55 protein-coding genes and 1 pseudogene (2 of these 56 only partly in view) are annotated in these 55,441 nt (G+C 60.7%); 28 read left to right on the top strand and 28 right to left on the bottom strand.

Annotated elements, in window-relative coordinates; translation table 11 throughout:
* From N2A98_RS19230 to ccoN (N2A98_RS19190), 9 genes are all read right to left on the bottom strand, one after another.
* Window positions 1-142: the 5' portion of a type II toxin-antitoxin system Phd/YefM family antitoxin gene (locus tag N2A98_RS19230; RefSeq protein ID WP_003193175.1), read on the bottom strand. It extends 113 nt beyond the left edge of the window; the window shows 142 of its 255 coding nt (coding positions 1-142); the start codon lies at window positions 140-142; its stop codon lies off the left edge, out of view.
* Window positions 143-308: 166 nt separating this feature from the next.
* Window positions 309-1,286, bottom strand: a complete 978-nt coding sequence (gene ccoP, locus N2A98_RS19225; RefSeq protein ID WP_003193173.1) for a cytochrome-c oxidase, cbb3-type subunit III — start codon at window positions 1,284-1,286, stop codon at window positions 309-311.
* Window positions 1,283-1,468: a CcoQ/FixQ family Cbb3-type cytochrome c oxidase assembly chaperone gene (locus tag N2A98_RS19220; RefSeq protein WP_003193169.1), complete on the bottom strand. Its 186-nt coding sequence runs from the start codon at window positions 1,466-1,468 to the stop codon at window positions 1,283-1,285. The genes ccoP (N2A98_RS19225) and N2A98_RS19220 overlap by 4 nt, the downstream gene beginning before the upstream one ends.
* A 5-nt stretch (window positions 1,469-1,473) precedes the next feature.
* Window positions 1,474-2,082, bottom strand: a complete 609-nt coding sequence (gene ccoO, locus N2A98_RS19215; protein ID WP_003193167.1) for a cytochrome-c oxidase, cbb3-type subunit II — start codon at window positions 2,080-2,082, stop codon at window positions 1,474-1,476.
* Complete coding sequence (gene ccoN / locus N2A98_RS19210) at window positions 2,082-3,524, bottom strand: cytochrome-c oxidase, cbb3-type subunit I (protein WP_044275054.1); 1,443 nt, start codon at window positions 3,522-3,524, stop codon at window positions 2,082-2,084. Before ccoN (N2A98_RS19210) ends, ccoO (N2A98_RS19215) begins: the two co-directional genes overlap by 1 nt.
* Window positions 3,525-3,969: 445 nt before the next feature.
* Window positions 3,970-4,917, bottom strand: a complete 948-nt coding sequence (gene ccoP / locus N2A98_RS19205; protein ID WP_275622509.1) for a cytochrome-c oxidase, cbb3-type subunit III — start codon at window positions 4,915-4,917, stop codon at window positions 3,970-3,972.
* The gene (locus N2A98_RS19200) at window positions 4,914-5,114 is read right to left on the bottom strand and encodes a cbb3-type cytochrome c oxidase subunit 3 (RefSeq protein WP_003193161.1); all 201 of its coding nucleotides are present in this window, start codon (window positions 5,112-5,114) and stop codon (window positions 4,914-4,916) included. The genes ccoP (N2A98_RS19205) and N2A98_RS19200 overlap by 4 nt, the downstream gene beginning before the upstream one ends.
* Before the next feature lie 3 nt (window positions 5,115-5,117).
* Window positions 5,118-5,726: a cytochrome-c oxidase, cbb3-type subunit II gene (ccoO, locus tag N2A98_RS19195; protein ID WP_003193159.1), complete on the bottom strand. Its 609-nt coding sequence runs from the start codon at window positions 5,724-5,726 to the stop codon at window positions 5,118-5,120.
* A gap of 10 nt (window positions 5,727-5,736) precedes the next feature.
* Window positions 5,737-7,161, bottom strand: a complete 1,425-nt coding sequence (gene ccoN / locus N2A98_RS19190; RefSeq protein WP_003193158.1) for a cytochrome-c oxidase, cbb3-type subunit I — start codon at window positions 7,159-7,161, stop codon at window positions 5,737-5,739.
* 79 nt (window positions 7,162-7,240) lie between these two features.
* On the opposite strand from ccoN (N2A98_RS19190), the gene N2A98_RS19185 reads away from it, so the two are divergent.
* A complete protein-coding gene (locus N2A98_RS19185; RefSeq protein WP_275622508.1) occupies window positions 7,241-7,933 on the top strand; it encodes an alpha/beta family hydrolase in 693 nt (230 codons plus the stop codon).
* A gap of 77 nt (window positions 7,934-8,010) precedes the next feature.
* Here N2A98_RS19185 and N2A98_RS19180 read toward each other — a convergent pair whose 3' ends face one another.
* On the bottom strand, window positions 8,011-9,576 hold the full coding sequence (locus N2A98_RS19180) for a PAS domain-containing methyl-accepting chemotaxis protein (protein WP_032895841.1): 1,566 nt from the start codon (window positions 9,574-9,576) through the stop codon (window positions 8,011-8,013).
* Window positions 9,577-9,708: 132 nt separating this feature from the next.
* A complete protein-coding gene (locus N2A98_RS19175) occupies window positions 9,709-10,500 on the bottom strand; it encodes a CPBP family intramembrane glutamic endopeptidase (RefSeq protein ID WP_032895842.1) in 792 nt (263 codons plus the stop codon).
* Window positions 10,501-10,921: 421 nt separating this feature from the next.
* Between N2A98_RS19175 and N2A98_RS19170 the strand changes: the two genes are divergently transcribed.
* Window positions 10,922-11,782 (top strand): DMT family transporter, encoded by an 861-nt coding sequence (locus N2A98_RS19170; protein WP_032895843.1) that lies wholly within the window; start codon window positions 10,922-10,924, stop codon window positions 11,780-11,782.
* A 140-nt stretch (window positions 11,783-11,922) separates the two neighbouring features.
* Here N2A98_RS19170 and N2A98_RS19165 read toward each other — a convergent pair whose 3' ends face one another.
* A complete protein-coding gene (locus tag N2A98_RS19165; protein ID WP_047711542.1) occupies window positions 11,923-12,804 on the bottom strand; it encodes a DMT family transporter in 882 nt (293 codons plus the stop codon).
* Window positions 12,805-12,965: 161 nt separating this feature from the next.
* Here N2A98_RS19165 and aceK point away from each other — a divergent pair, with 161 nt between their 5' ends.
* From aceK to N2A98_RS19140, 5 genes are all read left to right on the top strand, one after another.
* Window positions 12,966-14,675 carry a bifunctional isocitrate dehydrogenase kinase/phosphatase gene (gene aceK, locus N2A98_RS19160; RefSeq protein ID WP_275622507.1) on the top strand — a complete coding sequence of 570 codons (1,710 nt, stop codon included), beginning with the start codon at window positions 12,966-12,968 and terminating at the stop codon, window positions 14,673-14,675.
* A 208-nt stretch (window positions 14,676-14,883) separates the two neighbouring features.
* Window positions 14,884-18,795, top strand: coding sequence for an ATP-dependent RNA helicase HrpA (hrpA, locus tag N2A98_RS19155; RefSeq protein ID WP_044275046.1), 3,912 nt, complete (start codon window positions 14,884-14,886; stop codon window positions 18,793-18,795).
* A 306-nt stretch (window positions 18,796-19,101) separates the two neighbouring features.
* Window positions 19,102-20,223: a beta-ketoacyl-ACP synthase III gene (locus N2A98_RS19150; RefSeq protein WP_003193141.1), complete on the top strand. Its 1,122-nt coding sequence runs from the start codon at window positions 19,102-19,104 to the stop codon at window positions 20,221-20,223.
* 145 nt (window positions 20,224-20,368) lie between these two features.
* Complete coding sequence (locus tag N2A98_RS19145) at window positions 20,369-20,983, top strand: RNA polymerase sigma factor (RefSeq protein WP_032895849.1); 615 nt, start codon at window positions 20,369-20,371, stop codon at window positions 20,981-20,983.
* Complete coding sequence (locus N2A98_RS19140; RefSeq protein ID WP_044275044.1) at window positions 20,977-21,210, top strand: zf-HC2 domain-containing protein; 234 nt, start codon at window positions 20,977-20,979, stop codon at window positions 21,208-21,210. The genes N2A98_RS19145 and N2A98_RS19140 overlap by 7 nt, the downstream gene beginning before the upstream one ends.
* Window positions 21,211-21,327: 117 nt before the next feature.
* On the opposite strand, the gene N2A98_RS19135 is transcribed toward N2A98_RS19140, so the two are convergent.
* Entirely contained in the window at window positions 21,328-22,650 is a 1,323-nt protein-coding gene (locus N2A98_RS19135; protein ID WP_003193136.1) for a putative porin, read from the bottom strand.
* Between the two features lie 284 nt (window positions 22,651-22,934).
* On the opposite strand from N2A98_RS19135, the gene N2A98_RS19130 reads away from it, so the two are divergent.
* From N2A98_RS19130 to N2A98_RS19120, 3 genes are all read left to right on the top strand, one after another.
* Entirely contained in the window at window positions 22,935-24,059 is a 1,125-nt protein-coding gene (locus tag N2A98_RS19130) for a GNAT family N-acetyltransferase (protein WP_044275043.1), read from the top strand.
* Between the two features lie 77 nt (window positions 24,060-24,136).
* The gene (locus tag N2A98_RS19125; RefSeq protein ID WP_275622506.1) at window positions 24,137-24,415 is read left to right on the top strand and encodes a BrnT family toxin; all 279 of its coding nucleotides are present in this window, start codon (window positions 24,137-24,139) and stop codon (window positions 24,413-24,415) included.
* Complete coding sequence (locus N2A98_RS19120) at window positions 24,393-24,641, top strand: BrnA antitoxin family protein (protein ID WP_032895852.1); 249 nt, start codon at window positions 24,393-24,395, stop codon at window positions 24,639-24,641. The genes N2A98_RS19125 and N2A98_RS19120 overlap by 23 nt, the downstream gene beginning before the upstream one ends.
* A 148-nt stretch (window positions 24,642-24,789) precedes the next feature.
* Here N2A98_RS19120 and aqpZ read toward each other — a convergent pair whose 3' ends face one another.
* From aqpZ to N2A98_RS19095, 5 genes are all read right to left on the bottom strand, one after another.
* The gene (gene aqpZ / locus N2A98_RS19115) at window positions 24,790-25,491 is read right to left on the bottom strand and encodes an aquaporin Z (protein WP_044275039.1); all 702 of its coding nucleotides are present in this window, start codon (window positions 25,489-25,491) and stop codon (window positions 24,790-24,792) included.
* A 175-nt stretch (window positions 25,492-25,666) separates the two neighbouring features.
* Window positions 25,667-27,499 (bottom strand): ABC transporter ATP-binding protein, encoded by a 1,833-nt coding sequence (locus N2A98_RS19110; RefSeq protein ID WP_044275038.1) that lies wholly within the window; start codon window positions 27,497-27,499, stop codon window positions 25,667-25,669.
* 82 nt (window positions 27,500-27,581) lie between these two features.
* Window positions 27,582-28,145, bottom strand: a complete 564-nt coding sequence (locus N2A98_RS19105; protein ID WP_014719428.1) for a peptidylprolyl isomerase A — start codon at window positions 28,143-28,145, stop codon at window positions 27,582-27,584.
* A gap of 3 nt (window positions 28,146-28,148) precedes the next feature.
* Window positions 28,149-28,952, bottom strand: a complete 804-nt coding sequence (locus tag N2A98_RS19100; protein ID WP_047711538.1) for an alpha/beta hydrolase — start codon at window positions 28,950-28,952, stop codon at window positions 28,149-28,151.
* A gap of 14 nt (window positions 28,953-28,966) precedes the next feature.
* Window positions 28,967-29,890, bottom strand: coding sequence for a LysR family transcriptional regulator (locus N2A98_RS19095; RefSeq protein ID WP_003193120.1), 924 nt, complete (start codon window positions 29,888-29,890; stop codon window positions 28,967-28,969).
* 49 nt (window positions 29,891-29,939) lie between these two features.
* On the opposite strand from N2A98_RS19095, the gene N2A98_RS19090 reads away from it, so the two are divergent.
* From N2A98_RS19090 to N2A98_RS19080, 3 genes are all read left to right on the top strand, one after another.
* Window positions 29,940-30,254, top strand: a complete 315-nt coding sequence (locus N2A98_RS19090) for a 3-phosphoglycerate kinase (protein WP_044275036.1) — start codon at window positions 29,940-29,942, stop codon at window positions 30,252-30,254.
* A 151-nt stretch (window positions 30,255-30,405) separates the two neighbouring features.
* Window positions 30,406-31,005 (top strand): FMN-dependent NADH-azoreductase, encoded by a 600-nt coding sequence (locus N2A98_RS19085; protein ID WP_044275035.1) that lies wholly within the window; start codon window positions 30,406-30,408, stop codon window positions 31,003-31,005.
* Between the two features lie 203 nt (window positions 31,006-31,208).
* Complete coding sequence (locus N2A98_RS19080) at window positions 31,209-32,078, top strand: carboxylate/amino acid/amine transporter (RefSeq protein ID WP_003193117.1); 870 nt, start codon at window positions 31,209-31,211, stop codon at window positions 32,076-32,078.
* Here the strand turns inward: N2A98_RS19080 and N2A98_RS19075 are convergent.
* Entirely contained in the window at window positions 32,035-33,063 is a 1,029-nt protein-coding gene (locus N2A98_RS19075; protein ID WP_275622505.1) for an NADP-dependent oxidoreductase, read from the bottom strand. The two genes, N2A98_RS19080 and N2A98_RS19075, sit on opposite strands and share 44 nt — an antisense overlap.
* A gap of 61 nt (window positions 33,064-33,124) precedes the next feature.
* Window positions 33,125-33,913, bottom strand: coding sequence for an SDR family oxidoreductase (locus N2A98_RS19070; protein ID WP_047711536.1), 789 nt, complete (start codon window positions 33,911-33,913; stop codon window positions 33,125-33,127).
* Window positions 33,914-34,038: 125 nt separating this feature from the next.
* Here N2A98_RS19070 and N2A98_RS19065 point away from each other — a divergent pair, with 125 nt between their 5' ends.
* Entirely contained in the window at window positions 34,039-34,605 is a 567-nt protein-coding gene (locus tag N2A98_RS19065; RefSeq protein WP_032895860.1) for a TetR/AcrR family transcriptional regulator, read from the top strand.
* Window positions 34,606-34,621: 16 nt separating this feature from the next.
* On the opposite strand, the gene N2A98_RS19060 is transcribed toward N2A98_RS19065, so the two are convergent.
* Complete coding sequence (locus N2A98_RS19060) at window positions 34,622-35,914, bottom strand: mechanosensitive ion channel family protein (RefSeq protein WP_275622504.1); 1,293 nt, start codon at window positions 35,912-35,914, stop codon at window positions 34,622-34,624.
* Between the two features lie 192 nt (window positions 35,915-36,106).
* Here N2A98_RS19060 and N2A98_RS19055 point away from each other — a divergent pair, with 192 nt between their 5' ends.
* Complete coding sequence (locus N2A98_RS19055; protein WP_003193110.1) at window positions 36,107-37,453, top strand: DEAD/DEAH box helicase; 1,347 nt, start codon at window positions 36,107-36,109, stop codon at window positions 37,451-37,453.
* Between the two features lie 47 nt (window positions 37,454-37,500).
* Here the strand turns inward: N2A98_RS19055 and N2A98_RS19050 are convergent, their stop codons facing one another.
* Window positions 37,501-37,776 carry a hypothetical protein gene (locus tag N2A98_RS19050; protein WP_044275027.1) on the bottom strand — a complete coding sequence of 92 codons (276 nt, stop codon included), beginning with the start codon at window positions 37,774-37,776 and terminating at the stop codon, window positions 37,501-37,503.
* 153 nt (window positions 37,777-37,929) lie between these two features.
* Here N2A98_RS19050 and N2A98_RS19045 point away from each other — a divergent pair, with 153 nt between their 5' ends.
* The 3 genes from N2A98_RS19045 (at window position 37,930) to N2A98_RS19035 (ending at window position 40,996) form a co-directional block, all read left to right on the top strand.
* Window positions 37,930-38,319: a hypothetical protein gene (locus N2A98_RS19045; RefSeq protein ID WP_044275025.1), complete on the top strand. Its 390-nt coding sequence runs from the start codon at window positions 37,930-37,932 to the stop codon at window positions 38,317-38,319.
* A 126-nt stretch (window positions 38,320-38,445) separates the two neighbouring features.
* Entirely contained in the window at window positions 38,446-40,158 is a 1,713-nt protein-coding gene (locus tag N2A98_RS19040) for a copper resistance system multicopper oxidase (RefSeq protein WP_275622503.1), read from the top strand.
* Window positions 40,159-40,168: 10 nt separating this feature from the next.
* Window positions 40,169-40,996: a copper resistance protein B gene (locus tag N2A98_RS19035; protein WP_275622502.1), complete on the top strand. Its 828-nt coding sequence runs from the start codon at window positions 40,169-40,171 to the stop codon at window positions 40,994-40,996.
* Window positions 40,997-41,009: 13 nt separating this feature from the next.
* On the opposite strand, the gene N2A98_RS19030 is transcribed toward N2A98_RS19035, so the two are convergent.
* The 3 genes from N2A98_RS19030 to N2A98_RS19020 all read right to left on the bottom strand — a co-directional run bounded on the left by N2A98_RS19030 (window position 41,010) and on the right by N2A98_RS19020 (window position 43,057).
* Entirely contained in the window at window positions 41,010-41,876 is an 867-nt protein-coding gene (locus N2A98_RS19030; RefSeq protein WP_275622501.1) for a DUF6279 family lipoprotein, read from the bottom strand.
* Window positions 41,877-41,942: 66 nt separating this feature from the next.
* Window positions 41,943-42,665 carry a TorF family putative porin gene (locus N2A98_RS19025; protein ID WP_044275019.1) on the bottom strand — a complete coding sequence of 241 codons (723 nt, stop codon included), beginning with the start codon at window positions 42,663-42,665 and terminating at the stop codon, window positions 41,943-41,945.
* Window positions 42,666-42,877: 212 nt separating this feature from the next.
* Complete coding sequence (locus N2A98_RS19020; protein ID WP_003193095.1) at window positions 42,878-43,057, bottom strand: hypothetical protein; 180 nt, start codon at window positions 43,055-43,057, stop codon at window positions 42,878-42,880.
* A 323-nt stretch (window positions 43,058-43,380) separates the two neighbouring features.
* On the opposite strand from N2A98_RS19020, the gene N2A98_RS19015 reads away from it, so the two are divergent.
* Window positions 43,381-44,217: a S1-like domain-containing RNA-binding protein gene (locus N2A98_RS19015; RefSeq protein ID WP_044275017.1), complete on the top strand. Its 837-nt coding sequence runs from the start codon at window positions 43,381-43,383 to the stop codon at window positions 44,215-44,217.
* A 111-nt stretch (window positions 44,218-44,328) separates the two neighbouring features.
* Entirely contained in the window at window positions 44,329-44,727 is a 399-nt protein-coding gene (locus N2A98_RS19010; protein WP_044275016.1) for a DUF2177 family protein, read from the top strand.
* On the opposite strand, the gene N2A98_RS19005 is transcribed toward N2A98_RS19010, so the two are convergent.
* The gene (locus N2A98_RS19005) at window positions 44,671-45,849 is read right to left on the bottom strand and encodes an MFS transporter (RefSeq protein WP_275622500.1); all 1,179 of its coding nucleotides are present in this window, start codon (window positions 45,847-45,849) and stop codon (window positions 44,671-44,673) included. The genes N2A98_RS19010 and N2A98_RS19005 overlap by 57 nt on opposite strands.
* Window positions 45,850-45,953: 104 nt before the next feature.
* Here N2A98_RS19005 and N2A98_RS19000 point away from each other — a divergent pair, with 104 nt between their 5' ends.
* Both N2A98_RS19000 and N2A98_RS18995 read left to right on the top strand, forming a co-directional pair.
* Window positions 45,954-46,847, top strand: a complete 894-nt coding sequence (locus N2A98_RS19000; protein ID WP_275622499.1) for a LysR family transcriptional regulator — start codon at window positions 45,954-45,956, stop codon at window positions 46,845-46,847.
* 142 nt (window positions 46,848-46,989) lie between these two features.
* Window positions 46,990-47,112, top strand: a complete 123-nt coding sequence (locus tag N2A98_RS18995; RefSeq protein ID WP_003193089.1) for a PA1414 family protein — start codon at window positions 46,990-46,992, stop codon at window positions 47,110-47,112.
* Between the two features lie 177 nt (window positions 47,113-47,289).
* Here N2A98_RS18995 and N2A98_RS18990 read toward each other — a convergent pair whose 3' ends face one another.
* Window positions 47,290-48,672, bottom strand: a complete 1,383-nt coding sequence (locus N2A98_RS18990; protein ID WP_044275013.1) for a sodium:solute symporter — start codon at window positions 48,670-48,672, stop codon at window positions 47,290-47,292.
* A gap of 134 nt (window positions 48,673-48,806) precedes the next feature.
* Window positions 48,807-49,757: an agmatinase gene (gene speB, locus N2A98_RS18985; protein WP_069557107.1), complete on the bottom strand. Its 951-nt coding sequence runs from the start codon at window positions 49,755-49,757 to the stop codon at window positions 48,807-48,809.
* A gap of 124 nt (window positions 49,758-49,881) precedes the next feature.
* Between speB and N2A98_RS18980 the strand changes: the two are divergent.
* The 6 genes and pseudogenes from N2A98_RS18980 to relA all read left to right on the top strand — a co-directional run.
* Window positions 49,882-50,047 (top strand): annotated as a pseudogene (locus tag N2A98_RS18980) (outer membrane lipoprotein carrier protein LolA); the annotation flags it as partial.
* Between the two features lie 18 nt (window positions 50,048-50,065).
* On the top strand, window positions 50,066-50,908 hold the full coding sequence (locus N2A98_RS18975; protein ID WP_275623624.1) for a LysR family transcriptional regulator: 843 nt from the start codon (window positions 50,066-50,068) through the stop codon (window positions 50,906-50,908).
* A gap of 7 nt (window positions 50,909-50,915) precedes the next feature.
* Window positions 50,916-51,515: a DTW domain-containing protein gene (locus tag N2A98_RS18970; protein ID WP_275622498.1), complete on the top strand. Its 600-nt coding sequence runs from the start codon at window positions 50,916-50,918 to the stop codon at window positions 51,513-51,515.
* 105 nt (window positions 51,516-51,620) lie between these two features.
* Entirely contained in the window at window positions 51,621-52,523 is a 903-nt protein-coding gene (cysM, locus tag N2A98_RS18965; protein WP_003193080.1) for a cysteine synthase CysM, read from the top strand.
* The gene (rlmD, locus tag N2A98_RS18960; protein WP_032895882.1) at window positions 52,523-53,875 is read left to right on the top strand and encodes a 23S rRNA (uracil(1939)-C(5))-methyltransferase RlmD; all 1,353 of its coding nucleotides are present in this window, start codon (window positions 52,523-52,525) and stop codon (window positions 53,873-53,875) included. The genes cysM and rlmD overlap by 1 nt, the downstream gene beginning before the upstream one ends.
* A gap of 121 nt (window positions 53,876-53,996) precedes the next feature.
* A protein-coding gene (gene relA, locus N2A98_RS18955; protein WP_003193076.1) for a GTP diphosphokinase crosses the window boundary here: on the top strand, window positions 53,997-55,441 show its 5' portion. Its footprint extends 799 nt past the window's final position; only the first 1,445 of its 2,244 coding nucleotides appear in the window; its start codon is at window positions 53,997-53,999; its stop codon lies off the right edge, out of view.

Raw genomic sequence — 55,441 nt, 5'->3', positions numbered from 1 at the left:
GCTTCTGGTACTCCTCAATGCTTAGCAGTACATGGGCAGGCTTGCCGCGATCAGTGATAAAAACCGGCCCTTTGCGGGCGGCTTTTTTGGCACCACTTGTGTCTTGATTGAATTCGCGGCTGGAAATGGTCGTGATGGTCATGGGGTAGGCCCCCTTCGCTGGACTGAATGTAGTTACGTTACTACTTGGCGAGTGCGCGCGGCAAGGTTGAGGTTACGAACGGTAGAGTTGGCTTTGCAAGGTTCGGCGCCAGAACAAAAAAGCCCCGCCAGCATTCGCTGCGCGGGGCTCCATTGTTTCAGAGGTCTTACTGCTCCTCAGCCTTCTTATCCCCATGAGACAAGCTATATACATACGCCGCAAGCAGGTGCACCTTGTCATTCCCTTGCAACTGCTCCTGCGCCGGCATCTGGCCCTGGCGGCCATAACGGATGGTCTGCTGCAGTTGCGCGAAGCTTGAGCCGTAGATGAACGCACCCGGATGCGTCAGGTCGGGCGCGCCCATGGCTGGGGTGCCTTTACCCGCCGGGCCGTGGCAGGCCACGCAGTTGGCGGCGAAGAGTTTCTCACCGTTGGCCACGTCGGCCTTGGCGCCTTCTGGCAGTTTGCGGCCGTCGAGGTTGGTCACCACAAAGGCTGCTACGTCGGCCACGCCCTGCTCGCCGATGACTTCGGCCCAGCCTGGCATCACCGCGTGGCGGCCCTTCATGATGGTTTCCTTGATGGTGTTGGGTTCGCCACCCCAGCGCCAGTCGGCGTCGGTCAGGTTGGGGAAGCCGTAGGCGCCCTTGGCGTCGGAGCCGTGGCACACCGAGCAGTTGGAGGCAAACAGGCGGCCGCCCATCTTCAAGGCTTGCGGGTCCTTGGCGACTTCTTCAATCGGCATCGACGCGAACTTGGCGAAGATCGGCCCGAACTTGGCCTCCGACCTGGCCATTTCCTTTTCCCATTCGTGTACGCCGGTCCAGCCGGTCTGGCCGTTGGCGAACGGGGTTTGCTTGTCGTTGTCGAGGTAGTTGTAGCCCGGCAGCAGGCCCTTCCAATTGCCCAGGCCTGGGTAGAGCACCAGGTAACCAAGGGCGAAGACGATAGTGCCGACAAACAGCATGAACCACCACTTGGGCAGCGGGTTGTCGTACTCCTCGATGCCGTCGAACGAGTGGCCGACGGTCTCGTCCGTCTGCTCGGTGCGCTGGCCCTTGCGGGTCGACAGCAGCAGCCAGGTCAGGGCGAAGATGGTACCCAGACTGAGGACTGTGACGTACAGACTCCAGAACGTAGTCATTCTTTGTTACTCCTAGAAGCTTGCTCGACGTGCTTGATGGCTTCGGGGTCATCTGCGAAGGGCAGCATGGTCGCGTCGTCAAACTCCGACTTGCGCCGTGGGCTGAACACCCACAACGCCAGGCCGATAAAGGCCACCATCACCACAACGGTGCCCAGGCCACGAATCATCCCGATATCCATGTAGGTCACCGTTTGCTTTTGATGATGGTGCCAAGGCCTTGCAGGTAGGCCACCAATGCGTCCATTTCGGTCTTGCCCTTCACGGCGGCGGCCGCACCGGCGATGTCTTCGTCGGTGTAGGGCACGCCCAGGGTGCGCAAGACTTCCATCTTCTTGGCGGTGTCCTTGCCGTCGAGCTTGTTTTCCACGAGGAACGGGTACGCCGGCATTTTCGACTCAGGCACGACGTTGCGCGGGTTGTACAGGTGCGCACGCTGCCAGTCATCGGAGTAACGCCCACCCACGCGGGCCAGGTCCGGGCCGGTGCGCTTGGAACCCCACAGGAACGGGTGGTCCCACACGCTTTCACCGGCGACCGAGTAGTGGCCGTAGCGTTCGGTTTCGGCGCGGAACGGGCGGATCATCTGCGAGTGGCAGCCCACGCAACCGTTGGCGATGTAGACGTCGCGGCCTTCCAGTTCAAGGGCGGTGCGCGGCTTCATGCCTTCGACCGGCTTGTTGGTCACGTCCTGGAAAAACAGCGGGACGATTTGGGTCAGGCCGCCGATGCTCACGGCGATGACCATGAAGAAGGCCAGCAGGCCGATGTTCTTCTCGACTACTTCATGCTTCATCAGTGAGCTCCCACAACGGCGATCTTGGTGGCGGCTTCGGCTTCAACAGGGTCGCTGGCACGCACGGTGCGCCACACGTTGTAGGCCATCAACAGCATGCCGCTGGCAAAGAACGCACCGCCCAGGGCACGTACGATAAAGCCCGGGTGGCTGGCTTGCAGCGCTTCGACGAAGGAGTAGGTGAGGGTGCCGTCATCGTTGATCGCACGCCACATCAGGCCCTGGGTGATGCCGTTGACCCACATCGAGGCGATGTAGAGCACGGTGCCAATGGTGGCCAGCCAGAAGTGCGCGTTGATCAGCCCGACGCTGTGCATCTGCGTGCGGCCGAACAATTTGGGGATCATGTGGTACAGCGCGCCGATGGAGATCATCGCCACCCAACCCAGCGCCCCGGCGTGCACGTGGCCGATGGTCCAGTCGGTGTAGTGGGACAGCGAGTTGACGGTCTTGATCGCCATCATCGGCCCTTCGAAGGTCGACATGCCGTAGAACGCCAGCGATACCACCAAAAAACGCAGGATCGGGTCGGTGCGCAGCTTATGCCAGGCGCCCGAGAGGGTCATCATGCCGTTGATCATGCCGCCCCAGCTTGGTGCCAGCAGGATGATCGACATCGCCATGCCCAGGGACTGTGCCCAATCCGGCAGGGCGGTGTAGTGCAAGTGGTGAGGGCCGGCCCAGATGTACAGCGTGATCAGCGCCCAGAAGTGCACGATGGACAGGCGATACGAGTAGATCGGACGCTCGGCCTGCTTGGGCACGAAGTAGTACATCATCCCCAGGAAACCGGTGGTGAGGAAGAAGCCTACGGCGTTGTGGCCGTACCACCACTGGATCATCGCGTCCGTCGCACCGGAGTAGGCTGAGTAGGACTTGAACAGGTTCACCGGCAGGGAGGCGTGGTTGACGATGTGCAGCATCGCCGTGACCACGATAAAGGCGCCGTAGAACCAGTTGCCCACGTAGATGTGCTTGGTCTTGCGCTTGACGATGGTGCCGAAGAACACCAGGCCGTAGGTCACCCACACGATGGCAAGCAAAATGGCGATCGGCCATTCCAGCTCGGCGTATTCCTTGGTGGTGGTGTAGCCCAGGGGCAGGCTGATGATGGCGCCGACGATGACCGCCTGCCAGCCCCAGAAGGTGAAGGCGGCAAGGCCATCGGAGATCAGTCGCGTCTGGCAGGTGCGCTGCACGACATAGTAGGAGGTGGCAAACAGTGCACATCCGCCGAAGGCGAAGATCACCAGGTTGGTGTGCAGCGGGCGCAGGCGGCCGAAAGTCGTCCAGGGTAGGTCGAAATTCAATTGCGGCCAAACCAGTTGCGAGGCGATGAACACCCCGAGCCCCATGCCAAGGATCCCCCAGACCACCGTCATGATGGCGAACTGGCGGACTACCTTATAGTTATAAGCAGTCGGACTGATTGCTGTGCTCATTCTAAGGTTCCACGGTTTAGGTTTTTTTATAGGTAAAATCGGCCGCAAGTATGTAGAAAGCGAGGGGCCATTGCAACGCGATGGCTGACCTGGATCAATGCGTTCCACGCCAGATTCTGCGCCCTTTCCATGTTTGGCGTAGGGACAAAATCCAAAATAGAAAGCTGATCGAGTGGACAGGAAATTTCAGGGGCGCAACGGCTACCGTCGCGTAGGCCAGGAATGGTCCACTGTGGGAACAAGCGTAGACCCGAATGGGAGGAGGGGAAAGGTAGGCTTGGAAGAGGTGCGACACTTGGTCGCGCAAATGAAAACAACACCGGATCCCTGTAGGAGCGAGCTTGCTCGCGAAGAACTCCAGAGCGCCGCGTTTATGCTGGATAAGCGTGGTGCCCTCAGGTGCTTCGCGAGCAAGCTCGCTCCTACAGTGAATCGGGTTACTGCCCTACTTGGTCGCGCTGTCTGGCGTTGCACCTTCAGCGTTGTGGGACAGGCTGTACACGTAAGCTGCCAGCAGGTGCACCTTGTCATTGCCTTGCAGCACGTCCTGGGCCGGCATTTGGCCCTGGCGGCCATGGCGGATGGTCTGCTGCAACTGCGCCAGGCTGGTGCCGTAGATAAACCCGGCAGGCTCGGTCAGGTTGGGCGCACCCATGGCTTCCACACCGTGGCCTTGTGGGCCGTGGCAGGCCACGCAGGTGGTGTTGAACGCGGCTTGCCCGGCTGCCAGGTCTGCGCTGTTGTCTGCAGGCAACGGCAGCTTGGCCAGGTCGTGGCGCACGTAAGCGGCGACGTTCTTCACCCCGTCTTCGCCCAGCACTTCACCCCAGGCCGGCATCGCCGCGTGGCGACCGTTCAGGATGGTGGTCTTGATAGCCTCGGCCGAACCGCCCCAGCGCCAGTTGCTGTCCGCCAGATTGGGGAAGCCATAGGCGCCCTTGGCGTCCGAGCCGTGGCATACCGCGCAGTTGGAGGCGAACAGGCGACCGCCCATCTTCAACGCTTGCGGGTCCTTGGCGACTTCTTCCACCGGCATGGCTGCGAACTTGGCGAAGATCGGCCCGAACCTGGCGTCGGCCTTGGCCATTTCCTTGTCCCATTCCTTGGTCTGGGTCCAGCCGCCTTCATAGCCCGGCAGCACGCCTTTCCAGTTGCCCAGGCCCGGGTAGAGGATCAGGTAGCCGACGGCAAACACCAGGGTGCCGGCGAACAACATGAACCACCACTGGGGCAGCGGGTTGTCGTATTCCTCGATACCGTCGAAGGCGTGGCCCATGGTCTGGTCGACGCTGCCCTTGGTCTCGCCCTTGCGGGTGCCGACCAACAGCCAGGTCAGGCCGATGAGGCTGCCCAGGGTCAATACGCAGATCCATGTACTCCAGAACGTAGTCATGGCCGAGTGCTCCTTGTGGCTGGCTCTGCTTGAGCGTCGGGTGGGGAAGGTTCATCGGCAAACGGCAGCAGGCGCGCCTGCTCGAATTCCGCATTGCGGCGGTTGTTGAATACCCACAGCGACAGGCCGATAAAGGCGATGGCAACCACCAGCGTGCCCAGGCCGCGGATGGTGCCAGCATCGAATTCAAATCCCATGGCTCACCTCTTGCTCTTGATGGCAGTGCCGAGCACTTGCAGGTAGGAAACCAGCGCGTCCATCTCGGTCTTGCCCTTGAGGCTGGCGACGGCGCCATTGATGTCGTCGTCGGTGTACGGCACGCCGAGGGTGCGCATCACTTTCAGCTTGGTCTCGGTGTGGCTGCTGTCGACGGCGGCGGTGACCAGCCAGGGGTAGGCCGGCATTTTCGACTCCGGCACCACGTTGCGCGGGTTGTACAAGTGCGCGCGGTGCCAGTCGTCCGAGTAGCGTGCGCCGACGCGGGCCAGGTCCGGGCCGGTACGTTTGGAGCCCCACAGGAACGGGTGGTCCCACACGCTTTCGCCAGCCACCGAATAGTGGCCGTAGCGCTCGGTCTCGGCGCGGAACGGGCGGATCATCTGCGAATGGCACTGCACGCAGCCTTCGCGGATGTAGATGTCGCGGCCTTCCAGTTGCAGCGCGGTGTAGGGCTTCATGCCTTCGACCGGCTTGTTGGTCACGTCCTGGAAGAACAGCGGGACGATCTGGGTCAGGCCACCGATGCTCACGGCGAGCACCATCAGCAGCATCAACAGGCCGACGTTCTTTTCAATCGTTTCGTGTTTCATCATCGACTCCTCAGGCCATCTGCGCGGCAGCGGTGACTTCGGCAGGTTGCGCCGAACGCACGGTGCGCCATGTGTTGTAAGCCATCAGGAACATGCCGCTGAGGAAGATCGCACCGCCCACCAGACGCACGATGAAGCCTGGGTGGCTGGCCACCAGGGTTTCGACGAAGGAGTAGGTGAGGGTGCCGTCTTCGTTGACCGCACGCCACATCAGGCCCTGGGCGATGCCGTTGACCCACATCGAGGCGATGTAGAGCACGGTGCCGATAGTGGCCAGCCAGAAGTGCGCATTGATCAGGCCGAGGCTGTACATCTGCTCGCGACCGAAGATTTTCGGGATCATGTGGTACAGCGCGCCGATGGAGATCATCGCCACCCAGCCCAGCGCGCCGGCGTGTACGTGGCCGATGGTCCAGTCGGTGTAGTGGGAGAGGGCGTTGACGGTCTTGATCGCCATCATCGGGCCTTCGAAGGTCGACATGCCGTAGAACGCCAGGGAGACCACCAGAAAGCGCAGGATCGGGTCGCTGCGCAGCTTATGCCAGGCGCCCGAGAGCGTCATCATGCCGTTGATCATGCCGCCCCAGCTCGGTGCCAGCAGCACCAGTGACATCACCATGCCCAGGGACTGCGCCCAGTCCGGCAGGGCGGTGTAGTGCAAGTGGTGCGGGCCGGCCCAGATGTACAGGGTGATCAGCGCCCAGAAGTGCACGATCGACAAGCGATACGAATACACCGGGCGTTCGGCCTGCTTGGGCACGAAGTAGTACATCATGCCGAGGAAGCCCGCAGTGAGGAAAAAGCCTACTGCGTTATGCCCATACCACCACTGCACCATGGCATCCGTCGCACCGCCGTACAGCGAGTAGGACTTGGTCAGGCTGACCGGGATTTCCAGGTTATTGACGATATGCAAAATGGCCACGGTGATGATGAACGCACCGAAGAACCAGTTGCCCACATAGATGTGCTTGGTCTTGCGTTTCATGATCGTGCCGAAGAACACGATGGCGTAGGCGACCCAGACAATGGTGATCAGGATGTCGATCGGCCATTCCAGCTCGGCGTATTCCTTGGAGCTGGTGTAGCCCAGTGGCAGGCTGATCGCGGCCAGCAGGATCACAAGCTGCCAGCCCCAGAAGCAGAACGCGGCGACTTTCGGCGCGAACAGCTGCGTCTGGCAGGTGCGCTGCACCGAGTAAAAGGAGCTGGCGAACAGCGCACAGCCACCGAACGCGAAGATCACCGCGTTGGTGTGCAAAGGGCGCAGGCGGCCGAAGCTGGTCCAAGGCAAATCGAAGTTGAGCGCAGGCCAAACCAATTGGGCGGCGAGAAAAACCCCGAGCCCCATGCCGACGATGCCCCACACCACCGTCATAATGGCGAATTGGCGGACCACCTTGTAGTTATAGGCGGTACTTAAAGTAGTGTTCATGGTTCCCCATCCACGGTTCAACCCAAGCAAGTGCGACACTTGGGCTGGAGTTATAGGCAGACTAAAAAGCGAGGCAAGCATGGGCAAAGAGCACAAGGCCAGTATTGACGGGGATCAATGGGCGCAGTGTGTACGGGAACATGGCTGGTTGTGGGATGTCGCCACGGGCACGACGTCGGGTGAGCCGGTCACGCTGATCCTGGCCCACGGCGCCGGCGCACCGATGGACTCGACGTTCATGAACGACATGGCTGCACGCCTTGCCGGGCATGGCGTGAGCGTGTTGCGCTTCGAGTTCCCGTACATGGCCCAGCGCCGCTTGGACGGGGGCAAACGCCCGCCGAATCCGGCGCCGAAACTGCTGGAGGCGTGGCGTGAGGTGTATGCCCAGGTGCGACGACATGTCGCTGGGAAACTGGCGATTGGCGGCAAGTCGATGGGCGGGCGCATGGCCAGTTTGTTGGCCGATGAATTGGGCGCCGATGGGTTGGTGTGCCTGGGCTATCCGTTCTACGCGGTGGGCAAGCCAGAGAAACCCCGTGTGGAGCATTTGGCTGCGCTGAAGACGCCCACCTTGATAGTGCAGGGCGAGCGCGATGCCTTGGGCAATCGGGCGGCGGTGCAGGGTTATGAGTTGTCACAGAGTATCGAGGTGATGTGGCTGGTGGCGGGGGATCATGACTTGAAGCCGCTGAAGGCTTCTGGGTTCAGCCATGAGCAGCATCTGGAGGCGGCGGCGGTGCAGGTGGCTGAGTTTCTCAGGGCCTGTTAGGGCCCTATCGGGGGCAAGCCCCCTCCCACATTGGAAATACCGTCCAGTGTGGGAGCTGGCTTGCCTGCGATAGCGGTTTATCGGTTAAAACGCTCCACCAGCGAGTACTGGGTATTGGCGGTATGCGTCAGCTCTTCACTCAATTGCGCCGAGTTCATTGCCTGCTCCGAGGTCTGGTCCGCCAACAGCGCAATGGTGCTGATGTTGCGGCTGATCTCCTCGGCCACCGCGCTTTGCTCTTCGGTAGCAGCGGCAATCTGGGTGGTCATGTCGGTGATATTGGCCACCGCCTCACTGATGCCCACCAGGGCCTGGTCCGCTTCCATCACCCGCGCTACACCTTCTTCAGCCTGGCGGTGCCCGGCGTCCATGGTTTGCACGGCCGCGCTGGCGGTTTGCTGCAGCTTGGCGATCAGGGTATGGATCTGCCCGGTCGATTCAGCGGTGCGTTGCGCCAGTTGGCGCACTTCATCGGCGACCACCGCGAAACCACGGCCCATTTCACCGGCACGCGCGGCTTCGATAGCAGCATTGAGTGCCAGCAGGTTGGTCTGGTCGGCGATGCCTTTGATCACATCGACCACGCCGCCGATTTCATCGCTGTCCTTGGCCAGTTGCGTGACGGTCACGCCAGTCTCCCCAACGGCTGCCGAAAGACGCTGAATCGCCTCGCGGGTTTCCCCGGCGATATCGCGGCCGCGCCCGGTCAGGCGGTTGGCTTCCTGGGTGGCATCGGCGGTGCGCTGCACGTGGCTGGCCACTTCCTGGGTGGTCGCCGCCATCTGGTTCACCGCAGTGGCCACCTGTTCGGTTTCCACGCGCTGGCGTTCCAGGCCGCTGGAGCTGTTGTGCGCCAGGGTGTTGGACTGCGCGGCCTGGTCGTTGAGGTGCTCGGCGGTGTCTTGCAGGCGGGTAAGACAGGTCTTCAGACGCGCTTCCTGGCTGAGGATCGACATTTCCAGGCGCGCTTGTGCGCCACGGCTGTCGGTGTACATCTGCGCGATCAACGGGTCGGACGTGGTCTGTTCGGCCAGGCGCAGCAAACGCTTGAGGCCGCGCTGCTGCCAGCTCAGGCCCAGCAGGCCCAACGGCACCGACAGCGCCGCTGCCAGGGCAAAGCCCCATTGGGAGGTGAGGGTGGCGCCGATCATGAAGCTCAGTTGGCTGACCAGGATAAACGGCAGCCAGTCCTGCAACACCGGCAGCCACTTGTCCCGCTGGGGAACGGCCGACTTGCCTTGGTTGATGCGTTGATAAAGCGCTTCGGCCCGGCGGATCTGCTCGGCGGTGGGCTTGATGCGCACCGATTCGTAGCCGATCACCTGGTTACCGTCGAAGACTGGCGTCACATAGGCGTTCACCCAATAGTGGTCACCGGTCTTGCAGCGATTCTTGACAATGCCCATCCATGGCAAGCCTTGTTTGAGCGTGGACCACATATGCGCGAACACGGCCGGCGGCACATCCGGGTGACGCACCAGGTTGTGTGGGGCGCGGATCAGTTCTTCACGGGTGAACCCACTGATTTCGACAAAGGCGTCGTTGCAGTAGGTAATCACACCCTTGGCATCCGTGGTGGAGATCAACCGTTGCTGAGCGGGGAAGGTACGTTCGCGCTGGGTAACGGGTTGGTTATTACGCATGATTGTTCAATCCGCAAGGCTTTCAGGGGGTATCGGCCATGCGGGGCATTTATTTAACTTATTTTTGCAACAATCCTGCGAACGGCGTTGCCCCTGTAGGAGCGAGCAAGCTCGCTCCTACAGAAGAAAGGTTTAGCCGGCGAGCATCGGGTAGGTGAACAGGCCGAAGTGCAGCAGATTCAAGCCAAAGTGCGTGGCAATCGCCGCGCCCAAGCCACCAAAGCGATAGGCCAGGCCGTAACCCACGCCAGCAATACTCGCCAGCAGCATCCACTGCCAACCCGCAGCAAAATGCACCAGGCCGAATAACAGTGAGGCCAGCAGCAGCGCGAGGTTCTCGCCATAGGGCAGGTGTTTGAAGCGTCGGCTCAGGCCGCCCTGGATATACCCGCGAAACAGCGCTTCTTCGACCAGCGTCACCAGCAGCAGGTTATTCAACACCCACAGCCACGCCTCGTCCGGCCACTTGGGCGCCCAACTGATCATCCCCATCAGGGCCGCGCCACCCAAGGCGGCGATAGCGGCCAGGGTCAGGGCCACGGCCGTCACGCAGATCGACAGACGCAATGAGCGCCGCGCCACAATCCACGGGCAGGCCAGCAACAGCCAGAAGCCGATCAGGGGTTTGTCCTGGTTCAGGTACATCGAGAAGGGCACTGAGTCCGGAGTGAAACGCTGGGGCGCGATACCACGGCCGTTATAGAACCCCGGCAACCAGTGCATCGCCAGGCCCAGGGCCAGGACGATAAACAAGCCGTGGCCCAGGTAGCGCGCCCACGGGTTGCGTTGCTGGCGTACGGCATACCCGGCCACCAGCAGCAGTGCGATGGAGACCGCCGCCAGTACGCCCAGTTGGCCGTAGATCAAGGCCACGACATAGCCAATGGAAAGTAGGGTGAGGTACAGCCAGGGCAAAGCAATCATGTGAAATCCTTCGAAAAATCCGGGCGGCATTATAGCGAGTGGCCAGGTTCTAGGGCATGAAAACGCCTCCACGTACAAGGCAAGAGGGAAAGGATTGCAAAATGTATTTACGGCTGGTTATAGTCGTCGCGTCTTTATCCCTTCAAAAAAGATCAGCACATGCCAGCTTCCCAGCGCATAGCGGTAGTCGATTCAGCGGTCAACGCTGTGGTCGTGCCGTGCCGTGGCAAGCAGCCTGCGCAGATCAGTCACTACCCCCCACCTGTCAGTAGCACGCCGGTGTACGCAGTTGTATCACCGCCGGGTGTTGGCATTTCGGGCTGATCAGCGATTCGCTGTTGCCCCGTGCCTGCCTGAAAAAAACCTACTGAAATTCAGTTTCTACTGAGTCGGCTTTTTGGCCTGATAACAGGTGGTAACCATGTCTGTGCTTTCAAAACAATCCGTGGCCGCGGCGGCCTCGACGAGCGTGTTTGTCCTGCTGTGGAGCAGCGGGGCGATCTTCTCCAAGTTGGGCCTGGCCCATGCTTCGCCCTTTGCCTTTCTGCTGATCCGCTTTGCCATCGCCCTGATGGGGTTGGTGGTGTTGGTACCGATCCTCAAGTTGAAGCTGCCACGTCCCGGCAAACCCCTGCTGTATGCGGCGGCGACGGGCCTGGTGTTGCTGGGTGCCTACCAGATTTTCTATCTGCTGGCCCTGGACCTCAACGTCACCCCTGGGGTGATGGCGACCATCATGGGCGTGCAGCCGATCCTTACCGTGGTACTGATGGAGCGCCAACGCTCCTGGCGCCGGCTGTTTGGCCTGGGGTTGGGGTTGGCGGGCTTGATCATGGTGGTGTACCAGGGCATCGGGCTGGCGGGCATGTCCCTGGCGGGGATGCTGTTCGGGCTGCTGGCGCTGGCGAGCATGACGTTTGGCTCGATCATGCAAAAGCGCATCACCGACAACCCCTTGGGCACGCTGCCACTGCAATACCTGGCCGGGTTGCTGCTGTGCGCGGTGTTCGTGCCGTTCCAGCCGTTCCACTTTGAACACAGTGCACGCTTTTACCTGCCGGTGCTGTGGATGGGGCTGGTGGTGTCCGTGCTGGCGACGCTGTTGCTGTACCGCCTGATCGCCCGGGGCAACCTGGTGAATGTCACCAGTTTGTTTTATCTAGTGCCAGCGGTGACGGCGGTGATGGACTACCTGATCTTCGGCAATCGCCTGGCCCTGTTGAGCGTGTTGGGAATGGCGTTGATCATCGTCGGGTTGGTCTTCGTGTTCCGTAAGCACTAAAAACCACCCCACCTTGTAGGAGCGAGCTTGCTCGCGAAGAACGTCAACGATAACGAGGGCATCCTGAATGAACGAGGGGCTCTCGGGTTTTTCGCGAGCAAGAACTAGGCGTCCCCCTCGCTCCTACAGTAATGAGGTGGTCATTTGGTGCGGCGCAGCACCAACCACAACGCCCCGGCGATCAACACCCCGCCATACAGATGAGCCATGGACAACGGCTCATCCAACAGCAATGCGCCCCACAACACGCCGAACGGCGGGATCATGAAGGTCACAGTCATCGATTTGACCGGGCCAATGGATGACAACAGGCGAAAGTACAGGATGTAGGCAAACGCCGTACACACCAGCCCCAACCCCAGCAGCGACGACCACACCTGCCAGCCGCCCCAGCTCGCCGGTGGATGGCTGATGGCGCTGTAGGCAAAGAACGGCAGCAGAAACAACGTCGCCCCCAACATGCTGCCCAAGGCCGAGAGACGGCTGTCCAACCCGCCGCGCTGGTCCAGCCAACGCCGCGCCAGGAAGCCGGCAAAGCCATAGCAGGTGGTTGCCAGCAGGCACGCCAACGCGCCCATCAACAACGGCGCATCAAACGCCACCGGCCCCGCGCGGGTCAGGACAGCCACGCCAAACAGCCCCAGGGCCACCCCCGCGATTTTCGACGGCGTCAGGCGTTCGCTGAAGAACAGCCCGCCAATCAACACACCCATCAACGGTGTGGTGGCGTTGAAAATCGCCGAATAGCCCGCCGGCAGTACCTGCGCCGCCACCGAGTACATAGTCGCGGGAATCCCCGAGTTGATCACCCCCAGCAGCAGGACCGTCTTGAACTTGCCCTGGAAATCCCAGCTCACGCGCAGCATCGCCAGGATCACCAATAAACCCGCGGCGGCAATCGACACGCGGAAAAACGCGGTGGGCACCGTGCCGATTTCCGGCGCGATCATGCGCATGAACAGGAAACTCGCGCCCCAGATGGCAGCCAGCCCCAGCAGATACAGGGTGTCAACAGGTCTCACGGAAAACTCCTACGCCAATCGGGCGCAGAAGTGTTGCCCAGCGGGCAGGTCGGCACAATGGCTAATTGCAGTCAGTTCGCCCCCGTGCAAAATCATTCTTCTCCTGCCTCGGTTCACTGGCTAAGCTCTGGGCTTCCAGATACCCGTTCGAGGTTTCCCGCATGTCGCAGTCCGCCCTCGCTATCGCCCGGATGATCCTCGACGGTTTCGACGATTACCGTGAGCACTTCCGCCAGATCACCGATGGTGCCCGTGAGCGCTTCGAGAAGGCCCAGTGGCAGCTGGGGCAGGCCGCGTCGGCGGCGCGCATCAACCTCTATGAAGAGAAAGTCGCTGAGGTGACGACCCGCCTGCGCGCCAGTTTTGACGCGGCAACGTTGCAGGACATCGGCCAGTGGCCCTTGGTAAAAAGCGCTTATATCGGCTTGATCGACCTGCGCTTTGACGATGAGCTGTCCGAGACCTGGTACAACTCGATCTTCTGCGGTTTGTTCAGCCATGACCTGATCAGCGGCGGCTGCATGTTCATCCACACCACCCGGCCAAGCCTGCGCCGGGCGCGGGCGGCGCAAACCCGCATCTACACGCCGGCCGGTAAAATTTCGAACATGCTCGCGCAGGTGTTCTCTGACTACAGCTTCAGCGAGCCCTACGCCGACCTGCCCGCCGACCTGCGCCGCCTCGAAGCCCAGTTGCGGGAAAACCTGCCGGATTGGGTGTGCAAGGACCCAGACCTCAAAGTCGAGTTGTTTTCCTCGGTGCTGTACCGCAACAAAGGCGCCTACCTCGTGGGGCGCATCTACACCCGCGACGAACAATGGCCGCTGGTGATTCCGCTGTTGCACCGCGAAGGGCGTGGCATTCAGATCGATGCGTTGATCACCGACGAAGCCGACGTGTCGATCATCTTCTCGTTCACCCGTTCCTATTTCATGGTCGATGTACCGGTGCCCGCCGAGTTCATCGGCTTTCTCAAGCGCATCCTGCCGGGCAAGCACATTGCCGAGCTGTACACCTCCATCGGTTTCTACAAGCACGGCAAATCCGAGTTCTACCGCGCGCTGATCAACCACCTGGCCACCACCGACGACCAGTTCATCATGGCCCCCGGCGTGCGCGGTATGGTCATGAGCGTGTTCACGCTGCCGGGTTTCAATACGGTGTTCAAGATCATCAAGGACCGCTTTTCGCCGTCGAAAAACGTCAACCGCGCCACGGTGATCGAAAAGTACCGCCTGGTGAAAAGCGTCGACCGGGTAGGGCGCATGGCCGACACCCAGGAGTTCGCCGACTTCCGCTTCCCCTTGAGCAAGTTCGAGCCCGAGTGCCTGGCCGAGTTGCTGGAAGTCGCCGCCGGTACTGTGGAGGTAGAGGGCGACACCGTGCTTATCCGCCACTGCTGGACCGAGCGACGCATGACCCCGCTCAACCTTTACCTCGACAACGCCAACCCCGCCCAGGTGCGCGAAGCATTGGAGGATTACGGCCTGGCGATCAAGCAACTGGCGGCGGCGAATATCTTCCCCGGCGACATGCTGCTCAAGAACTTTGGCGTCACCCGCCACGGCCGCGTGGTGTTCTACGACTACGACGAAATCTGCTTTCTCACTGAAGCCAACTTCCGCCATATCCCCGCGCCGCGCACCCCCGAGGATGAAATGGCCTCCGAGCCCTGGTACTCCATCGGCCCGCTGGACGTGTTCCCCGAAGAGTTCCCGCCGTTCCTGTTTGCCGACGCCGGGCAACGCCGATTGTTCGATGAACTGCATGGCGAGTTGTACAACGCTGATTACTGGAAAGGCCTGCAGGACGCGATTCGTGCCGGCAAGGTGATCGACGTCTTCCCCTACCGCCGAAAAGACCCTCTATAACCTATTCCCCCCTTTGTGGGAGCGGGCTTGCTCGCGAATGCGGTGGTTCAGTTGATCCATCTGTGACTGACACACCGCATTCGCGAGCAAGCCCGCTCCCACATTTTGGTTCGGTTTACACCCGTTGAAGCTCAACCGCCTGCCAGATGGGCTGCTTTTCTGCCACACTTGCCGGCCGTGCATAAATAGATGACCGTCGAAATAGCTGATGACTGACCAAGCACCCACCCTCGACCAACTGCTCAAAACCCTCGATCACGCCATGCTCGCCGACCGCCACCGCTTGCGGCGCCAGTTGCTTGAGCTGCGCAAGAAGCCCGACGAGGACAAAATGGCGCAGTGGGTGGCGCGCATGCAGGCATCTTGCGCGCAGGTTACGGCGCGGCGCGCCAGCCTGCCGGTGATTCGCTACGACGACAGCCTGCCGATTGCTGCCAAGCGCGATGAGATCAAAGACGCGCTGAACAAGCACCAGGTGCTGATCATCGCCGGTGAGACCGGCTCGGGTAAAACCACGCAGTTGCCGAAAATCTGCCTGGAAATCGGCCGCGGCCAGTTCGGCCTGATCGGCCATACCCAGCCGCGTCGGATCGCCGCGCGCAGTGTCGCCAGCCGCGTCGCTGAAGAGTTGGCCACGCCGCTAGGCGCTCTGGTCGGCTATCAAGTGCGCTTTGAAGACCAGAGCGATGCCAACACCCTGATCAAGCTGATGACCGACGGCATCCTGCTGGCCGAAACCCAGAACGACCGTTACCTGGAACGCTACGACACGATCATCGTCGACGAAGCTCACGAACGCAGCCTGAACATCGACTTCCTGCTCGGCTACCTCAAGACCCTGTTGCCGCGTCGCCCCGACCTGAAAGTCATCATCACCTCGGCCACCATCGACCTGGAGCGCTTTTCCAAGCATTTTGACGATGCGCCGATTGTCGAGGTGTCGGGCCGTACCTTCCCGGTGGACACCTGGTATCGCCCGCTCACCCTGGAACAGGACGAGGAGGGCAACCGCGTCGAGGACGACCTGACTGTCGACCAGGCGATCCTTGCTACCCTCGATGAAATCGCCGCCTATGAACGCAGCGAACGGCGCAGCCCTGGCGACGTGCTGGTGTTTTTGCCCGGCGAGCGCGAGATTCGTGACGCGGCCGACATGCTGCGCAAGGCCCAGCTCAAGCACACCGAGATTTTGCCGTTGTACGCACGGCTGTCGCCGGCCGAGCAGCAGCGCATTTTCCAGTCCCACCCGGGCCGGCGCGTGGTACTGGCGACCAACGTCGCGGAAACCTCGCTGACCGTGCCGGGCATTCGCTATGTGATCGACAGCGGCACGGCGCGCATCAGCCGCTACAGCTACCGCGCCAAGGTGCAGCGTTTGCCCATCGAGGCTATTTCCCAGGCCAGCGCCAACCAGCGTAAAGGCCGTTGCGGCCGGGTTGAACCGGGTATTTGCGTACGCCTGTACAGCGAAGAAGATTTTATCGGGCGCCCGGAATTTACCGACCCGGAGATCCTGCGTACCAACCTCGCGGCCGTGATCCTGCAGATGCTGCACCTGCGCCTGGGCGAGATTACCGATTTCCCGTTTATCGAACCGCCGGATGGCAAGGCCATCAGCGACGGTTTCAACCTGCTGCAAGAACTCTCGGCGGTAGACCGCAACAGCCAGCTCACGCCGTTGGGCCGCCAGCTCGCCCGCTTGCCGGTGGACCCGCGCATGGGCCGTATGTTGCTGGAAGCGGCCAAGCTCGGCAGTTTGCAGGAAGTGTTGATCGTCGCCAGCGCCATGTCGATCCAGGACCCGCGCGAGCGGCCGCCAGAGCGTCAACAAGCGGCCGACCAGGCCCACGCGCAGTGGAAAGACCCGGATTCGGACTTCGCCGGGTTGGTCAACCTGTGGCGCGGTTTCGAGGAGCAGCGCCAGGAACTGACCGCTAGCCCGTTGCGCAACTGGTGCCGCAAGAACTTCCTCAACTACTTGCGCCTGCGCGAGTGGCGCGACTCCCATCGCCAATTGAGCCTGATCTGCCGCGACATGCAGTTGAGCCTCAACAAAGAGCCCGCCGATTATCCGAAGCTGCATAAAGCCGTGTTGTCCGGCCTGCTTAGCCAGATCGGCCAGAAGACCGAAGACGGCGATTACCTCGGAGCGCGCCAGCGTCGCTTCTGGATTCACCCGTCTTCGGGCATCGGCAAGAAGCGCCCGCAATGGCTGATGACCGCCGAACTGGTGGAAACCACCAAGCTCTATGCACGCATGGTGGCGAAAATCGACGCGGATTGGATCGAACCGCTGGCCGGGCACCTGATCAAGAAAAACCACTTCGAACCCCATTGGGAGAAGAAGCGCGGCCAGGTCGTGGCGTTTGAGCAGATCACTCTGTTCGGCCTGATTGTGGTGGGTCGCCGCCCGGTGCATTACGGGCCGATTGACCCGGTGGTGTCTCGCGAGTTGTTTATTCGTGAGGGCCTGGTGCGCGGCGAGATTCAGTCCCGTGCCAAGTGCCTGACGGCCAACCAGAAACTGCTGGAGCAACTCGACGAGCTGGAAGCCAAGGCTCGCCGTCGCGACATCCTGGCCGACGAAGAAACCCTGTACGCCTTCTACGATGCGCGCCTGCCCGCAGAGATTCACCAGACCGCCACCTTTGACAGTTGGTACAAGGTCAACAGCCAGAAAGACCCGCAACTGCTGATCATGCGCGAAGAAGACGTACTGGCCCGCGAGGCCAGCGAAGTCACCGCCGCGCATTACCCGGACACCTTGCACTTGGGCGACCTGGCCCTGGCCCTGAGTTACCACTTCGAACCCAACCACCCCCGTGACGGCGTGACCCTGCGGGTGCCGGCGCCGTTGTTGCCGGCGTTGCCAGCCGAGCGCCTGGAGTGGCTGGTGCCGGGGTTGATCGAAGCCAAGTGCATCGCCCTGGTGCGCAACTTGCCCAAGGCGCTGCGCAAAAACTTTGTGCCGGTGCCGGACTTCGTCAAGGCCGCGCTGCAACGCATCGAGTTCGGCCAGGGTTCGCTGCCCCAGGCGCTGGGGCGTGAATTGCTGCGCATGACCGGCGCGCGGGTCAGCGATGAGGCGTGGGCCGAGGCGGCGCAGCAGGTGGAAAACCACCTGAAGATGAATCTGGAAGTGGTCGACGGCCAGGGCAAGTTCCTCGGCGAAGGCCGCGACCTGGCCGAGCTGACCGCACGGTTCGCCGAAGCCAGCCAGGCCGCCTTGGCCGTGCCGCAAACCGCGAAAAGCCAGCAGCCGGTAGAGGCCAAGGTGTTTGCGGCGGTGGCGGAAAAAACCCAGCAGAACATCGCCGGCCTGTCGATGACGGTGTACCCGGCCCTGGTGGAAGAGAACGGCACGGTCAAGGAGGGGCGTTTCTCTACCGCTGCCGAAGCCGAGTTCCAGCACCGTCGCGCCTTGCAGCGCCTGCTGATGCAGCAATTGGCGGAACCGGCGAAATTCCTGCGCGGCAAATTGCCGGGCTTGACCGAGTTGGGCTTGATGTACCGTGAACTGGGGCGTATCGACGCGCTGGTGGAAGACATCCTGCTGGCCAGCCTCGATACCTGTGTACTTGAAGGCGAAGACAGCCTGCCACGCGATGGCGCGGGTTTGGCGGCCTTGGCTGAACGCAAGCGCGGCAGTTGGACTGAGCACGCCGAACGCCTGGCACGCCTGACCCTGGAGGTGCTGAAACTCTGGCACGGCCTGCAAAAACGCTTCAAGGGCAAGATCGACCTGGCCCAGGCCGTGGCCTTGAACGATATCAAGCAGCAACTGAGCAACCTGGTGTACCCAGGCTTTGTGCGGGAAACCCCGGCCCAGTGGTTCAAGGAACTGCCGCGTTTCCTCAAGGCCATTGAGCTGCGCCTGGAAAAACTGCCGAGCCAGGTGCAAAAGGACCGGGTGTGGAGCAGCGAATTGGGCGGTTTGTGGGCGCAGTACCAGAACCGCCTGAACAAACATACCCAGGAAGGCAAGCGCGACCCGCAACTGGAGCTGTACCGCTGGTGGCTGGAGGAATACCGCGTGTCGCTGTTTGCCCAGCAGTTGGGCACCAAGGTACCGATTTCCGATAAGCGCCTGAGCAAGCAATGGAGCCAGGTAGAGCCCTGAAGCCCTGTAGGAGCGAGCTTGCTCGCGAAAAACCTCAACGATAACGCGTGTTTCCTGAATAAACGCGGCGCCTGTGAGTTTTTCGCGAGCAAGCTCGCTCCTACAGGCATCAGGGCAAGCCCCCATCCCACAATGGGATGTTTGTCTGGCCTATAGCGCCAAATCCCCAGGGTTGTGGCAAACTTCGCGGTTACAAGAGTGAATAAAAGCATTGCCAGTTTGATGCCCGCTGGATGACATCAAACCACTTTAAGTTTGGTACGACGGTACCAATATCTTCTGCCTGACAGATTTAGAGGAACGACCGTGCATAACGTCGTCATCAGCGGCACTGGCCTGTACACCCCGGCCAACAGCATTTCCAACGAAGAGCTGGTGCAGTCTTTCAATGCCTACGTACAACAGTTCAATGCCGACAACGCCGCCGCTATCGAACGTGGCGATGTGCAGGCGCTGACTGAGTCGAGCGCGGCATTCATCGAAAAAGCATCCGGCATCAAGAGCCGTTTTGTGATGGACAAGGACGGCATCCTCGATCCGCAGCGCATGGCCCCACGCCTGCCCGAGCGCAGCAACGATGAATGGTCGGTGCTTTGCCAGATGGCCATCGGTGCCGCCGAACAAGCCCTGCAGCGCGCCGGCAAGACCGCCGCCGACATCGACGGCGTGATCGTCGCCTGCTCCAACCTGCAACGCGCCTACCCGGCGATCGCCATTGAAGTCCAGGAAGCCTTGGGTATCCAGGGCTTCGGTTTCGACATGAACGTGGCGTGCTCCTCGGCCACCTTCGGCATCCAGAACGCGGCCAACAGCATCCAGTTGGGCCAGGCCCGGGCGATCCTGATGGTCAACCCGGAAGTCTGCACCGGCCACCTGAACTTTCGTGACCGTGACAGCCACTTCATCTTCGGTGACGCCGCCACGGCGGTGATCCTGGAGCGTGCTGACCTGGCGACGTCCGAACATCAGTTCGATGTGGTGAGCACCAAGCTGCTGACCAAGTTCTCCAACAACATTCGCAACAACTTCGGTTTTCTCAACCGCACGGCGGAAGAGGGCATCGGCGCCCCCGACAAGCTGTTCGTGCAGGAAGGCCGCAAGGTATTCCGTGATGTTTGCCCGATGGTGGCCGAATTGATCGGCGAGCACTTGGCAGAAAACCAGCTGAGTGTCACCGATGTGAAGCGCTTCTGGCTGCACCAGGCCAACCTGAGCATGAACCACCTGATCGTGAAGAAACTGCTGGGGCGCGACGCGTCGGTGGAAGAAGCGCCAGTGATCCTCGATACTTACGCCAATACCAGCTCGGCCGGCTCGGTGATTGCGTTCCACACTTATCAAGATGACCTGCCCAAGGGCGCGGTTGCCGTCCTCAGCTCCTTTGGCGCCGGGTATTCGATTGGCAGTGTGATCCTGCGCAAACGCTGAGTGTGTGGCCGGACGCGGTCAACTGTGGGAGCTGGCTTGCCTGCGAAGGCATCGGCTCGGTGTGCCTGATTCACCGAGTTGTCTGGATCGCAGGCAAGCCAGTTCCCACATTGACCGTATTTCCACGGCAAGATTGAGGTAAACGATGGCAGCAGCGGACGACACGCACCTGCTTCAACGCCTGCTCAAGGGTGAGCAGCGGGCTTATAAGGATTTGGTCAACACCTACCAGAGTGCAATGCGGGCAGTGGCCTATGCCATCGTCGGCCAGCGCCATGCCGATGAGGTGGTGCAAGATGCCTGGCTCTCGGTGGTGCGCAACCTGGCCAAGTTCGAAGGGCGATCAAGCCTCAAGACGTGGTTATTGACCATTACTGCCAACTCCGCAAAGAGTCGTTACAAACAAAATCGTCGGGAAGTGCTGCTCGATGATTTGCCCTCACCCCACGGCACTATCGGTGATGACCGCTTCAGCCCGGATGATGGCCATTGGGCTGTCGCCCCGTATGCCTGGCACCAGGACACCCCGGAAGCGCTGCTGACCGAAGATGAATTGCGCAAATGCCTGGAGCATACGATTCTGAGTTTGTCCGAATTGCAAAGCAGCGTGTTGGTGTTGCGTGAACGCCAGGGCCTGGAGCTGGAAGAGATCTGTAATCTTCTGACCCTTTCACTCTCCAACGTCCGTGTGCTGTTGCATCGAGCACGGCTTAAAGTCTTCGCCACGGTGGAGCATTTTGAGGAAACGGGCGAATGTTGACCTGTAAAGAGCAAGTAGCGCGTTCCAGTGACTATCTCGATGGGCAATTGACCTTTCGCGAGCGTCTGATGGTGCGTCATCACTTGATGTTTTGCCCGAACTGCCGGCGCTTTATCCGTCAGATGCGCCTGATGCAGGCGACGCTCAAGCGTATGCCGCAGGAGCCGGTGGAGGGGGTGGATGCGTTGGCCGACCAACTGGTGGCCGAACGACGTAAGGATATGTAGGAGCGAGGGGGACGCCTAGTTCTTGCTCGCGAAAACGTCAACGATAACGCGGGTATTCTGGAGAACCGCGTTGCCTGTGGGTTCTTCGCGAGCAAGCTCGCTCCTACACGTTAGGCATCAGAACTTGGCTTCAGCGTCCAGCTGCAAGGTGTTGGTGTCGGCATCCCGCTGGGTCCGGCTGGCGAAGTCAGCCTTGGTCAGGAAGTAGGTGGCGCCGATGGCGAAGTTCTTGTCGATGTCGTAGCTGACTTTCATCTTGTGACCGCGCGAGCCGGTGGTGCCGTTGGCGAAGTCCGAATCGGTGAAGGCGCCTACGACGGCGTTACGTTGAACGTCGCGGTAGTTGTAGTCCAGGTTCAAACCGAACACCTTGGACTTGGCACCCAGCAACCAGGCGGTGTCCTGGTCGGTCACCGCATCGTTGTTTTTCACGTACTGACCGTAGAACGACAGCGGCACGGCCAGGCCGCCGATGTCTGCTTGTGCAAAGCCTTCGTACAAACGGAATTCGTTGTTGGCCGAGTTGCCGTTGACCGCCAATGCGCAAGGCGTGGTGGTGGTTGTGCAACGGCTGTCTTCGTCATTCTTGTAGGCGTAGATGCTGCCGCCCAAGGTCATTTTCAGGTTGTCGGTGACCGAGAAACGCGTACCCAACTGGCCGGACGTCAGGCGCAGGTCATGGCGAAATTGCACGCCGTCACCGTCCACGTTGTCCTTGAGGTTGTAGTTACCCAGGCTGCCGAACAGTTCTGCGCTGCTCCCCAGCGGGTATTTGTAGGTGACGGCCAGGCCTTCAGGGTTGATGTCGCTATCCCAGATCACGTCGCCCATGTTCACCCACGGTTGCAGCATCTTGCCGCCGATCACGTGCAGGTTCTTGATCTGGTCCGGGTGGTAGTCGATGTAGCCGAGGTCCAGCCAGATCGATTTCTTATCGAAGTAACCATCCTGGTCCTGGTTAGTGGAACGTGCATCGTCGCCGCCGCCGGTGGCGATACGGATACCGGTGTCCACTTGCGGGTTGATTTCGGTGTAGGCACCCAGGCGCGCACGGATACGTTGACGGTCCTTGTCACGCCCACCGTTGTTGGGCTCGCCGTCGATCTTGATGGTTTCCTGACGGAAGCGCACATCACCCTTGAACTGGGTCTTGGCTGCCCAAGCCAATTTCTGGTCGAAGCTGCTCAGCTCGTTGGTTTTTTTCGCAGTGGCCGCGATCTGCTCGTTGGTCTCTTGTTGAGCCTGGCGGGCGATCTGCTGTTCTTTCTGATCCCTGGCCAGCTCCATTTGCAGTTCGGTGTACTGCGCCGCGGTGATCTGGCCGTTGGCCTTGAGCATGTCGAGCAATTTAGCGTCGACTGCAGCGCTGGCCGGAACGCTCAGTGCCAGCAACAGGCCGCCGCACAGGACCGCCGCAGTTTTAGTGGAAGCAAGACGCATATCAATCTCCGAAAGTGAGGAGGGAGGGCAACACCCTCCAGGACACAACCGACCCATGACGGACGGAAAAATGTCGCCCGGTAGACCCGGACGCTCTAAAAACTGGCGTCAGTATCGCGACCGTTTATGACGGAGTAGTGGCTAAGTGATTTCATCTAGATGACAAATCGTTACGCTACGGAACTAAGGGTTTTGAGGTCTGTCCGCGTGTTTTGAGGATGTGCGCGCGGCTGTGATCAGCGATACTCGCCAGGTTTTCATGCCAAGAAACAATGAGGATGCCGATGCCGTTGCAACGCCTGGACAGCCTGTCCGATATCGCTGCGCACACGTGGGATGCCCTGATGCCACAGGCCCAGCCGTTTATGCAGCATGGGTTTCTGAGCGCGCTGGAAGACAGCGCCAGCGTCGGCCCGCATTCGGGCTGGCAGACGGAGCATTTGCTGCACTGGGAAGGCGACCGGTTGATGGCGGCATTGCCGGGTTATCGAAAATGGCATTCTTATGGCGAGTACGTGTTCGATCACGGCTGGGCCGACGCCTGCGAGCGCGCTGGCATCGACTACTACCCCAAGTTGCTGACGGCCGTGCCGTTCAGCCCGGTCGGTGGGCCGCGCGTGTTGGCTGCCAGTGCCGCAGACGCTTTCGAATTGCTCAATAGCCTGCCGGGGTATCTGGAGATCGAAGGCCTGTCGAGCGCCCATATCAACTTTACCGATGCCCTCGCCGATGAAGCCATGGCCCAACACCCCGGCTGGTTGCAACGCCTGGGTTGTCAGTTTCATTGGCAGAACCGAGGCTACCGCGACTTCCAGGATTTCCTCGACGCCCTGAGTTCACGCAAGCGTAAACAGATGCGCAAAGAGCGCGAACAAGTGGCGGGGCAGGGTATCGAGTTCGAGTGGTTGCAAGGCCACGAGCTGAGCGAAGCCCAATGGGATTTTGTCTACGCCTGCTACGCCAACACCTACGCGGTGCGCCGGCAATCGCCCTACCTGACCCGCGCGTTTTTCAGCCTGCTGGCTGAGCGCATGCCCGCAGCCATCCGCGTAGTCTTGGCCAAACAAGGCACGCGCCCGGTGGCCATGGCCTTCAGCCTGCTTGGTGGCGACAGCATCTACGGCCGCTACTGGGGGTGCCTGGCGGAATTCGACCGCCTGCATTTCGAAACCTGCTTCTACCAAGGCATGGACTACGCCATCGCCCACGGCCTGCAACGCTTCGATGCCGGTGCCCAGGGGGAGCACAAATTGATTCGCGGGTTTGAACCGGTGATTACGCGCTCATGGCACTATTTGCGCCACCCGGGGTTGAAGAACGCTGTGGAGGATTTTCTTGAGCGAGAGCGCGTTGGGGTTCTGGCGTATGCCGAAGAGGCGAGGGCGGCTTTGCCTTATCGGCAGGTCTGAACCACCGGTCTGGCAACCGTGCTGACTAACAATAAAATCGCTAATCTGTATGTACAATCGTACATACAGAATGTGCCATGCATTTTGAGTGGGATGAATCTAAGAACAAAGCCAATATTTCTAAGCACGGCATCGACTTTAACGACGTCCCAGATATTTTTCGGCATCCAATGCTGGCCTTGCGCGATGATCGGGCAGATTATGGCAAAGAGCGTTGGATCAGTATTGGCTGGATCAAATTGTTAATGGGTGTGGTCGTATATACCGAGCGGTGTGGTGATGTGATCCGTATCATCTGTGCGCGAAAAGCAACCAAGAAGGAGGCCAAATACTATGACGCAAACATCGAAAACTGATTGGGAGCGCCTGGCCAACATGAATGATAAAGAAATCGACACCAGCGATATTCCTGAGCTGGACGCCGAATTTTTCCGACGCGCCGAGTTACGTGTTCCGGTTAAGCAGGCGGTGACCATTCGACTGGATGCCGATGTTCTGGAGTGGTTCAAAGGTCAAGGCACCGGATATCAGACACGTATTAATCAATTGTTGCGTCAGTACATGCAAGCCCACCAGGGTTGAAGCGCATTCAATAGAGGTCAAGCCGTAAAACACCTTGTAGGAGCGAGCTTGCTCGCGAAGAACGTGCAGGCGACGCGGGTTCACAGCTGTAAGCACTGCGTCATCGTTGGCGTTTTTCGCGAGCAAGCTCGCTCCTACAGGGAGTGGGTCAAGCTGTTTTCTCTGCACCTAACCATCGGTAGGTGATGCCGCCAATCACCGCGCCGAGGATCGGCGCGAGCCAGAACAGCCACAACTGCTGCAGCGCCCAGCCGCCGACAATCAATGCAGGCCCTGTGCTGCGGGCCGGGTTGACCGAGGTGTTGGTCACCGGGATGGAGATCAGGTGGATCAGCGTCAATCCCAGGCCAATGGCGATGGGCGCGAAGCCTGCCGGGGCTCGACGGTCGGTGGCGCCGAGGATGATCAGCACGAACATCGCCGTCATCACCAGCTCACAGACAAAGCCTGCCGCCATGGAATAACCACCGGGTGAATGCTCGCCGTAACCATTGCTTGCCAGCCCGGAGGCCAGTTCGAACCCGGGTTTGCCGCTGGCGATGAAGTACAGCAGTGCGGCAGCGATGGCGCCACCGATCACTTGGGACACGATGTAGGCCGGCAACTCCTTGGCCGGGAACCTGCCGCCGACCACCAGCCCCACCGAGACGGCCGGGTTAAGGTGGCAACCGCTGATATGCCCGATGGCAAACGCCATGGTCAGTACCGTGAGCCCGAAAGCCAGTGACACACCGAGCAGGCCGATGCCTACATTGGGGAACGCTGCGGCCAACACCGCACTCCCGCAGCCACCCAACACCAGCCAAAACGTACCCAGTCCTTCCGTTACGGAACGTTTGAACAGTGACATGAACACTTCCTTAGATTGCTCTATCTGATTAACGGTCTGTGTGGCTTCCCTGCCGCCTTAAATCAGGGCCCTCCTGGGGCCTGATTGCAGTACAGCAGGATTGTGCCGCAAGACCAGTCAGATAGAGAAAGCTGTCAGAATTGTTCGGAATTGAGCGGGGCTTTACCCAACAAAATCAGTCTATACCGACAAATCCCCCGGTTTGATGCTGCCATAACCGCGAATAAAGCCCGCCGTATGCCAGCAACTCGGAATGGCTGCCGCTTTCGGCGATCTGGCCTTTTTCCAGCACCACCAGGCGGTCCATGCGTGCGATGGTCGACAACCGGTGCGCAATCGCAATGACCGTCTTGCCCTGCATCAGGGTTTCCAGGCTCTCCTGGATCGCCGCTTCCACTTCCGAGTCCAGCGCAGAGGTGGCTTCGTCCATGATCAGGATCGGCGCGTCCTTGAGCAGCACGCGGGCGATAGCGATACGCTGACGTTGCCCGCCGGAGAGTTTCACCCCGCGCTCACCCACATGGGCATCCAGCCCGGTGCGTCCCTCGGAGTCCGACAGCAGCGGGATGAACTCATCGGCACGGGCCTTGTGCACCGCCGCCCACAGTTCTTCGTCAGTCGCGTTGGGCTTGCCATACAACAGGTTGTCGCGGATCGAGCGGTGCAGCAACGAGGTGTCTTGGGTGATCATGCCGATCTGTGCGCGCAGGCTTTCCTGGGCCACTTCGGCGATGTCCTGGCCGTCGATGAGGATGCGCCCGCCCTGCAGGTCGTAAAGGCGCAGCAGCAGGTTGACCAGCGTCGATTTGCCTGCGCCGGACGGGCCGATCAAACCTATCTTTTCCCCGGCCTTGATCTCAAGGTTCAGGCCGCCAATGATTCCGCTCTTTTTGCCGTAGTGGAAGTCCACCTGCTCAAAGCGCACCTGGCCGTGGGGCACTGTCAGGCGCGGCGCGTTTTCACGGTCGACCACGGCCAGTGGCTGGGCGATGGTCTTCAGGCCGTCCTGCACGATGCCGATGTTTTCGAAGATGCCGTTGACCACCCACATGATCCAGCCGGACATGTTGACGATGCGGATCACCAGCCCGGTAGCCAGGGCAATCGCACCCACGGAGATCAGCGACTGTGTCCACAGCCACAGGGCCAGGCCAGTGGTGGTGACGATCAGCAGGCCGTTCAAAATACAGATCACGGTGTCCATGCTGGTGAGCACGCGGGCGGCCAGTTGGGTTTTTTCGGTCTGCTCGATGATCGCTTGCTTGGCGTATTCCTGTTCATTCTGCGTATGGGCGAACAGCTTCAAGGTGGTGATGTTGGTATAGCCGTCGACAATTCGGCCCATCAACTTGGAGCGCGCCTCCGAGGAGACCACCGAGCGTTCTTTCACACGAGGTACGAAGTAACGCAGGGCCAGGCTGTAGCAAACGATCCAGGTGATCAGCGGGATCATCAGCCGCCAATCGGCCTCGGCAAACAACACCAGGGCACTGATGGCGTAGATCGACACGTGCCAGATAGCCTCAGCGGTCGCCACCGCCGAGTCACGCAAGGAGTTGCCGGTTTGCATGATCCGTTGGGCGATGCGCCCGGCAAAATCGTTCTGGAAGAAATTCAGGCTCTGCTTGAGCACGTAGCTGTGGTTCTGCCAGCGGATCAGGCTGGTCATGCCGGGGTTGATGGTCTGGTGCACCAGCAAGTCATGCAGGCCGTTGAAGAGCGGGCGCAGCAACAGGGCGACCACGGCCATCCAGATCAGCTCGGCGCTGTGGATCTGGAAGAAGTTTGCCGGCGGCGTGCCCTGGGCCAGGTCGATGATGCGGCTCAGGTAGCTGAACAGCGCGACTTCGATCAGGGCGCCGACCAGTCCCACTACCAAGAGCGCGGCGAAGCACGGCCACACCTGGCGCAGGTAATAGAGATAGAAGGGCAGGACTTTTTCGGGAGGGGCCGCGCTGGGGGCGTCGCGGAAAATATCGATCAGCTGTTCAAAACGACGATAGAGCATTAGGTTTGACGCCCGCCGGGCGGGCTCTCCTTTCAAAGGTGCACGGTGCCGTGCGGGCACCGCGCAAAGCTGCCTGCAGACCTCAGTCGATGCGCTTGGCCGACTTGATGATCACAGGATCGATAGGCACGTTCTGCATGCCTTGCTTGGTGGTGGTCTGGGAGTTGACGATGATGTCGACCACGTCCATGCCCTTGACCACTTTGGCGAACACGGCATAACCGGCATCGCGGCCCGGGTCGAGGAAGGCATTGTCAGCCACGTTGATGAAGAATTGGCTGGTGGCCGAGTTCGGGTCATTGGTGCGAGCCATGGACAAGGTGCCACGCACGTTATGCAGGCCATTGCTGGCTTCGTTCTTGATCGGTGCTTCGGTCGGCTTTTGCGACATTTGCTGGGTGAACCCGCCGCCCTGAACCATGAAGCCCGGGATCACGCGGTGAAAGATCGTGTTGGTGTAGAAGCCCTTGTCGACATAGGCCAGGAAGTTCTTGGTGCTGATCGGCGCCTTGACCGGGTCCAGTTCGATTTCAATCTGGCCGTTGGTGGTGTCGAGCAACACGTGTGGCGCCTTGGCCGGCTCAGCCGCCATCAGGTTGGCAGCGAACAAGGCGGAACCGGCAAAGAAGGCGATTTTTTTCAGCATGGGTCAGTGATCCTGGGTAGTGGTTTCGACGGTCTTTAGAAAATCGAGCAAGGTCGCGTTAAAGACCTCGGGTTGGTCCAAGGGCGTGGCATGGCGGGAATCTTCGATGACCACCAGTCGCGCATCGGGCAGCAGTTTTACATAGATTTCTTTCTGCGCCACGGGGGTGTAGTCATGGTCGGCGCTGATGACCAGGGTTGGACAGGCAATTCTCGACAGTTGTTCCTGCACGCCCCAGCCCACAATGGCGTCGAAGCTGGCGAGATAAGCACGTTTGTCGTTGCTTGCCCAGCGCTCGGCCATCTTGCGGCGCAGGTCGGCCTGCTCAGGTTTGGGGAACAGCCGATCGCCCAAGGCCTTGCCGATGGTGCCCAGGCTGAGCACGCGGGCCAGGGTCCAGCGTTTGGCCCACTGCCAATAGTCATCGGCACTGCGCACCTTGACCTCAGGCGCGCTGTTGACGATGCACAGGCTCTTGACCCGCAGGGGTTCATCCACCGCCAGTTGGAAGGCGATCATGCCGCCCATGGATAAACCCACCACGTGGGCCGCTGGCAGGTCGAGGTGTTCGATCAGCGCGATCAGGTCGAAGGTAAACCCTTTGATGCTGTAGCGCTCTCGGGGTTTGTCCGAGCGACCATGGCCGCGCACGTCAACCACGATCAGGCGGTAGTGCCGGGCGAGTACCGGTATTTGCAGTTCCCAATCCTGGCTGCTGGAGCCCAGGCCGTGGATCAGGATCAGCGGGTTGCCATGACCATATTCTTCGTAATGCAGGCTGCAGCCTTCATGGTCGAACCAGGCCATGGGTGAACTCCGTTTCAGGCTTGTTGGGGAGCGGCAAAGGGCGCGTCCAGGGGAGCGGTGTCAAAGGTGCGCAGCAATTCCACGAGGATCTGCGTGGCGGGCCCCAGGGGTTTGTCTTTGTTGGAGTACAGGTAAAACGTCGGGTTGCGACTGCCGCCTTTTTCCAGGGGAAGCTGCTTGAGCACGCCTTCCTTGAGTTCGCGCTCGATCATGTGCCGGGGCAGCCAGGCAAAGCCCAGGCCGCTGCCGACGAAGGTGGCCGCGGTCGCGAGGCTGCCAACGGTCCAGCGCTGTTCGGCGCCGAGCCAGCCGACGTCGCGCGGTTGCTGGCGGCCGGAGTCACGGATCACCACCTGCATCTGGCTTTCAAGGTCGTGGAAACTCAGCTCACGGTTGAGGCGATGCAGCGAGTGATCGGGGTGGGCCACGGCGACGAACTCCACATCGCTCATTTCCGTGCCCAGGTAGCCTGGGATGATAAACCCGCAAATGGCCAGGTCCGCCATGCCGTCGAGCAGCAACTCTTCGACCCCGGACAGCACCTCTTCGCGCAGGCGCACCCGGCAGCCACGGCTTTGCGGCATAAAAGCGGTTAACGCGCGAACCAGACGTGCGCTGGGGTAGGCGGCATCCACCACCAGGCGCACTTCGGCTTCCCAGCCCTGTTCCATGTGATGGGCGAGGTCTTCCAGTTGGCTGGCGTTTTTCACCAGTTGGCGAGAGCGGCGCAGCAGCACCTCACCGGCCTCGGTCAGCACCGCCTTGCGCCCGTCGATGCGCAGCAGCGGGACGCCGAGTTGGTCCTGCATGCGCGCCACGGTGTAGCTCACCGAAGATTGCGAACGGTGCAGCGCTTCGGCGGCTTGGGCAAAGCCGCCATGGTCGACCACGGCTTGCAAGGTGCGCCATTGATCGAGGGTAACGCGGGGCGCTTTCAAGATGAGCTCCTCTTGTCCTAAGCTGGCGGTCCTTATTGGAGACTGCCGAATGAGAAAATTGTGTTGTGTGTTGCTGGCGCTGCTGCCGATGAGCGCGTTTGCCTATCCTATCGACGTGACGAAAAAGATCGATGGCGTCAGCATTGATTACACCGCGTCCGATGTGGACGCAGACATCAGTTCGATTCAGCTAAGCAACTACGGCACCCAGGATGCTGTGTGTTCGGTAACCTTCACCAACGGCCCGGAATCGCCACGCCGTCGTACCGTGACCGTGCCTGCTGGCAAAAACACTAACACCACGGTCAAGTTCAACCGCGCCATCATCAAGATGCGTATTGCCCTGGACTGCGCGCCAAAATAAAGCACCAGCGGGGCATGCCCACAGGAATACTCCGCATATAAACAAATTTCTAGATGGGTTGTAGCAGTTTTTTGCGCTTTTTTATCGAATGGGCCCTGGTTAACCTTCTCTCCATCGACTTACAGCAATTACCGATGGAGCCTACGAAGCCATGTCCAATGTTCTGATCATCGAAAGCAGTGCGCGCCAGCAGGATTCCATTTCCCGCCAGCTCACCCAACAGTTCATCAGCCAATGGCAAGTCGCCCATCCGGCAGACCACATCACCGTGCGCGACGTTGCGCTCAATCCGGTCCCCCACCTGGATGCCAACCTGCTGGGCGGCTGGATGAAGCCGGCGGAGCAGCGTAACGACGACGAACAGGTGTCCCTGGACCGCTCCAACGAGTTGACTGACGAACTGCTGGCCGCCGACGTGTTGGTGATGGCCGCGCCGATGTACAACTTCGCCATCCCCAGCACCCTCAAAGCCTGGCTGGATCACGTGTTGCGGGCCGGTGTGACCTTCAAGTACACCGCTACCGGGCCCCAGGGTTTGTTGACCGGCAAGCGCGCCATCGTGCTCACCGCGCGCGGCGGTATCCACACGGGTGCTACCTCGGATCATCAGGAACCGTACCTGCGCCAGGTCATGGCATTTATCGGCATTCATGACGTCACCTTCATTCACGCCGAAGGCGTCAACCTGGGCGGCGACTTCCAGGAGAAGGGCGTCAATCACGCCAAGGCACTGCTGGCCCAGGTGGCCTGAGGCGTTAATCGTCAGATAATCCCGTGCTGCTTATATAGCCCCACGCAAACCCTTCAAGTACGCGTATCGAACCTCCCTTTGCACTTTTTGCTCCTGAGTGCTCCTGCCCGACTGCCGCTTTAGCGAGGTCGGGTTTTTTTTGCGCCGAGTTTCTTCAAGCCCCAAAAAGCTTTAATGTCGCGCCCATTCGAAATGAGGCGCGCATGGGCTATCTACTGGTTGTCACCCTGATTCAGGCATTTTCCTTCAGCTTGATTGGCGAATACCTCGCCGGTCACGTCGACAGCTACTTTGCCGTGCTGGTGCGTGTGGTGCTGGCCGGGCTGATCTTTATTCCGCTGACGCGCTGGCGCTCGGTGGAGCCCGCGTTCATGCGCGGCATGTTGGTGATCGGCGCATTGCAGTTCGGCGTGACCTACGTATGCCTGTACCTGAGCTTTCGCGTGTTGACGGTGCCGGAAGTGCTGCTGTTCACCATCCTCACACCGCTGCATGTGACGCTGATCGAGGACGCGCTTAATCGCCGCTTCAATCCCTGGGCGCTGGTGGCGGCCCTGGTGGCGGTGGGTGGTGCGGCGGTGATTCGTTTCGATCAGATCACCCCGCACTTTTTGATGGGGTTCTTGCTCCTGCAATTGGCCAACTTCACCTACGCCGCCGGGCAAGTCATGTACAAGCACCTGGTGGCGCGTTATCCCAGTGACCAGCCGCACTTTCGGCGTTTCGGTTATTTCTATCTGGGCGCCTTGTTGGTGGTGTTGCCGGCGTTCCTGCTGTTCGGCAAAGCTGACTTCCTGCCGCAAGCGCCACTGCAATGGGGCGTACTGGTGTTCCTCGGGTTGGTCAGCACCGCGCTGGGCATGTACTGGTGGAACAAGGGCGCCTGCCTGGTCAATGGCGGCACCCTGGCGGTGATGAACAACCTGCATGTGCCGGTGGGGTTGCTGCTGAACCTGCTGATCTGGAACCAGCACGAGCCGCTGGGCCGTTTGGCCCTGGGCGGTCTGGTGATTCTGGGGGCGGTGTGGATCAGCCGGCTGGGTGTGCGTCGGGCGGTGCCGTCGCCATTGTGATCACCACCTTGCCTTTGGCGCGGCCTTGTTCGACATAGTCCAGGGCCGCCGCCGTGGATTCGAAAGGAAAGGTACGGTCGATGACCGGCCGGATAATCCCGGACTCAACCAACGCGGTGATTTCATCCAGTTGGGCGCCACTGGCACGCATGAACACAAAGTCATAGCTCACGCCTTGCTTGCGTGCTTTCCTGCGGATACCGCTGCTCAACACACCCATGACCAGGCCTAATACCCATGGCAGGTTCTGGGCGCGGGCGAAGGCGGGCGTCGGCGGCCCGGAGATGGAGATGAGTTGACCGCCGGGCTTGAGAATCTTCAGTGACTTGGCCAGCGCATCCGCGCCTAGGCTGTTGAGCACCACATCGTAATCTCGCAGCACGGCCTCGAAGGCTTGCTGTTTATAGTCGATCACCACATCCGCCCCCAACGCCTTGACCCACTCCACATTGGCGGTGCTGGTGGTGGTCGCGACAAAAGCGCCCAAATGCTTGGCCAGTTGGATGGCGATACTGCCCACCCCGCCTGAGCCCGCATGAATGAACACCTTCTGGCCTTTCTTCAGTTTCGCGGTTTCCACCAGCACCTGCCACGCCGTCAGCGCGACCAGGGGCAGGGACGCGGCTTGTTCCATGTTGATATTCGTGGGTTTGCGCGCCAGTGCGTCTTCGCGCACGGCAATCAACTCGGCGAAGGTGCCGATACGCTGCTGGGGCGGGCGGGCGTAGACTTCGTCCCCCGGCTTGAAGCGTCGTACCGCCGCGCCGACGCTGAGCACCACGCCGGCCAGGTCATTGCCCAGTGTCAACGGCAACGCATAGGGCAGGATCAGTTTGAATTCGCCTTTGGCGATCTTTGCATCCAGCACATTGACGCTGCTGGCCCGCACCTGAACCAGCACGTCGTGCTCACCCACGACAGGCGCGGGGGCCTCGATGAGGCGGCCGGGCTGCTTGCCGTACCGCTCGATGGAAAATGCCTTCATGGTTCAACGCTCGTTGCTTTAATGAGAAGGGCAGGCGCGGAGCACGCCTGCTACCGGTTGATCAGGCGTTGGCCAGATAACGCTCAGCAACCTGAGACTGCTTGATCTGCGTCAGCAGGCCTTGTCGCGCAGCTTGCAACGCATCCCAGCGGGCGCCGTCCTGCAACGGCGGAATGGTCACCGGCTCGCGGCGATCGAAACCCACCAACGCCGCGTCCACCAGATCGCCCACTTCCATCACGTCCGTGAGGGTGTTGATATCAATGCCCGCACGTTCCCAGATCTCGGTACGTGTGGCGGCGGGCAGCACGGCTTGCACGTACACGCCTTTGGGCGCCAGTTCCAGGCTCATGCCCTGGGACAGGAACAGCACGAACGCCTTGGTCGCGCCGTAGACCGTCATGCCGAATTCCGGGGCCAGGCCCACTACCGAGCCAATGTTGATGATAGCGCCGTTGCCCGCTGCCGCCAGGCGCGGGGCGATGGCACTGGCCAGGCGTACCAGCGCGGTGGTGTTAAGGGCGACCAACTGCGCGACGCTGTCGGTGGATTGTTCGATAAAACCGCCGGACTGCGCGGCGCCGGCATTGTTGACCAGGGTGCCAATGCTGGCGTCATCGCGCAGGCGCGCTTCAACCACTGCCAGGTCCGCGCTCTGGGTCAGGTCGGCCGGGAGGATATCAATGCTGACGGCGTGGTGTTCACGCAGTCGGGCGGCGAGCGCTTCCAGGCGCGTGACGTCACGGGCGACCAGTACGAGGTCGTGGCCGCGTGCGGCAAAGCGTTCGGCGTAGGCGGCGCCAATGCCGGTCGAAGCGCCAGTGATCAGAACGGTGTTGGAAGTGCTCATGGTGTGATGCTCTGTGAGTGCGAGGAGGTTTTATGATGTCGATCATAATCAAAGCTGTCAACGGTTTTGATTATGATCGACATCATAGTAATATGCCTATCTCGCAAGCTGGCAGGACCACTGACATGAAGATCACCAAGGCGCAGTCACAGAACAATCGGGCTCATATCGTCGCGACAGCTTCCGAGTTGTTCCGTGAGCGGGGTTTCGATGGGGTGGGCGTGGCCGAGTTGATGGCCGCGGCCGGGTTTACCCAAGGCGGCTTTTACAAGCACTTCGGTTCCAAGGCGGACCTGATGGCGGAAGCAGCCGCCAACAGCCTGGCGCAGTCACTGGCCGACAGCGCAGAGATGGAGGTGGAGCAGTTTTTCGAGGTTTACCTGTCCAGGCAGCACCGCGATCATCGCGGCGGCGGATGCACCTTGGCGGCGTTGTGTGCCGATGCTGCCCGTCAATCGGACACGCTGAAGGCGACCTTCGCCGAGGGTTTGGAAAATACCCTGCAGGCCTTGGAAGCAAAATACAGCGCGGCTCATGACGGGCCACAGGAAGACGTGCGGGCGAAAATGCTCGACAGCATGGCCCATGCCATCGGCGCAATCATGCTGTCGCGGGCGTGCCCGGACGATTCCGCCCTGGCCGATGAAGTGCTTGAGGTGTGCCGCAAGGAGATTACGGCATCACTGCCGTAATCCCGTTCGCATCACCTTATGCCGTTTCGGCGACGGGCACCGGCATGGCCCCAGCCAACGCCGGCAGCACGCCGGCGCGCAGGTCATTGCCACTCGGCTGCTGATACAGGCTCAGCCCGAACTCCGGCAACACGGCCAATAGATAATCGAAGATATCCCCCTGGATCCGCTCGTAATCGCCCCACGCCGTGGTGCGGGTAAAGCAGTAGATCTCCAGCGGCACGCCCTGGGCGGCGGTTTGCATCTGGCGCACCATGCAGGTCATGTTCGGCTGGATGTCCGGGTGGCTTTGCAGGTACGCCAGGGCGTAGGCGCGGAAGGTGCCGAGGTTGGTCATGCGCCGACGGTTGGCCGACAGTTGCGCGCTGTGGCCCTGGGCCTCGTTCCAGGCCTTGAGTTCGGCCTGTTTGCGGCTGATATAGCCGCTGAGCAGGTGTACCTGGGTCATGCGCACTTCTTCCTCATCGTTCAGGAAACGCACGCCGCTGGCGTCGATGTACAGGCTGCGTTTGATACGGCGCCCACCGGAGGCCTGCATGCCACGCCAGTTTTTGAACGACTCGGACATCAGGCGCCAGGTGGGGATGGAAACGATGGTCTTGTCGAAGTTCTGCACCTTCACCGTGTGCAGCGTTATATCCACCACATCACCATCGGCGCCGACCTGAGGCATTTCGATCCAGTCACCCACGCGCAGCATGTCGTTGCTGGTCAATTGCACGCTGGCGACGAACGACAGCAGGGTGTCCTTGTACACCAACAGAATTACCGCCGACATCGCACCCAGGCCTGACAGCAGCAACAGCGGCGAGCGGTCGATCAGGGTGGCGACGATGATGATCGCGCCAAACACGAACAGCACCATTTTCGCCAGTTGCACATAGCCCTTGATCGAGCGGGTGCGTGCGTGTTCGGTGCGTGCGTAGATATCCAGCAGCGCGTTGAGCAGGGCGCTAATCGCCAGCACCATGAACAGAATGCTGATCGCCAAGGCCACGTTGCCGATGAACAGGATGGCGGTCTTGCTCAGGTCCGGCACCAGGTACAGGCCGAACTGGACCACCAGCGACGGCGTCATTTGCGCCAGGCGATGAAAGACTTTGTTGTGCCGCAGGTCGTTCAGCCAGTGCAGGGCCGGTTGCCGGCCGAGCAATTTGACCGCGTGCAAGATGAGGTAACGGGCGACCCGTCCCACCACCAATGCCACCACCAGCAACACCAGCAAGCCGAGGCTGGAATGCAGGACCGGGTGTTCATCGAGGGTGCCCCAAAGGTCTTTGACGTTGAGCCAGAGCTGTTTGATATCCATGAGTGAACCGATTCTTCTTTAAGACAACACGGGGCGATTAGAGCATTTAAGTGCAACAAAGTTGACGCCCTGGACAAAATCGCTGACAAAAAAGCAGCTGATTAGCCCCGTTCGCGTAAAGAAACTCGGTTTGGGCGCCCGAAACCGGTAACCTATGCAGCTGATATTTTGTATTTCTTCGAGGTAGCACCCGTGTTTTCCCAATTCGCCCTGCACGAACGCCTGCTCAAAGCCGTGGCCGAGCTTAAATTTGTCGAGCCTACGCCTGTGCAAGCAGCGGCCATCCCGCTCGCGCTGCAAGGGCGTGACCTGCGGGTGACGGCGCAAACCGGCAGCGGCAAGACCGCCGCTTTCGTCCTGCCGGTGCTCAACCGCCTGATCGGCCCGGCCAAGGTGCGCGTCAGCATCAAGACCCTGATCCTGCTGCCGACCCGCGAGCTGGCCCAGCAGACCCTCAAGGAAGTCGAGCGCTTCTCGCAGTTCACCTTCATCAAGTCCGGCATCATTACCGGTGGCGAAGACTTCAAGGTCCAGGCCGCCATGCTGCGCAAGGTGCCGGATATTCTGATCGGCACCCCAGGGCGCATGATCGAGCAGCTCAACGCTGGCAACCTTGACCTCAAGGAAGTCGAAGTACTGGTGCTCGACGAAGCCGACCGCATGCTCGACATGGGCTTTGCCGATGATGTGCAACGTCTGGTCGGCGAGTGCGTCAACCGCCAGCAGACCATGCTGTTCTCCGCCACCACCGGTGGTTCGACCCTGCGCGACATGGTCGCCAAGGTGCTGAACAACCCTGAGCACTTGCAGGTCAACAACGTCAGCGACCTGAACGCCACCACGCGCCAGCAAATCGTTACCGCTGACCATAACGTGCACAAAGAACAGATCCTGAACTGGTTGCTGGCCAACGAGACCTACCAGAAGGCCATCGTGTTCACCAACACCCGTGCCGCCGCCGACCGTATCTACGGGCGCCTGGTTGCGCAGGAATACAAGGCGTTCGTGCTGCACGGCGAGAAAGACCAGAAGGACCGCAAGCTGGCCATCGACCGCCTCAAGGCGGGCGGCGTGAAGATCCTGGTGGCCACCGACGTTGCCGCACGCGGCCTCGACGTGGACGGCCTGGACCTGGTGATCAACTTCGACATGCCACGCAGCGGCGACGAATACGTGCACCGTATCGGCCGTACCGGCCGGGCCGGCAACGATGGCCTGGCCATCTCGCTGATCTGCCACGGCGACTGGAACCTGATGTCGAGCATCGAACGCTACCTGAAGCAGTCGTTCGAGCGCCGCACCATCAAGGAAGTCAAAGGCACGTACACCGGGCCGAAGAAGGTCAAGGCGTCGGGCAAGGCCGTTGGCGTGAAGAAGAAAAAGACCGACGCCAAGGGCGACAAGAAGAAAACCGGCGCCAAGTCGCCGACCAAGCGCAAGATCGCCAACCGGCCGAAGACCGACAACCTGTCGCTCGTCAGCAAGGACGGCATGGCCCCGCTCAAGCGCCGCAAGCCAGAAGCTCCGGCTGCCGAATAAGCAGGCGGGCATAAAAAAACCGGACGATGTCCGGTTTTTTTTCGCCATCAGTTTTTGGTTTTGGCGGCCGCTTCCTTGAGCTCTTTGAGCCGCGCATCGATCAACTGGCACTTGTCGGGAAACTCGGCGCTTTCGGTATCCAGGTCCATTTTCTGCAACTGGTCATTCATCTCCTTGGCCTTGGTCGGGTTCTGCTCTGTGAGCTTGGTCACTTGCTTGGCGAGTTCTTCGCGCTTGGCGGTGGCCTCCTCGGGCGTGCAGGCCCAGGCGGGCAGGGCGCTTAGCAGCGTGGCGGCGAGAGTCAGCTTCATCAAGGTTTTCATGGTCGGACTTCCTTGGCAGTGATGTGCAGTTGAGGTGGCGAACCTCTGGAAAGTTCAGAGAAATGACGCCCGTCCGTTCGGTTGAACGGCCAGTGCCAGGACGTGTCACTCCCTTAGACGGGCTAACTCCATCGGCCTGCAGGAGGAATCAGGATGAAGGCTTACAATTGGGATCTGATCGAACGTCTGCTGCATGAAGTGCAGAACGGCGAGGGCAGCTTTGCCCCGCGCAAATACGCCGAGCAGGAAGCGGCCGAGAAGGCGACGGCCGGCGAGGACACTGGCAACCTGGATGCGCTGAAGAAGACCGCTGCCGATTACGAGGCGCTGCTGTTCAAGCGTGGCTTTATCGAGTCGCGGCCGGAAGAAGAGGGCGGCAATGGCGAGAACTTCATCCTGACGGCGCTGGGTGCGCAATTGCTGGCGCTGATCGACAGCTCGATTCCGGGCAATGATCATCCGCGCCAGGTGTTGGATGAGCAGGCTGACGCGCTTGATCCGGCAACCTTCGCTGAAGTGGCCTCCAAAGCCCAGATCGCCTGATCCTCTTATGCCCCGGCGCCCCCGAGGGTGCCGGGTGAACCTGTCGAATCGGTAATCTGCCGCTAAGGTTGCTGACAGCCGGCGACTTCTAATCTGCTGCCATTCAACTCACGGACTTGAATCGGCATGCACTCCACAACCTCCAGACGCACATTCGTCAAAGGCCTGGCCGCAGGCGGCCTGCTGGGCGGGCTCGGGCTTTGGCGCCCGCCGGTGTGGGCACTGACCAGCCCCGGCCAGCCCACGGTACTCGCCGGCAGCGAATTTGACCTGTTTATTGACCAGACCCCCGTCAACCTGACCGGCCGTGCGCGCACCGCGTTGACCGTCAACGGCAGCCTGCCCGGCCCGCTGTTGCGCTGGCGCGAAGGCGACACCGTGACCCTGCGCGTGAAAAACCGCCTCGGGGAGCCCACCTCGATCCACTGGCACGGCATCCTGCTGCCATCGACCATGGACGGCGTGCCCGGCCTGAGCTTCAAGGGCATCGAGCCGGGCGGCCTTTACGTCTACCAGTTCAAGGTCAAACAGCACGGCACTTACTGGTATCACAGCCATTCCGGGCTTCAGGAACAGCAGGGCGTGTATGGTCCGCTGGTCATCGACCCCAAGGAGCCCGAGCCGTATGCCTACCAGCGCGACTACGTGGTGATGCTGTCGGACTGGACCGACGAAGACCCCGTCGCCCTGATGAAGACCCTCAAAAAGCAGTCCGATTACTACAACCTGCACAAACCCACCCTGGGCGATTTCATCCGGGATGTGGGCGAGCAGGGCTGGTCGGCCACGGTTGCCGACCGGCTGATGTGGGCACAAATGAAGATGAACCCCACCGACCTTGCGGACGTCAGCGGCGAGACCTACACCTACTTGCTCAACGGCCAGCCGCCTGGGCAGAACTGGACCGCGGTGTTCAAACCGGGAGAAAAGATTCGCCTGCGCTTTATCAATGGCTCGGCGATGACCTATTTCGATGTGCGTATTCCCGGGTTGAAGATGACCGTGATCGCCGCGGATGGGCAGCCGGTGAAGCCGGTGAGCGTCGATGAATTCCGTATCGCCGTGGCGGAAACCTACGATGTGCTGGTCGAGCCCGTAGCAGACGCCTACACCCTGTTTGCCCAGTCCATGGACCGCACAGGGTTTGCTCGTGGCACCCTTGCCAGGCAGCAGGGCGCGACGGCGCCGGTACCGTCGCTGGATCCGCGCCCGTGGCTGACCATGGACGATATGGGCATGGGCGGCATGGACCACGGCGCGATGGCCGATATGCCAGGCATGGAAGGCATGGATCACAGTGCCATGGGCATGGCGATGCAGAACCACCCCGCCAGCGAGCAGAACAACCCGCTGGTGGACATGCAAGCGATGAACCCGGTGCCCAAGCTGGACGACCCTGGAATCGGCCTGCGCAACAACGGCCGCCGGGTGCTCACCTATGCCGACCTGCGCAGTACCTTCGAAGACCCCGATGGCCGCGCCCCCTCGCGCACGCTTGAATTGCACCTCACCGGGCATATGGAGAAGTTCGCCTGGTCGTTCAATGGCGTGAAGTTTTCCGATGCCGAACCCCTGCAACTGACCTACGGCGAGCGCGTGCGGTTGGTGTTGGTCAACGACACCATGATGGCCCACCCGATTCACCTGCATGGCTTATGGAGCGACCTGGAGGACGAAAACGGCCAGTTCCAGGTGCGCAAACATACGATCGACATGCCACCGGGCTCCCGTCGCAGTTACCGCGTCACCGCCGATGCCCTGGGGCGCTGGGCCTATCACTGCCACCTGCTGTACCACATGGAAATGGGCATGTTCCGTGAGGTGCGCGTGCATGAATAAGGAAGCGAGCATGAACCGTTGTGTTCTACCCGTTTGCATCGCCTTCGCCGCGCTGGGGTTCGCCCCATGGGCGTTGGCGGCCGAGGATGAATTTCAGGGCATGAGCCCGGCGACGCCAGCGCTGACCGAAAGCCTTACGCCGATTCCGGCGCTGACCGACGCAGACCGTGCAGCGGTCTACAACGCGCCGGGAGGGCATCAGGTGCACGACAGCGGCGTGAACTCGATGCTGCTGATCAACCAGTTGGAATGGCAGGGCGGCGACGGCAACGCGCAGAGTTGGGACATCAAGGGTTGGGTCGGCGGTGATATCGACCGGTTGTGGCTACGCAGTGAAGGCGAGCGCAGCGCCGGCCGCACTGAAAGCGCCGAAGCCCAAGCGTTATGGGGGCATGCCATCAGTCCGTGGTGGGACCTGGTCGGCGGCGTGCGCCAGGACTTCAAACCCGGCGACAGCCAGACCTGGGCGGCCTTTGGCCTACAAGGCATGGCGCTCTACAACTTCGAGGCCGAAGCCACGTTGTTTGTTGGCGAATCGGGGCATACCGCGGCACGCTTGGAAGGTGACTACGACATCCTGCTCACCAACCGCCTGATCCTGCAGCCTACCGCAGAACTCAATTTCTATGCGCAGAACGATCCGCAACGCGGTATCGGTTCGGGCTTGTCAGAAAGTGAACTGGGCCTGCGCTTGCGCTACGAAATTCGCCGGGAGTTTGCGCCCTACGTTGGGGTCAGTTGGAATCGGGCTTATGGCCAGACCGCGCAATATGCACGGGACGAAGACGAGGACATTCACCAACTGCGCTGGGTAGTTGGCGTGCGCCTGTGGTTCTGACGGGAGGCTCGCATCAAGACTGCGCGCTTTTCAGGCATTTGAGTGCCTGGAAGTCGCTGCGGACCTTGTCGATTTTCTGGGTGAGTTTCAGGCGCTGCGCTGCAGAGCTTTGGGCCATCACGTCGACGAGCAAGCTGCGCGCGGCGGCTTCGGTCTGGGCATAGGCGGCGCGGTATTGCGGGGTCCACAGGCTTTCACGATCCACCAGCAATTGCTGGATTTTCTGCGGGAAATCGGCACTGTGACGCTGTTGCAGCGCCTCGATAAATTGCGCCTGCCAATGGGCGCGGTTACCGACCCATGCCTGGTTTTGCGCGCCCAACTCGATGGACCAGGCCGTCACGCGGTTTTGCTGGCCGGTGCTCAACGGGCCAATCCAGGCGTCAAGGCGCTTGCTCATGCGTTCGGCGCGATCCTTGATTTGCTGGGCCAGCGGCGGCTTGAGGTATTCGTCCTGGCGTTTGCGCAGGTCCTTGGCCAGGGCATCGCTCATGTCCTTGACCTGCTGATCGTCCAGGCCTTGCAGCAATTGCACGGCTGATGGGGTGATTTCTCGCGCAATCTCGGCAATTGCCTGTTTGGCTTCGACAGTACGGGTTTGCAACGCGGCGTCGGTGACCTGGTTGCTGTCGACCATCTGCTGCAGGCGGTCGAGCCAGTCCAGGTAGCCAGGCAATTGCGTGGTGCAGTGCCAGGCCAGGTGTTCCTTGAGGGTGTCGTTGAACCAGCTCTTCTGCCCGGCATTCATGTCCAGGTAATCGTTGAGGGTCCAGGGAATGATCACGTCGAGGTTACGGTAGGCCAGGCCCACGCGATTACAACCGGCAAGCACCAGGCTCAGGGTCAGCAGTACCATCAGGAGTTTGAGCCGGCGCAACATGGGCAGGTCCTTGCATGGAGGGCGTTAATGCATGTGAACCTGCGCGGGGTGCGACAGTTCAGCCCATCAATAAAACGACCGTGCAGCCTTCAAGGTCAACAGCCCATCACATTGCGAATTGTGTCCAGAGTAGGCCGAGCAGTCACTCCCGCTGAGGCTGGAGCCGCTGTAGATCAGGTCCAGGTCAATGCCTTTCCAGGCCCGGGAAAACTGTACCGACCAATCGCTGAAACTGCTGATGGCGCCGTTCTCTACCGAGACCGGCGTGCCCAGTTGATGGGTGGTGTACTTCATGCTGACGCCGATGCCAAAAGGCTGGGTGCCGCCCAGATCGGCAAACAGGGTGCTGTCCTGGCGGTCGGGGTCGTTGCTGAAAGACACGCCAAAGCGGTTGCCCAGCAGGTTCAGCCCGCCGTAGAACTCCTGGCTGTCGAGGGGGCTGACCTTGGGGTAGCTGTAGTGGATCAAGCCGACTTCGTAGCCCAGGGTCTGGTCGAACGGACGCTTGAAGCCCATGTAGGAGTCGACTTCAAGGTTATTGGCCGACGACAGGCCCATGTTCGGGGAAAACTGGCCGAAATACAGGCCGCTGTCGTGGGTAAGGTCCAGGCCACCGTGGAACGAGTCGCTGCCGGGGGTGGTCGGCTTGACCAGGCCCTGGGCCATGGTACGGCTGGGGGTTGTACCTAACTTCAGGTCGAAGTCACCCAATTCGCGCTGGAAGATATGCGCTTGGGCCAAAGGACTGGCGACCAGAATGCTGACCACGAAAATACAGCGTTTAAGCATGCTTCACTCCATGAAAAGCGAGGAGCAGTAACGGAAAGGTTCAGGCGGATGCCCGTGCTAGACGTGTGCAAGGATACCGGCGAATGCCAGGCGTTGAGGCCCGTTCGTCGATTAGCTGCGTATTGAAGGTGTTAGGAGGGGGTTGCAACTCTAGTCCTAGCGCCTTGAAGGCAAGACGCTTAGGGACCAGATGCAGTGCGCGGGTAAGACTATTACTTCTTGCCCAGGCTGATCTGCTTGGACGGGCCGAAAGTCTGGCCGCTCACGCCCTTGGCAATTTGCTGGATTTCGCCGCCGGACTTGAGGAACGCAGCGATCTGGCTGTTGATCGATTCGCTGGTTTCAACGGCGGGAGCTGGCTTTGCTTTGCTGTTGGATGCTTTTACACGCATGGCGGCCACTAACCTGTAGAAAATTAACTTGGCCAGGCATCGTACAGGAAATACTTGACAATTGCTTGGCAAATATCCCTCAGAATTAATACGCAGCGTTGGAAATAGCCGAAGTTCAGCGCCGAAATAACGCGCTAACTTACTGTTTTAGCAAGAAACCACAGCCTGGGTGGCCCGCTGGTGGCCTGCTCAAAGTGAACCGAACGATCAGACGAGTGGGGCGTTGCCATTGGAACGCCATGCCAGCCCGCGATTTTTCAGGCGCGCGCGCGTGCAGGGCCCAACTCGGGTAGAATGCCGCCCACGCAATGAGGGTATTGGAAATGGCTTTAGTCGGGCGCTACAACAGCTTGCAAGTGGTCAAGCATACTAACTTTGGTTTGTACCTCGATGGTGCGCAAGATGGGGAAATCCTCTTGCCTAATCGGTATATCCCTAAAGATATTCCCAGTGAAGATGAAGACTGGCTCAACGTTTTCATTTATCTGGACAGCGATGACAAACTTATCGCTACCACCGAAAAACCCAAAGTTCAAGTCGGTGAATTCGCCAGTTTGAAAGTTGTGGAAGTCAACAGCATTGGCGTGTTCCTTGATTGGGGATTGCCCAAGGATCTGCTGCTGCCGTACTCGGAAGAAAAACGCCAGATGACCGCGGGCGAATATTGCGTGGTGCACGTCTACCTCGACAAGCACACCAAGCGCATCACCGCCACCGCTCGCCTTGACCGTTACCTGGACAAGACGCCGGCCAACTACCAGGTGGGCCAGGAAGTCGATCTGCTGGTGGCCGAAGCCACCGACATGGGCTTCAAGGCGATCATCAACAATAAGCACTGGGGCCTGATCCACAAGAACGAAGTGTTCAAGTTCCTGCGCCCGGGCAAGGAAGAGAAGGGGTTCATCAAAGAGATCCGCGCCGATGGCAACATCAGCCTGAGCCTGCAACCGGTGGGCCAGGAAGCGGCCTCCAGCCTGAACTCGAAGATCCTCGCCAAGTTGCGCGACAACAACGGCACCCTGCCGGTCAGCGACAAAAGCGACCCGGCGGTGATCAGCAACTTGTTCGGCGTGAGCAAGGGCAACTTCAAGAAGGCTATTGGCGCGCTCTACAAGCAAGGGCAGATCGTGATTCATGCGGACCGCATTGAACTAAGCTGAGTACAGGCTGCTCTCCTGTAGAAGCGAGCTTGCTCGCGAAAATATTCCAGGCGCAGTGTGGCGTCGGATGTACGTTTTTCGCGAGCAAGCTCGCTTCTACAGGGTTGTGTCATGTCGAAAAGAACGGTTTTTGCCTACCTTGGCACCTTGCTCGCCTTCCTGGTCCTCGACGGCCTCTGGCTCGGCGTGCTCATGGGCTCCACCTATAAATCCCTGCTCGGCGCGCTGATGCTTGATCAGCCACGCCTGTTGCCTGCGGTATTGTTCTATCTCCTGTATGTCCTCGGTTGCGTAGTATTGGTGGTCTTGCCCAGCGCCAGTTGGCAGCGCGCCGCGCGTTTGGGCGCCTTGCTTGGCCTGGTGGCCTACGGCACCTATGACCTGAGCAACTGGGCCACGCTTCAGGGTTGGTCTGCCGGGTTGGCGCTGATGGACATGGCGTGGGGCACCTGCCTAACCGCCATTTGCTGCACCGTTGGCCACTGGTGTGCAAATCGGCTGCGCCGGTAGCGGGCGGTTGATCAGTACTGAACCGGCTAATAACAACCCGGTACCGGCGACGACCAGCGCCGGTTGCAGGCCGCCACTGAGGTGGCTGCTGACCGACGCCAACAGGGGCCCGCTCAATTGGCCGACGGCGAAGCTGGCGGTCAGCAACCCCGTGCTGCGTTGGTAGCCATGGGGCGCGACTTCTCTGAGCCGTGCCATCACCAGTTGCATGCAAGCCAGAAATGGCGCACCGCACAGCAACACGCCCAGCGCCAAGCCCCAGCCATTGCCAAGCAGGCAGGCGAACACCCCGGCCGCTTGCAGCCATAAAGTCGCCATCAACCAGCGACGGGTGGTATTCGGGTGCTTGCGGCGCAGGATCGCCACCCCTACACCCAGCGCGGCCGCCAAGCCAAAGCAGGGCCAGAACAGATCGGCCTGCCAGGCGCCTTGGAGTTGTGCGCTGGCCATCTGCGAAAGAAAGGTCGCCGGGATGATGTAGCCCAGGCCGTACAGGAAATAAATCCAGCACAAGTGCGCGATGCTACCGTTGCTCCCCGCGCTGAAGACCTGGGTAACCGTGACGGCCGGCTTGGGTAAAAACGGCAGGATCGCCAGCAGCACCACCAGCGCTACCGTCCCGTAGAGCAACCACAGCGTGGCAGAGCTTTGCCCTAATAGGTTGGAAACCAACGCCAGCAGCCCCGTCAGCACAATCCCCAACCCCGGCCCTGCAAACACCAACGCACCCAGGCGCGGGCGGCCAGCGGCAATCGCCAGTGGCTGGCTCAGGCTGGTAATCATCACCAGGGCCCAGGCACTGGCGACCCCGGTGCCAAAGCGCAGCAACAAGTGCGGCCAGAACCCGTTAGCCCAGGAGGACGCCAGGGTCAGCAATACGCACAGCCACAACCCGCCGTAGAGGCGCCCGCGCACATGCTGATGGCTACGGGCAAAGATCGAGTCCACCGCGCCGACGAAATAACCCAGGTAGTTGGCGGCAGCGAGCAGGCCGGCGCCGGTCAGGTCGATCTGGCCTTCACTGAGCAAATGCGGCATTTGCGGAGTCAGGGCGAAGCGGCCAATGCCCATGGCCATCATCAGAGCGACGAAGCTGGCGAGTAAACGAATCAGCGGGGACATGTTCAGGTTTCCTGCAAAGAAGCGAATGCCTTGCAGGCTAAGACGGATTGACTTTCTGTAAAATTGAATAATAGTGAGTAACTTGTTCAGTTTTGGAGAAAGTAATGGAGTTCAGTCAATTGCGCATTTTCCAGGCCGTGGCGGAAGAGGGCTCCATCACCCGCGCCGCCGAGCGCCTGCATCGCGTGCCGTCCAACCTGTCGACCCGGCTTAAACAAATGGAAGAGCAATTGGGTGTCGACCTGTTCGTGCGCGAGCGCCAGCGTTTGCAGCTTTCTCCGGCGGGCAAGGTACTGCTGGACTACAGCACTCGCCTGCTGGCGCTGCATGATGAAGCCCACGGCGCTGTACAAGGGGGGCAGCCCGCCGGCGATTTCGTCCTGGGCAGCATGTACAGCACTGCCGCGGTTCATTTGCCCAAGCTGCTGGCGCGCTATCACAAGACCTACCCCATGGTGAACCTGCAGGTGCAGTCGGCGCCCAGTGGGGAGTTGCTGGAAGGGCTGATTACCGGGCGCCTGGACGCAGCCTTCGTCGACGGCCCGCTGACCATCGCCACCCTGGATGGCGTACCGCTGTGCGAAGAGCGCCTGGTGCTGATTTGTGAGGCTGATCACCCGCCAGTACGCGGCCCCCAGGATGTGGCGGGCCGTGCGGTGTTCACGTTCCGGCGCAGTTGCGCCTACCGCACGCGCCTGGAAACCTGGTTTTCCCACGAGCGTGTGGCGATGGGGCGAGCCATCGAGATCGAGTCTTACCAAGGCATGCTCGCCTGCGTGATCGCAGGTTCCGGCGTGGCGTTGATGTCTGAGTCCATGCTCGCAAGCCTTCCCGGCAGGGACAGCGTGTCCGTTCATCCGCTGACCGGGCCTTTTGCCACTGCGACCACCTGGCTGATGTGGCGAAAGGGTATGCTCGGCGCTAACCTCAATGCATGGATCGACCTGCAGCAAGACGGCAACCCGCGATGCGTGCAAGACACACGTGCCATTGCTTGAACGATCCGTCAGGATTCGGATCAATTCAGTAATAGTTCGTTGTGGTTTCCTTCAAGCATTACCTAGGACTTAGGGCTACTATCACTGTAGGAAACGGCGACAGAACTCACGCCGGCCAGCACTACCCTCAAAGGGGGCAATCATGAAAGAGAAAATCCAAAACTGGCTCCACGACCTTGGTGTTGCATTGGGCTTGATCGAGCCTCCACTGCAACCGGTGCCGATCCGCACGGATGACGAGCAGCGTCGGCCACGTCGCCGCTAAAAAATGTGGGAGCGGGCTTGCTCGCGAAAGCCGTGTATCAGTCAACGAAAAGGTTGAATGACACACCGCTTTCGCGAGCAAGCCCGCTCCCACAATTATTTTGTACCCGGCGAAAAAAACGGGCGCGACCTCCGACGTCGTGCCCGCTGAAGAAAATATTCCCGTCCTTGTTATAGCTCAAACCACCGCAGCCGCCACTTTCTCGGGTCGACGCGACAGCAAGCTCACCAGTACAAAGCTCACCAGCGCCACCGCCAGGCTGTAGTAGATCGGCGTGTTTGCATCCAACCCATCCTTGAACATGAATACCAGCGCGGTCACAAAGCCCAGGCTCATGGACGTGATTGCGCCCGAGGTTGTCGCGCGCTTCCAGAAGATCGCGCCGATCAAGGGCACCAACATACCGCCCACCAACAGGTTATAGGCCAGTGTCAGGGCGCTGATCACATCGTTCACCACCAAGGCGATACCCAGCACGGCAATGCCAGTCAACAGGGTGAACAGGCGGTTGATACGCAGGCTCGACGACTTGCCGCCGCGCAGGCGGGGCAGCAGGTCTTCGGTCAACACGGTGGAGGCGGCGAGCAGGCCGGCGCTGGCGGTGGACATCATGGCGGCCAGCGCAGCGGCGATGACCAGGCCGCGAATACCGTCCGGCAGCGAAGCTTTGACGATCGCGGCGAAGGCATTGTTGACGTTGTCCAGGTCCGGGATCAGCACATGGGCAGCCATGCCGATCAGCGCACAGGCCAGGCCGTACAGGATGCAATAAAAGCCGGCGAAAGTGCCTGCGTACTGGGCGACCTTTTCGTCACGGGCGGTGAACACCCGTTGCCAGATATCCTGGCCGATCAGGATGCCGAAGAAGTAGATCATGAAGTAGGTGATGATCGTGTCCCAGCCGATCGCGGTGAAGCTGAAGTTCGACGCGGGCAGCTTGGCCACCAGTTCGTCCCAGCCGCCGACGCGGTACAGGCAGATCGGCAGCAGGATGAACATCAAGCCGACGGTCTTGATCACGAATTGCACAATATCGGTGAGGGTCAGCGACCACATGCCACCGATGGTCGAATACACCACCACCACGCCGCCGCCCACCAGTACTGACATCCAGAACGGCAGGTCGAACAGCACTTGCAGCACCGTGCCGATGGCCAGGATCGAGGTCACGCCGATCATCAGCGCGTAGGCCAGCATGATCACCGCGCTGGCCTGGCGGGCCATGGGGTTGTAGCGTTTTTCCAGGACCTGGGTGACGGTGAAGATTTTCAGCTTCAACAGGGGCTTGGCCAGGAACAGGTTCAGGGCAATGATGCCCGCGCCCAGCGCGGCGCACAGCCAGAAACCCGAAATACCATGCACATACCCCAGGCGCACGGTGCCGACGGTGGAGGCACCGCCCAGCACCGTGGCGGCCATGGTGCCCATGTACAGCGATGGGCCGAGGTTGCGGCCGGCGACCAGGTAGTCTTCGTGGGTTTTGGCGCGACGCATGCCGTAGTAGCCGAGCACCAGCATGCCGGCGGCGTAGATGAGTACGACGAATAAATCCAAAGCCATGACGGCGGTTCTCCGATTATATTTTTTATGGGCGATCAGGCGGCAGCTGGCTCGGTAAACACGCGAGCGAAAGTCAGGTACATCGTTGTGGGGACCTGTTAGATCCCCTGGGTTGTTAATGTGAAGACGCTGTATCAGCGATGCGCGACGCCAGGCAGTACGCAGAGCATTTCGTACAGCAAGTTGGCGCCCAGCAGCGAGGTATTGCCGGTGGTGTCATAGGGCGGCGACACTTCTACCAAGTCGCAACCAATCAGATCCAGGCCCTGGCAGCCACGGATGATTTCGATGGCCTGGATGGTGGTCAGCCCGCCGATTTCCGGGGTGCCGGTGCCGGGCGCCCAGGCGGGGTCGATGCCATCGATATCGAAGCTCAGGTACACCGGGCCGCCGCCGACTTTTTCCCGCACTTCGGCCATCAGCGGCGCGAGGGAGTGGTGCCAGCATTCTTCGGCCTGGACCACGCGAAAGCCTTGCTTGCGGCTCCAGTTGAAGTCTTCGGCGGTATACCCCTGGGCACGCAGGCCGATCTGCACCACGCGGTCGCAATCGAGCAAGCCTTCTTCCACGGCGCGGCGGAAGGTGGTGCCGTGGGCAATTTTCTCGCCGAACATATGGTCGTTGACGTCGGCGTGGGCATCGATGTGCACCAGCCCGACCTTGCCATGTTTCTTGTGGATCGCCCGCAGGATCGGCAGGGTGATGGTGTGGTCGCCGCCCAGGGTCAGGGGGATGACGTCGTGCTCGAGGATCTCATCGTAGGCCTCTTCGATGATGCGCACCGCGTCGAGCAGGTTGAAGGTGTTGATCGCCACATCGCCGATATCGGCTACCGACAGTGAGTCGAACGGGGCGGCGCCAGTGGCCATGTTATAGGGCCGGATCATCACCGACTCGGCGCGGATTTCCCGGGGGCCGAAGCGCGTACCGGCGCGCAGCGAGGTGCCGATATCCAGGGGTACGCCGATAAATGCAGCATCCAGGCCCTGGGCCGTTTGCAGGTGGGGAAGACGCATCATGGTGGCGATGCCGGCGAAGCGCGGCATTTCGTTGCCGCCCAGTGGTTGGTGGAGAATCTTGTCCACGGGATTGCCTCATCGTTGTTTTGTTTATTGATGGCCGATTCTGCGAAAAGCCTGGCGTGGGAAGAATCGGCAGAGGCAAATACTTAGTTCAGATTTTTCTAAACTAAAGCCTGAGTTAAACTCCCTGATCCCTGTAGGAGCGAGCTTACTCGCGAAAAACGTCAACGATGATGCGCAGCCCCAGAATGTGCGCGGCGTCCTCAGGTTTTTCGCGAGCAAGCTCGCTCCTACAGTTAGTTGCAGTTTATGGAGCCCCCATGGCCAACGCCTTGCCCGATTTGAAACTGCTGCGCATCTTCGTCAGCGTCGTGCGCCATCAAGGGTTCGCCAATGCCCAGCACGAACTCAACCTGTCGACGTCGGCCATCAGCACCTACATGAGCCAACTCGAATCTGCCTTGGGCCTGGTGCTGTGCCATCGTGGCCGTGGCGGCTTCAGCCTGACCAGCAAGGGCGAACTGTTTCATCAGGAAACCCTGCGCCTGTTGGGCGAACTCGAAGGTTTCGAGCAATACGCCGCTGCGTTGAAAGGCGAATTGCGCGGCACCCTCAAACTCGGGGTGCTCGACTCCACCGTCAGCGACAAGGCCTTGCCGTTCGCTGAAGTGATTGGCGCCTACAGCCAGGAGCACCCGGCAGTGCATTTGCACCTGTCGGTGATGAGCCCCTACGAATTGCAACTGGGGGTTCAGGACAACCGTCTGGACCTGGCCATCGGCGCGTTTTCCAACCGCATGAGCGGGCTGGTCTACATGCCGCTGTACCGCGAACAGCACTGGTTGTATTGCAGCACCCGGCACCCATTGTTCAACGAGCGGCGCATCCCGGAACAAGTGATCACCCAGCAACGCATGGTCGGGCGAGGTTACTGGAGCCAGGCCGAACTGGCGCGCCACGGCTTCAAGCACAGCGCTGCGACGGTGGAAAGTATGGAAGCGCAACTGATTCTGGTGCTGTCGGGCGCTTACATTGGCTACCTGCCGGAGCACTACGCCCAGGCCTGGGCAGACAAGGGCGACCTGCGTGTACTGCTGCCAGCCACCTTCGGCTACCAGGCGCCATTTTCGATGATCATGCGCCGTGGCCGCAGCCGCGAGCCACTGATCCAGACCTTCCGCGATTTGCTCAAGACCCAGCTCAACCAGGCCTGAACACACCATGTCCCGACCCCACTGCCCGCGCTGCCTGCGCCCGACCACGCACTGCCTCTGTGCGCTGATCCCCCACCTCGACAGCCGCACCCGCGTGTTGCTGTTGCAGCACCCGAGCGAGGTCGGCCATGCGCTCAATACGGCGCGGTTGGCGGCGTTGGGCCTGAACAATGCGCAGTTGGTGGTGGGGGAGGTGTTTGATGACTTGGCGACGCTATTGAACCCGCCTGGCTATCGGGCACGGCTGTTGTTCCCGGCGGATGACGCCGAGCCGCTGCACGCCTATGCACCTGACGATCAGCCACTGCTGTTGGTGGTTCCCGATGGCACTTGGCGCAAGGCACGCAAGCTGTTGCACCTCAACCCGTTGCTGGCGGCATTGCCCCGGGTGACATTGGCCGAAGGCGGCGTTTCCCGCTATCGCTTGCGCAAAGCGCCGGGGCCTGGCGCCTTGTCGACGGTCGAAGCGATCACGCAAGCCTTGCAGGTATTGGAAGCGCCGACGTCGTTCGAGCCGCTGCTCAAACCCTTTGAAGCGCTGATCGAAAGGCAGATTGCCGCAATGGGCGATGAAGTTTTCCAGCGTAACCATGGCGACCCGACATAAACGCTGCTTATGCCTTTAAGCCATAAGCACCGCACTTTGCGTGATATGGCCCGCCGGCCTTTCCCGGTATGATGTGCGCCCCGCAGTCTGGATTGCGAATACGCCATGACCTTGCAGTACCCAACAATCGCCGATTGCGTCGGCAACACGCCCCTGGTCCGCTTGCAACGCATGGCGGGTGAAACCAGCAATACCCTGTTGCTCAAACTCGAGGGCAACAACCCGGCCGGCTCGGTCAAAGACCGCCCGGCGCTGTCGATGATCGCCCGCGCCGAGTTGCGTGGGCAGATCAAGCCCGGCGACACGCTGATCGAAGCCACCTCCGGTAACACCGGGATCGCCCTGGCCATGGCCGCAGCGATCAAAGGCTACAAGATGGTGCTGATCATGCCCGACAACGGCAGCGCCGAGCGCAAGGCGGCGATGACCGCCTATGGCGCCCAGCTGATCCTGGTGACCCAGGAAGAAGGCATGGAAGGCGCCCGTGATCTTGCCGAGCGCATGGCCGCCGAAGGCCGTGGCGTGGTGCTCGATCAGTTCGCCAACGGCGACAACCCCGAGGCGCACTACACCAGCACCGGCCCGGAGATCTGGCGCCAGACCCAGGGCACCATCACCCACTTCGTCAGCTCCATGGGCACCACCGGTACCATCATGGGCAACTCGCGCTACCTCAAGGAGCAGAACCCGGCGATCCAGATCGTCGGCCTGCAACCGATGGAAGGCGCGGCCATCCCGGGTATTCGTCGTTGGCCCGAAGAGTATTTGCCGAAGATCTACAACGCCACGCGGGTAGACCGCATCATCGACATGGCCCAGCGCGAAGCCGAAGACACCACCCGGCGACTAGCCCGTGAAGAAGGCATCTTCTGCGGCGTGTCCTCCGGTGGCGCCGTGGCCGGTATGTTGCGCTTGTCCAAAGAAGTGGAAAACGCGGTGATCGTCGCGATCATCTGTGACCGAGGCGACCGTTACCTGTCGACCGGCATTTTCGACGAACCCAACTGATGGCCAAGCACGAGAGAGGCCTGCGCTTCCAACCGACGGGCGGCAGCCGGGCCCCACAGATACCCGTGGGCAAGAAACAGCGCCTGACCATCGAGCGCCTGGCCAATGACGGCCGGGGCATCGTGTTCTTTGAAGGCCGCACCTGGTTTGTGAATGGCGCGTTGGCCGGTGAAGAGGTGGAAGCAAGGGTGTTGGGCGCCCATGGCAAAGTGGTCGAGGCGCGTACCGAACGGGTGTTCCAGGCCAGTGAGTTGCGTCGCCCGGCACCCTGCGCCCATGTTGGCCGCTGCGGCGGTTGCAGCGTGCAGCACCTGCCCCATGAAGAACAACTTGCCCTGAAACAGCGCATGCTCGCCGAGCAATTGTCCCGAGTAGCCGGCGTCGAGCCGCAAGAGTGGGCAGCACCGTTGAGCGGGCCGGAGTTCGGTTATCGGCGCCGCGCCCGCGTGGCCGTACGTTGGGACGCCAAGGCGAAGAAACTCGAAGTGGGTTTTCGCGCCGTGGCCAGCCAGGACATCGTCGCTATCGATGATTGCCCGGTGCTGGTACAGGCCTTGCAACCGATCATGCAGCGTTTGCCAACGATGCTGCGTCGCTTGAGCAAACCGCAGGCGTTGGGGCATGTCGAGTTGTTCAGCGGTTCGTCCATCGCCGTGTTGCTGCGGCATATGGCACCGTTGTCCGAGGCTGACCTGCAGATCCTCAAGGAATTCTGCGCCTTCCATGACGCCCAACTGTGGCTGCACGGGGAAGGGCAGCCGGAGCCCGTCGAACCGGGCCAGGCCCTGGGCTTTCGCCTGGATGCCTGGGATCTGGAGCTGGCATACCGCCCGGGTGACTTTGTGCAGGTCAACGCCGGGGTCAACCAGGCGATGGTCGCCCAGGCCCTGCAATGGCTGGCGCCACAAGCCGACGAACGGGTACTGGACCTGTTTTGCGGCCTGGGCAACTTTGCCCTGCCACTGGCTCGCAATGTGCGCGAAGTGGTGGCGGTGGAGGGCGTACAAGCCATGGTGGAGCGTGCGGCGCTCAATGCCGTCAGCAACCATTTGCATAACGCGCAGTTTTTTCAGGCCGATTTGTCCCAGCCTTTGACCGACGCAGAATGGGCCAAACAGGGCTTTTCTGCGGTACTCTTGGACCCACCCCGCGATGGTGCCCTGGAGGTTGTGCGCAAACTTGCAGCCTTGGGGGCCAAGCGCCTGGTGTATGTGTCCTGCAACCCAGCCACGCTGGCGCGGGACACGGTTGAGTTGGTCAAGCAAGGCTACCGGCTAAAGCGTGCCGGGATCCTCGATATGTTTCCGCAGACCGCGCATGTCGAGGCCATGGCGTTATTTGAAGCGGGCTAGGATGCCCGTTTAATCCGACTGGCCTGCGTTCTCCAGGGCCTGAACACTGCCACGGAGCTCGCAGTAAAAGTCGGCGATGATTTTGGCGCATCCAAGGTGCGTCGTAGGGAAGGTAAGCAAGATGGTACAGGTGAGAGCACACCAGCCGATCAACACCGACGGCAGTATCAATCTCGAGGCATGGCTGGATCATGCCGTCAGTGTCGACCCGGCACTGGACCGTGAAGCCTTGAAAGCAGCCTGCGAGTTCGCTCGTGAGTCTGAACAGCAAGACAATGCGGCCAAGAACCTGTGGGCCGAAGGCACTTCAAGTTTTCGCACCGGCCTGGAAATCGCCGAGATCCTCGCCGATCTCAAGCTGGACCAGGATTCGCTGATCGCCGCCGTACTCTATCGCGGCGTGCGCGAAGGGCACATTGCGTTGCCGCTGGTCAGCCAGCGTTTCGGCGCGGTGGTGGCCAAGCTGATCGACGGCGTGCTGCGCATGGCGGCCATCAGCGCCAGCCTCAGCCCGCGCCAGTCGATGGTGCTGGGCACCCAGGGCCAGGTAGAGAACCTGCGCAAAATGCTGGTGGCGATGGTCGACGACGTGCGCGTCGCCCTGATCAAACTGGCCGAACGCACCTGCGCGATCCGGGCGGTAAAGACCGCTGATGACGAAAAGCGCAACCGCGTGGCCCGCGAAGTCTTCGACATCTACGCGCCGCTGGCCCATCGCCTGGGCATCGGCCATATCAAGTGGGAGCTGGAGGATTTGTCCTTCCGCTACCTGGAACCCGACCAATACAAACAGATCGCCACCCTGCTGCATGAGCGGCGACTGGACCGCGAGCGCTTTATCAGCGACGTAATGGGCCAGTTGCGTTCGGAGTTGCAGGCCACCGGCGTGGACGCCGATATCAGCGGCCGCGCCAAGCACATCTATTCCATCTGGCGCAAAATGCAGCGCAAGGGCCTGGCCTTCAGCCAGATCTACGATGTGCGTGCGGTGCGCGTGCTGGTGCCGGAAATGCGCGACTGCTACACCGCGCTGGGTATCGTCCACACGCTGTGGCGGCACATTCCCAAGGAATTCGACGACTACATCGCCAACCCCAAGGAAAACGGCTATCGCTCGCTGCACACGGCGGTAATCGGCCCTGAAGGCAAGGTGCTGGAAGTGCAGATCCGCACCCACGCCATGCACGAAGAGGCCGAGCTGGGGGTGTGCGCGCACTGGCGCTACAAGGGCACCGACGTCAAGGCCGGGTCCAACCAGTACGAAGAGAAAATTTCCTGGCTGCGCCAAGTGCTGGAATGGCACGAAGAACTCGGCGACATCGGCGGCCTGGCCGAACAGCTGCGGGTGGACATCGAGCCGGACCGGGTCTATATCTTCACCCCTGACGGCCACGCCATCGACTTGCCCAAGGGCGCCACGCCGCTGGACTTTGCCTACCGCGTGCACACCGAAATCGGGCATAACTGCCGCGGCGCCAAGATCAACGGGCGCATCGTGCCGCTCAACTACAGCCTGCAAACCGGTGAACAGGTCGAGATCATCACCAGCAAGCACGGCACGCCGAG

Origin of the sequence: Pseudomonas sp. FJ2-5-13 (genome assembly GCF_029201605.1) — a bacterium.
GTDB classification, from domain to species: Bacteria; Pseudomonadota; Gammaproteobacteria; order Pseudomonadales; family Pseudomonadaceae; genus Aquipseudomonas; species Aquipseudomonas lactis.
This window is presented reverse-complemented; position numbering and strand designations above follow the sequence as displayed.

Bases quoted from the DNA above. Each gene is read 5' to 3' on its own strand.
- N2A98_RS19200 (WP_003193161.1), bottom strand. From the start codon at position 5,114: ATGGGATTTGAATTCGATGCTGGCACCATCCGCGGCCTGGGCACGCTG.
- N2A98_RS19040 (WP_275622503.1), top strand. From the start codon at position 38,446: ATGCACTCCACAACCTCCAGACGCACATTCGTCAAAGGCCTGGCCGCA.
- N2A98_RS19135 (WP_003193136.1), bottom strand. From the start codon at position 22,650: ATGCGTCTTGCTTCCACTAAAACTGCGGCGGTCCTGTGCGGCGGCCTG.
- N2A98_RS19220 (WP_003193169.1), bottom strand. From the start codon at position 1,468: ATGGATATCGGGATGATTCGTGGCCTGGGCACCGTTGTGGTGATGGTG.
- N2A98_RS18990 (WP_044275013.1), bottom strand. From the start codon at position 48,672: ATGGCTTTGGATTTATTCGTCGTACTCATCTACGCCGCCGGCATGCTG.
- aqpZ (WP_044275039.1), bottom strand. From the start codon at position 25,491: ATGTCACTGTTCAAACGTTCCGTAACGGAAGGACTGGGTACGTTTTGG.
- N2A98_RS19130 (WP_044275043.1), top strand. From the start codon at position 22,935: ATGCCGTTGCAACGCCTGGACAGCCTGTCCGATATCGCTGCGCACACG.
- N2A98_RS19000 (WP_275622499.1), top strand. From the start codon at position 45,954: ATGGAGTTCAGTCAATTGCGCATTTTCCAGGCCGTGGCGGAAGAGGGC.
- N2A98_RS19145 (WP_032895849.1), top strand. From the start codon at position 20,369: ATGGCAGCAGCGGACGACACGCACCTGCTTCAACGCCTGCTCAAGGGT.
- N2A98_RS19110 (WP_044275038.1), bottom strand. From the start codon at position 27,499: ATGCTCTATCGTCGTTTTGAACAGCTGATCGATATTTTCCGCGACGCC.
- N2A98_RS19140 (WP_044275044.1), top strand. From the start codon at position 20,977: ATGTTGACCTGTAAAGAGCAAGTAGCGCGTTCCAGTGACTATCTCGAT.
- N2A98_RS19060 (WP_275622504.1), bottom strand. From the start codon at position 35,914: ATGGATATCAAACAGCTCTGGCTCAACGTCAAAGACCTTTGGGGCACC.
- N2A98_RS18995 (WP_003193089.1), top strand. From the start codon at position 46,990: ATGAAAGAGAAAATCCAAAACTGGCTCCACGACCTTGGTGTTGCATTG.
- N2A98_RS19085 (WP_044275035.1), top strand. From the start codon at position 30,406: ATGTCCAATGTTCTGATCATCGAAAGCAGTGCGCGCCAGCAGGATTCC.
- ccoO (WP_003193159.1), bottom strand. From the start codon at position 5,726: ATGAAACACGAAACGATTGAAAAGAACGTCGGCCTGTTGATGCTGCTG.
- cysM (WP_003193080.1), top strand. From the start codon at position 51,621: ATGACCTTGCAGTACCCAACAATCGCCGATTGCGTCGGCAACACGCCC.
- ccoO (WP_003193167.1), bottom strand. From the start codon at position 2,082: ATGAAGCATGAAGTAGTCGAGAAGAACATCGGCCTGCTGGCCTTCTTC.
- N2A98_RS19045 (WP_044275025.1), top strand. From the start codon at position 37,930: ATGAAGGCTTACAATTGGGATCTGATCGAACGTCTGCTGCATGAAGTG.
- N2A98_RS19070 (WP_047711536.1), bottom strand. From the start codon at position 33,913: ATGAGCACTTCCAACACCGTTCTGATCACTGGCGCTTCGACCGGCATT.
- rlmD (WP_032895882.1), top strand. From the start codon at position 52,523: ATGGCCAAGCACGAGAGAGGCCTGCGCTTCCAACCGACGGGCGGCAGC.
- ccoP (WP_275622509.1), bottom strand. From the start codon at position 4,917: ATGACTACGTTCTGGAGTACATGGATCTGCGTATTGACCCTGGGCAGC.
- aceK (WP_275622507.1), top strand. From the start codon at position 12,966: ATGTCGCAGTCCGCCCTCGCTATCGCCCGGATGATCCTCGACGGTTTC.
- N2A98_RS19025 (WP_044275019.1), bottom strand. From the start codon at position 42,665: ATGCTTAAACGCTGTATTTTCGTGGTCAGCATTCTGGTCGCCAGTCCT.
- N2A98_RS19120 (WP_032895852.1), top strand. From the start codon at position 24,393: ATGACGCAAACATCGAAAACTGATTGGGAGCGCCTGGCCAACATGAAT.
- ccoN (WP_003193158.1), bottom strand. From the start codon at position 7,161: ATGAACACTACTTTAAGTACCGCCTATAACTACAAGGTGGTCCGCCAA.
- N2A98_RS19030 (WP_275622501.1), bottom strand. From the start codon at position 41,876: ATGTTGCGCCGGCTCAAACTCCTGATGGTACTGCTGACCCTGAGCCTG.
- hrpA (WP_044275046.1), top strand. From the start codon at position 14,884: ATGACTGACCAAGCACCCACCCTCGACCAACTGCTCAAAACCCTCGAT.
- N2A98_RS19035 (WP_275622502.1), top strand. From the start codon at position 40,169: ATGAACCGTTGTGTTCTACCCGTTTGCATCGCCTTCGCCGCGCTGGGG.
- ccoN (WP_044275054.1), bottom strand. From the start codon at position 3,524: ATGAGCACAGCAATCAGTCCGACTGCTTATAACTATAAGGTAGTCCGC.
- N2A98_RS19010 (WP_044275016.1), top strand. From the start codon at position 44,329: ATGTCGAAAAGAACGGTTTTTGCCTACCTTGGCACCTTGCTCGCCTTC.
- N2A98_RS19170 (WP_032895843.1), top strand. From the start codon at position 10,922: ATGTCTGTGCTTTCAAAACAATCCGTGGCCGCGGCGGCCTCGACGAGC.
- N2A98_RS19100 (WP_047711538.1), bottom strand. From the start codon at position 28,952: ATGGCCTGGTTCGACCATGAAGGCTGCAGCCTGCATTACGAAGAATAT.
- N2A98_RS19065 (WP_032895860.1), top strand. From the start codon at position 34,039: ATGAAGATCACCAAGGCGCAGTCACAGAACAATCGGGCTCATATCGTC.
- N2A98_RS19050 (WP_044275027.1), bottom strand. From the start codon at position 37,776: ATGAAAACCTTGATGAAGCTGACTCTCGCCGCCACGCTGCTAAGCGCC.
- ccoP (WP_003193173.1), bottom strand. From the start codon at position 1,286: ATGACTACGTTCTGGAGTCTGTACGTCACAGTCCTCAGTCTGGGTACC.
- N2A98_RS19090 (WP_044275036.1), top strand. From the start codon at position 29,940: ATGAGAAAATTGTGTTGTGTGTTGCTGGCGCTGCTGCCGATGAGCGCG.
- N2A98_RS19080 (WP_003193117.1), top strand. From the start codon at position 31,209: ATGGGCTATCTACTGGTTGTCACCCTGATTCAGGCATTTTCCTTCAGC.
- N2A98_RS19180 (WP_032895841.1), bottom strand. From the start codon at position 9,576: ATGCGTAATAACCAACCCGTTACCCAGCGCGAACGTACCTTCCCCGCT.
- N2A98_RS19020 (WP_003193095.1), bottom strand. From the start codon at position 43,057: ATGCGTGTAAAAGCATCCAACAGCAAAGCAAAGCCAGCTCCCGCCGTT.
- N2A98_RS19185 (WP_275622508.1), top strand. From the start codon at position 7,241: ATGGGCAAAGAGCACAAGGCCAGTATTGACGGGGATCAATGGGCGCAG.
- N2A98_RS19075 (WP_275622505.1), bottom strand. From the start codon at position 33,063: ATGAAGGCATTTTCCATCGAGCGGTACGGCAAGCAGCCCGGCCGCCTC.
- N2A98_RS19015 (WP_044275017.1), top strand. From the start codon at position 43,381: ATGGCTTTAGTCGGGCGCTACAACAGCTTGCAAGTGGTCAAGCATACT.
- N2A98_RS19125 (WP_275622506.1), top strand. From the start codon at position 24,137: ATGCATTTTGAGTGGGATGAATCTAAGAACAAAGCCAATATTTCTAAG.
- N2A98_RS19005 (WP_275622500.1), bottom strand. From the start codon at position 45,849: ATGTCCCCGCTGATTCGTTTACTCGCCAGCTTCGTCGCTCTGATGATG.
- N2A98_RS19105 (WP_014719428.1), bottom strand. From the start codon at position 28,145: ATGCTGAAAAAAATCGCCTTCTTTGCCGGTTCCGCCTTGTTCGCTGCC.
- N2A98_RS19175 (WP_032895842.1), bottom strand. From the start codon at position 10,500: ATGATTGCTTTGCCCTGGCTGTACCTCACCCTACTTTCCATTGGCTAT.
- N2A98_RS18970 (WP_275622498.1), top strand. From the start codon at position 50,916: ATGTCCCGACCCCACTGCCCGCGCTGCCTGCGCCCGACCACGCACTGC.